Annotated in this window: 60 protein-coding genes and 1 pseudogene (1 of these 61 running past the window's edge); 40 read left to right on the forward strand and 21 right to left on the reverse strand. The window is 37.8% G+C overall.

From position 1 onward, the window contains the following. The first annotated feature begins 49 nt into the window (after positions 1–49). Both GQR44_RS16295 and GQR44_RS16300 read left to right on the forward strand, forming a co-directional pair. Positions 50–556, forward strand: coding sequence for a helix-turn-helix domain-containing protein (locus GQR44_RS16295; RefSeq protein ID WP_166370789.1), 507 nt, complete (start codon positions 50–52; stop codon positions 554–556). Beyond that, positions 556–1398 (forward strand): annotated as a pseudogene (locus GQR44_RS16300) (IS3 family transposase); the annotation flags it as partial. The gene GQR44_RS16295 and the pseudogene GQR44_RS16300, both read left to right, overlap by 1 nt. Positions 1399–1479: 81 nt before the next feature. Here the strand turns inward: GQR44_RS16300 and GQR44_RS16305 are convergent. Genes GQR44_RS16305 through GQR44_RS16335 form a run of 7 tightly spaced genes read right to left on the reverse strand, consistent with a single transcriptional unit; the run spans position 1480 to position 8812 of the window. Continuing rightward, positions 1480–2049, reverse strand: a complete 570-nt coding sequence (locus GQR44_RS16305; RefSeq protein WP_166372761.1) for a septation protein A — start codon at positions 2047–2049, stop codon at positions 1480–1482. 39 nt (positions 2050–2088) lie between these two features. Then, positions 2089–2898, reverse strand: a complete 810-nt coding sequence (gene trpA / locus GQR44_RS16310) for a tryptophan synthase subunit alpha (RefSeq protein ID WP_166372819.1) — start codon at positions 2896–2898, stop codon at positions 2089–2091. Between the two features lie 14 nt (positions 2899–2912). After that, a complete protein-coding gene (gene trpB, locus GQR44_RS16315) occupies positions 2913–4100 on the reverse strand; it encodes a tryptophan synthase subunit beta (protein WP_166372762.1) in 1188 nt (395 codons plus the stop codon). Positions 4101–4121: 21 nt separating this feature from the next. Beyond that, entirely contained in the window at positions 4122–5543 is a 1422-nt protein-coding gene (trpCF, locus tag GQR44_RS16320; protein ID WP_166372763.1) for a bifunctional indole-3-glycerol-phosphate synthase TrpC/phosphoribosylanthranilate isomerase TrpF, read from the reverse strand. After that, positions 5536–6558, reverse strand: a complete 1023-nt coding sequence (gene trpD / locus GQR44_RS16325; protein ID WP_166372764.1) for an anthranilate phosphoribosyltransferase — start codon at positions 6556–6558, stop codon at positions 5536–5538. The genes trpCF and trpD overlap by 8 nt, the downstream gene beginning before the upstream one ends. Continuing rightward, positions 6559–7182, reverse strand: a complete 624-nt coding sequence (locus tag GQR44_RS16330) for an aminodeoxychorismate/anthranilate synthase component II (protein WP_166372765.1) — start codon at positions 7180–7182, stop codon at positions 6559–6561. A 4-nt stretch (positions 7183–7186) separates the two neighbouring features. Then, a complete protein-coding gene (locus tag GQR44_RS16335; protein ID WP_166372766.1) occupies positions 7187–8812 on the reverse strand; it encodes an anthranilate synthase component 1 in 1626 nt (541 codons plus the stop codon). A 336-nt stretch (positions 8813–9148) separates the two neighbouring features. On the opposite strand from GQR44_RS16335, the gene GQR44_RS16340 reads away from it, so the two are divergent. The 4 genes from GQR44_RS16340 (at position 9149) to galU (ending at position 12712) form a co-directional block, all read left to right on the forward strand. Continuing rightward, a complete protein-coding gene (locus GQR44_RS16340; RefSeq protein WP_166372767.1) occupies positions 9149–9997 on the forward strand; it encodes a PHP domain-containing protein in 849 nt (282 codons plus the stop codon). 67 nt (positions 9998–10064) lie between these two features. Next, positions 10065–10685 carry an L-threonylcarbamoyladenylate synthase gene (locus GQR44_RS16345; protein WP_166372768.1) on the forward strand — a complete coding sequence of 207 codons (621 nt, stop codon included), beginning with the start codon at positions 10065–10067 and terminating at the stop codon, positions 10683–10685. Positions 10686–10913: 228 nt separating this feature from the next. Then, the gene (gene rluB / locus GQR44_RS16350) at positions 10914–11786 is read left to right on the forward strand and encodes a 23S rRNA pseudouridine(2605) synthase RluB (protein WP_166372769.1); all 873 of its coding nucleotides are present in this window, start codon (positions 10914–10916) and stop codon (positions 11784–11786) included. A gap of 98 nt (positions 11787–11884) precedes the next feature. Beyond that, entirely contained in the window at positions 11885–12712 is an 828-nt protein-coding gene (gene galU / locus GQR44_RS16355) for a UTP--glucose-1-phosphate uridylyltransferase GalU (protein ID WP_166372770.1), read from the forward strand. Between the two features lie 470 nt (positions 12713–13182). On the opposite strand, the gene murQ is transcribed toward galU, so the two are convergent. Next, positions 13183–14076 carry an N-acetylmuramic acid 6-phosphate etherase gene (gene murQ, locus GQR44_RS16360; protein ID WP_166372771.1) on the reverse strand — a complete coding sequence of 298 codons (894 nt, stop codon included), beginning with the start codon at positions 14074–14076 and terminating at the stop codon, positions 13183–13185. An 86-nt stretch (positions 14077–14162) separates the two neighbouring features. On the opposite strand from murQ, the gene GQR44_RS16365 reads away from it, so the two are divergent. From GQR44_RS16365 to oppF, 7 genes are all read left to right on the forward strand, one after another. Further along, positions 14163–14639 (forward strand): CidA/LrgA family protein, encoded by a 477-nt coding sequence (locus tag GQR44_RS16365; protein ID WP_166372772.1) that lies wholly within the window; start codon positions 14163–14165, stop codon positions 14637–14639. Beyond that, positions 14639–15319, forward strand: a complete 681-nt coding sequence (locus GQR44_RS16370) for an LrgB family protein (protein ID WP_166372773.1) — start codon at positions 14639–14641, stop codon at positions 15317–15319. The genes GQR44_RS16365 and GQR44_RS16370 overlap by 1 nt, the downstream gene beginning before the upstream one ends. Positions 15320–15845: 526 nt before the next feature. Beyond that, entirely contained in the window at positions 15846–17480 is a 1635-nt protein-coding gene (locus tag GQR44_RS16375; protein WP_166372774.1) for an ABC transporter substrate-binding protein, read from the forward strand. Between the two features lie 98 nt (positions 17481–17578). Next, complete coding sequence (oppB, locus tag GQR44_RS16380) at positions 17579–18499, forward strand: oligopeptide ABC transporter permease OppB (protein WP_028869979.1); 921 nt, start codon at positions 17579–17581, stop codon at positions 18497–18499. A 14-nt stretch (positions 18500–18513) separates the two neighbouring features. Beyond that, a complete protein-coding gene (oppC, locus tag GQR44_RS16385; protein WP_166372820.1) occupies positions 18514–19416 on the forward strand; it encodes an oligopeptide ABC transporter permease OppC in 903 nt (300 codons plus the stop codon). Positions 19417–19500: 84 nt separating this feature from the next. Then, positions 19501–20472 carry an ABC transporter ATP-binding protein gene (locus tag GQR44_RS16390; protein WP_166372775.1) on the forward strand — a complete coding sequence of 324 codons (972 nt, stop codon included), beginning with the start codon at positions 19501–19503 and terminating at the stop codon, positions 20470–20472. Continuing rightward, positions 20469–21467, forward strand: coding sequence for a murein tripeptide/oligopeptide ABC transporter ATP binding protein OppF (oppF, locus tag GQR44_RS16395; protein ID WP_166372776.1), 999 nt, complete (start codon positions 20469–20471; stop codon positions 21465–21467). Before GQR44_RS16390 ends, oppF begins: the two co-directional genes overlap by 4 nt. Before the next feature lie 123 nt (positions 21468–21590). Here the strand turns inward: oppF and purN are convergent, their stop codons facing one another. Further along, positions 21591–22244: a phosphoribosylglycinamide formyltransferase gene (gene purN / locus GQR44_RS16400; protein WP_166372777.1), complete on the reverse strand. Its 654-nt coding sequence runs from the start codon at positions 22242–22244 to the stop codon at positions 21591–21593. Between the two features lie 4 nt (positions 22245–22248). Continuing rightward, a complete protein-coding gene (gene purM / locus GQR44_RS16405) occupies positions 22249–23289 on the reverse strand; it encodes a phosphoribosylformylglycinamidine cyclo-ligase (RefSeq protein ID WP_166372778.1) in 1041 nt (346 codons plus the stop codon). A 275-nt stretch (positions 23290–23564) separates the two neighbouring features. Between purM and GQR44_RS16410 the strand changes: the two genes are divergently transcribed. The 3 genes from GQR44_RS16410 to GQR44_RS16420 all read left to right on the forward strand — a co-directional run bounded on the left by GQR44_RS16410 (position 23565) and on the right by GQR44_RS16420 (position 25991). Beyond that, a complete protein-coding gene (locus GQR44_RS16410) occupies positions 23565–24614 on the forward strand; it encodes a DUF2066 domain-containing protein (protein ID WP_166372779.1) in 1050 nt (349 codons plus the stop codon). A gap of 8 nt (positions 24615–24622) precedes the next feature. After that, entirely contained in the window at positions 24623–25351 is a 729-nt protein-coding gene (gene hda / locus GQR44_RS16415; protein ID WP_028869986.1) for a DnaA inactivator Hda, read from the forward strand. A 193-nt stretch (positions 25352–25544) separates the two neighbouring features. Continuing rightward, the gene (locus tag GQR44_RS16420; protein WP_166372780.1) at positions 25545–25991 is read left to right on the forward strand and encodes a hypothetical protein; all 447 of its coding nucleotides are present in this window, start codon (positions 25545–25547) and stop codon (positions 25989–25991) included. 153 nt (positions 25992–26144) lie between these two features. On the opposite strand, the gene GQR44_RS16425 is transcribed toward GQR44_RS16420, so the two are convergent. From GQR44_RS16425 to GQR44_RS16445, 5 genes are all read right to left on the reverse strand, one after another. Next, on the reverse strand, positions 26145–26528 hold the full coding sequence (locus GQR44_RS16425) for a DUF2069 domain-containing protein (protein WP_166372781.1): 384 nt from the start codon (positions 26526–26528) through the stop codon (positions 26145–26147). A gap of 35 nt (positions 26529–26563) precedes the next feature. Further along, positions 26564–26914, reverse strand: coding sequence for an arsenate reductase (glutaredoxin) (gene arsC, locus GQR44_RS16430; protein ID WP_166372782.1), 351 nt, complete (start codon positions 26912–26914; stop codon positions 26564–26566). A gap of 54 nt (positions 26915–26968) precedes the next feature. Next, positions 26969–27409, reverse strand: a complete 441-nt coding sequence (locus GQR44_RS16435; RefSeq protein WP_166372783.1) for a YcgN family cysteine cluster protein — start codon at positions 27407–27409, stop codon at positions 26969–26971. A 118-nt stretch (positions 27410–27527) separates the two neighbouring features. Further along, entirely contained in the window at positions 27528–28553 is a 1026-nt protein-coding gene (locus GQR44_RS16440) for a lytic murein transglycosylase (RefSeq protein ID WP_240923703.1), read from the reverse strand. Beyond that, entirely contained in the window at positions 28550–28840 is a 291-nt protein-coding gene (locus tag GQR44_RS16445; RefSeq protein WP_166372784.1) for a YcgL domain-containing protein, read from the reverse strand. Before GQR44_RS16445 ends, GQR44_RS16440 begins: the two co-directional genes overlap by 4 nt. 126 nt (positions 28841–28966) lie before the next feature. On the opposite strand from GQR44_RS16445, the gene minC reads away from it, so the two are divergent. From minC to minE, 3 genes are read left to right on the forward strand one after another with little or no spacing between them, the layout of a single operon-like run. Beyond that, positions 28967–29692 (forward strand): septum site-determining protein MinC, encoded by a 726-nt coding sequence (gene minC, locus GQR44_RS16450; RefSeq protein ID WP_166372785.1) that lies wholly within the window; start codon positions 28967–28969, stop codon positions 29690–29692. A gap of 19 nt (positions 29693–29711) precedes the next feature. After that, positions 29712–30524, forward strand: a complete 813-nt coding sequence (gene minD, locus GQR44_RS16455; protein ID WP_166372786.1) for a septum site-determining protein MinD — start codon at positions 29712–29714, stop codon at positions 30522–30524. Position 30525: 1 nt separating this feature from the next. Further along, entirely contained in the window at positions 30526–30792 is a 267-nt protein-coding gene (gene minE / locus GQR44_RS16460) for a cell division topological specificity factor MinE (RefSeq protein WP_166372787.1), read from the forward strand. 208 nt (positions 30793–31000) lie between these two features. Here minE and GQR44_RS16465 read toward each other — a convergent pair whose 3' ends face one another. After that, a complete protein-coding gene (locus tag GQR44_RS16465) occupies positions 31001–31555 on the reverse strand; it encodes a peptidylprolyl isomerase (RefSeq protein WP_166372788.1) in 555 nt (184 codons plus the stop codon). A gap of 77 nt (positions 31556–31632) precedes the next feature. Then, positions 31633–32217, reverse strand: a complete 585-nt coding sequence (locus GQR44_RS16470) for a YajG family lipoprotein (protein WP_166372789.1) — start codon at positions 32215–32217, stop codon at positions 31633–31635. An 879-nt stretch (positions 32218–33096) separates the two neighbouring features. On the opposite strand from GQR44_RS16470, the gene uvrB reads away from it, so the two are divergent. Further along, positions 33097–35121: an excinuclease ABC subunit UvrB gene (uvrB, locus tag GQR44_RS16475; RefSeq protein WP_166372790.1), complete on the forward strand. Its 2025-nt coding sequence runs from the start codon at positions 33097–33099 to the stop codon at positions 35119–35121. A 321-nt stretch (positions 35122–35442) separates the two neighbouring features. Further along, positions 35443–36429 (forward strand): GGDEF domain-containing protein, encoded by a 987-nt coding sequence (locus tag GQR44_RS16480; protein ID WP_166372791.1) that lies wholly within the window; start codon positions 35443–35445, stop codon positions 36427–36429. Between the two features lie 86 nt (positions 36430–36515). Here the strand turns inward: GQR44_RS16480 and GQR44_RS16485 are convergent, their stop codons facing one another. The 4 genes from GQR44_RS16485 to GQR44_RS16500 all read right to left on the reverse strand — a co-directional run bounded on the left by GQR44_RS16485 (position 36516) and on the right by GQR44_RS16500 (position 38995). Next, on the reverse strand, positions 36516–36779 hold the full coding sequence (locus GQR44_RS16485; protein WP_166372792.1) for a glutaredoxin domain-containing protein: 264 nt from the start codon (positions 36777–36779) through the stop codon (positions 36516–36518). 219 nt (positions 36780–36998) lie between these two features. Then, positions 36999–37697, reverse strand: a complete 699-nt coding sequence (locus GQR44_RS16490) for a hypothetical protein (RefSeq protein WP_166372793.1) — start codon at positions 37695–37697, stop codon at positions 36999–37001. Between the two features lie 163 nt (positions 37698–37860). After that, positions 37861–38100, reverse strand: a complete 240-nt coding sequence (locus tag GQR44_RS19900; protein WP_240923705.1) for a hypothetical protein — start codon at positions 38098–38100, stop codon at positions 37861–37863. 313 nt (positions 38101–38413) lie between these two features. After that, complete coding sequence (locus tag GQR44_RS16500) at positions 38414–38995, reverse strand: Maf family protein (protein WP_166372795.1); 582 nt, start codon at positions 38993–38995, stop codon at positions 38414–38416. A gap of 136 nt (positions 38996–39131) precedes the next feature. On the opposite strand from GQR44_RS16500, the gene yceD reads away from it, so the two are divergent. From yceD to GQR44_RS16595, 19 genes are all read left to right on the forward strand, one after another. After that, positions 39132–39653: a 23S rRNA accumulation protein YceD gene (yceD, locus tag GQR44_RS16505; protein ID WP_028870002.1), complete on the forward strand. Its 522-nt coding sequence runs from the start codon at positions 39132–39134 to the stop codon at positions 39651–39653. An 18-nt stretch (positions 39654–39671) separates the two neighbouring features. Beyond that, positions 39672–39842, forward strand: coding sequence for a 50S ribosomal protein L32 (rpmF, locus tag GQR44_RS16510; RefSeq protein WP_025562454.1), 171 nt, complete (start codon positions 39672–39674; stop codon positions 39840–39842). A 9-nt stretch (positions 39843–39851) separates the two neighbouring features. Further along, complete coding sequence (plsX, locus tag GQR44_RS16515; protein WP_166372796.1) at positions 39852–40892, forward strand: phosphate acyltransferase PlsX; 1041 nt, start codon at positions 39852–39854, stop codon at positions 40890–40892. Next, positions 40885–41844, forward strand: coding sequence for a beta-ketoacyl-ACP synthase III (locus GQR44_RS16520; protein ID WP_166372797.1), 960 nt, complete (start codon positions 40885–40887; stop codon positions 41842–41844). Before plsX ends, GQR44_RS16520 begins: the two co-directional genes overlap by 8 nt. A gap of 78 nt (positions 41845–41922) precedes the next feature. Continuing rightward, positions 41923–42864 (forward strand): ACP S-malonyltransferase, encoded by a 942-nt coding sequence (fabD, locus tag GQR44_RS16525; RefSeq protein WP_166372798.1) that lies wholly within the window; start codon positions 41923–41925, stop codon positions 42862–42864. A 2-nt stretch (positions 42865–42866) separates the two neighbouring features. Next, positions 42867–43601 carry a 3-oxoacyl-ACP reductase FabG gene (gene fabG / locus GQR44_RS16530; RefSeq protein WP_166372799.1) on the forward strand — a complete coding sequence of 245 codons (735 nt, stop codon included), beginning with the start codon at positions 42867–42869 and terminating at the stop codon, positions 43599–43601. Positions 43602–43774: 173 nt separating this feature from the next. Beyond that, positions 43775–44008, forward strand: coding sequence for an acyl carrier protein (gene acpP / locus GQR44_RS16535; RefSeq protein ID WP_025562459.1), 234 nt, complete (start codon positions 43775–43777; stop codon positions 44006–44008). A 156-nt stretch (positions 44009–44164) separates the two neighbouring features. Beyond that, a complete protein-coding gene (gene fabF, locus GQR44_RS16540; RefSeq protein WP_166372800.1) occupies positions 44165–45406 on the forward strand; it encodes a beta-ketoacyl-ACP synthase II in 1242 nt (413 codons plus the stop codon). A gap of 202 nt (positions 45407–45608) precedes the next feature. Then, positions 45609–46427, forward strand: a complete 819-nt coding sequence (pabC, locus tag GQR44_RS16545; protein WP_166372801.1) for an aminodeoxychorismate lyase — start codon at positions 45609–45611, stop codon at positions 46425–46427. Next, on the forward strand, positions 46427–47422 hold the full coding sequence (mltG, locus tag GQR44_RS16550) for an endolytic transglycosylase MltG (protein WP_166372802.1): 996 nt from the start codon (positions 46427–46429) through the stop codon (positions 47420–47422). Before pabC ends, mltG begins: the two co-directional genes overlap by 1 nt. A 1-nt stretch (position 47423) precedes the next feature. Next, positions 47424–48077, forward strand: coding sequence for a dTMP kinase (gene tmk / locus GQR44_RS16555; protein WP_166372803.1), 654 nt, complete (start codon positions 47424–47426; stop codon positions 48075–48077). 2 nt (positions 48078–48079) lie between these two features. After that, the gene (gene holB / locus GQR44_RS16560; protein WP_166372804.1) at positions 48080–49108 is read left to right on the forward strand and encodes a DNA polymerase III subunit delta'; all 1029 of its coding nucleotides are present in this window, start codon (positions 48080–48082) and stop codon (positions 49106–49108) included. Next, positions 49102–49878, forward strand: coding sequence for a TatD family hydrolase (locus GQR44_RS16565; protein ID WP_166372805.1), 777 nt, complete (start codon positions 49102–49104; stop codon positions 49876–49878). The genes holB and GQR44_RS16565 overlap by 7 nt, the downstream gene beginning before the upstream one ends. Before the next feature lie 169 nt (positions 49879–50047). Continuing rightward, a complete protein-coding gene (locus GQR44_RS16570) occupies positions 50048–50659 on the forward strand; it encodes a fumarylacetoacetate hydrolase family protein (RefSeq protein ID WP_166372806.1) in 612 nt (203 codons plus the stop codon). 167 nt (positions 50660–50826) lie between these two features. Continuing rightward, positions 50827–51807, forward strand: a complete 981-nt coding sequence (pheS, locus tag GQR44_RS16575) for a phenylalanine--tRNA ligase subunit alpha (RefSeq protein ID WP_166372807.1) — start codon at positions 50827–50829, stop codon at positions 51805–51807. A 12-nt stretch (positions 51808–51819) separates the two neighbouring features. Further along, positions 51820–54207, forward strand: a complete 2388-nt coding sequence (pheT, locus tag GQR44_RS16580; RefSeq protein ID WP_166372808.1) for a phenylalanine--tRNA ligase subunit beta — start codon at positions 51820–51822, stop codon at positions 54205–54207. Positions 54208–54210: 3 nt separating this feature from the next. Further along, a complete protein-coding gene (locus GQR44_RS16585; protein ID WP_028870016.1) occupies positions 54211–54516 on the forward strand; it encodes an integration host factor subunit alpha in 306 nt (101 codons plus the stop codon). Between the two features lie 254 nt (positions 54517–54770). Then, on the forward strand, positions 54771–55475 hold the full coding sequence (gene cobB / locus GQR44_RS16590; RefSeq protein WP_346774369.1) for a Sir2 family NAD+-dependent deacetylase: 705 nt from the start codon (positions 54771–54773) through the stop codon (positions 55473–55475). Between the two features lie 1749 nt (positions 55476–57224). Beyond that, a protein-coding gene (locus GQR44_RS16595) for a hypothetical protein (RefSeq protein WP_166372810.1) crosses the window boundary here: on the forward strand, positions 57225–57671 show its 5' portion. It continues 360 nt past the right edge of the window; the window shows 447 of its 807 coding nt (coding positions 1–447); its start codon is at positions 57225–57227; its stop codon lies off the right edge, out of view.

The raw sequence follows: 57671 nt of genomic DNA on the forward strand, positions 1-57671 counted from the left end.
TGAACTGACCCCAAATAGTTGGACAACCAATTACTGAGGGTCTTTTTTTATGTCCAAATATAGTCGTGAGTTAAAACTCATCATCGCAAAAGAATGCCTAGGTGGTAAGTCATCTAGGAAACTAGCAAATGAATTTACAATATCCTCTCGACAGATTCGATATTGGACTTCGGTTTTCGCAATTCATGGGACAAACGCATTCTTACCTACTTCTCATGGTTGTAATGCAAAAACAAAACTTCAAGCATTAAAATTAATGTGGACAAATGACTGGTCGCTCACTCACACTAGTGCTGTATTAAATTTGTCTTCACCCGGCTCTCTTTCTGTATGGCTAAAAACATATAATGAGGCTGGGCTTAGAGGACTTGAATGTTCCTCACTCGGGAGACCTCCTATGAAACCACAACCAAATACTCCTGCAAAGCCAAATAATGAAATGACACTTGAAGAACTAAAAGAAGAGCTTGCTTATCTACGAGCAGAGAATGCTGTTTTAAAAAAGTTGGAAGAGCTGGAACAGACAAAACGCCGTCAAATAAAGAAAAAGCGTTAGTTGTTTTAGCTCTCAAAGATAAGCATGCTTTGAAGCACCTCCTTCAAGCCACTCACTTGGCAAAGAGTGTGTTTTATTATCAAGTTAACGCAGGCAAAAAAATGGATGCTTATAGTCTTGAATTAGATCTTATTAAGACGATTTACCATGAGCATAAAGGCCGTTATGGCTATCGTCGTATTCACCTAGCGCTTAGAAGGCAAGGAGTTATGCTAAACCATAAGACGGTACAAAGACTGATGTCGCAATTAAACTTAAAATCGACAGTAAGACCCAAAAAATACAGCTCTTATAAGGGAGGTGTAGGGAAAACAGCACCTAATGTTCTTAAGCGAGACTTTAAAGCAACAAGACCAGATGAAAAATGGGTAACCGATGTAACTGAATTTAAGGTTAAAGATCAGAGAGTCTATTTGTCACCAGTTGTTGACCTATTTACCCAAGAAGTAATCGCTTATAAGATCGCTAAAAATGCTCGTTTACCATTAGTCACAGATATGTTGAAAGATGCTCTCGATAATTTGAGCAAGAACTCAAAACCCATCGTACATAGCGATCAAGGCTGGCAGTATCGGCACAAAGCATACCAAAAACAGCTTGCAGATTGTGGGCTTACACAAAGTATGTCCAGAAAAGGGAATTGCTTAGATAATGCAGTAGCTGAAAACTTTTTTGGATTATTAAAAACAGAAATGTATCATAGGCAAAACTTCAAAGATGCCGATGAACTGATAGAAAAGCTCGACGAATATATCGAGTATTACAATAAAAAAAGGATAAAGGTCAAATTAAAAGGCCTGACTCCGATAGAGTATCGAATCCAGGCCTTACAAGCCGCCTAACTAAAATGTCCAACTATTGGGGGTCAGTTCAGTGCACACAACGGGCTTTATTGTTAATACTATCGAGTCATTAAAGCGTTTTTATTCGGCTTCTTTTTTAGTGTCGACCTTTTTCTTTTTATCTTCATTAGGCAGGTATTTATAAATATATAAACCGCTTAATAATGTAAAGACTAAAGTCGCCCCTAACAATCCAAATACTTTAAAGTTAACCCAAACTTCTTGCTCTAGGCTAAATGCAACATAGATATTGAGTAACCCTAAGGCCAAGAAAAAGACTGCCCAAGCGATGTTTAACGTTGACCATACTTTTTCCGGTAAAGTAATTTCTTTACCTAGCATCTGTTTAAGAATTGGTTTTTTAAAGATAAATTGGCTAGCTAATAATGCAATGGTAAATAACACATACACCACGGTGACTTTCCATTTAATGAATACATCATCATGCAAAATTAGCGTTAATGTTCCAAACACCAACACCATTAAGAAAGTGATGATATGCATTTTTTCAGCTTTGCCGTGCTTAAAGTAATTGTAAGCTAACAATAAGCCCGTTGTTACAATTAATGATCCCGTTGCGGCATAAATATCGACCATTTTATACACGGCAAAAAAGATAATTAAAGGAATAAACTCAAAAAATTGTTTCATGACACTCTCTTCTTTAAAAAATTAAATAATGATAGTCCGTTATTTGAAGGTTGCTGCCTTCATTGCACTAATAAATTCAAACATTTCTGTTTTCATTGTAGCGGGATCATCAAGGTTACGTTGGATTATTTTCACCACCGCTGAGCCTGAAATTGCACCTGCCGCTCCTGATTTAATCGCGTTAGCGACCTGTTCAGGTTGTGAAATACCAAACCCTAACAATGATGGTGGTGCATTATACTGGCCTAATGTTTCAAGCATATGTTCAACGGGCATGCCTGCTTTTGCATCCGCACCTGTTACACCGGCACGACTTAATAGGTAAGTGTAACCTTGGCCATATTCTGCTACTTGTTGTAACGTTGCTTTATCACCATTAGGTGGGGCAATAAATATTTGCTGTAAACCAAATTTCTCTGCTGCCGCACGGTATGGGGCACTTTCATGTAATGGCACGTCTGCAATTAAGATCGAATCTACACCGGCTTCTTTGCAGCGCTGATAGAAATTCTCTATGCCATTACAATAAACTAAGTTCACATACAATAATAAACCAATAGGTATTTGTGGATGTTGAGTGCGGATCTCTTTAATTATTTCAAAACAAACCTGTGGTGTGGTGCCTGCCTCTAACGCTCGAATTGAAGCATCTTGAATGACGATACCATCAGCAACGGGATCTGAAAATGGAATGCCTAATTCTAGTGCATCTGCGCCAGCTTCAATTAGTGTATTAATAATACTTAATGATTGCTCACGGTTTGGATCACCGACAGTGACGAAGGGAACAAATGCACCTTGATTTGCATCTGCTAGGCGATCAAATAATTGTGCGTATCTTTGCGTCATTAAATCGTGCGTCATTAGATCATCCCTCTTTTTTCAAAAATATCGGCAACGGTAAAGATATCTTTATCACCACGGCCTGACAAGTTAACAATAATGATTTGCTCTTTATCATCGTGTTCAATAATTTTTAATGCATGTGCAAGTGCGTGAGCAGATTCTAATGCGGGGATGATACCTTCCTGTTCTGCCAATGCTTTGAACGCCATTAGTGCTTCATCATCGGTTGCATTCACATACTGTGCTCGACCTGTTTTGGCCAAATGTGCATGTTGTGGTCCTACAGATGGGAAATCTAATCCGGCTGATATAGAGTAAGACTCTTCAATTTGTCCGTTATCATCCTGCATCATTAACGACTTCATGCCAAAGAATATGCCCTTAGTACCACAGGCAATAGGACAACCATGTTCACCGGTTTCGATACCATGTCCGCCTGGCTCAACACCAATTAATTCGACGTTCTGATCTTCAATAAAGTCAGCAAAAATACCAATGGCATTAGAGCCTCCACCCACACAAGCGATGACTTTATTCGGTAGAATACCTTCTTTGCGTAAACATTGTTGTTTCGCTTCTTCGCCAATTATTTTTTGGTACTCACGTACAATTGTTGGGAATGGATGCGGTCCAGCAGCTGTACCCAGTAAATAATGTGAATTTTCATAGCTACCAGCCCAGTCTCTTAATGCTTCGTTACAGGCATCTTTTAAAGTAGCCGAGCCGGAAGTCACCGGAATCACTTCTGCCCCCATTAAACGCATTCTAAATACGTTAGGTTTTTGTCGCTCACAGTCCACTTGTCCCATGTAAACACGGCATTTAAGGCCTAATAATGCACAGGCTAGCGCTGTCGCAACTCCGTGTTGTCCCGCGCCGGTTTCGGCGATGATCTCAGTTTTACCCATGCGTTTTGCTAATAATGCTTGACCTAATACCTGATTCGTTTTGTGTGCACCACCGTGTAATAAATCTTCACGTTTTAGGTATAATTTAGTTTTTTTACCTTTGGTTAAATTACGGCATAAAGTTAACGGTGTCGGGCGTCCTGCATATTCAGTCAATAACTCTTCTAATTCTGCTTTAAATCCATCATCTTGTTGTGCTTTTAAAAATTCAGTTTCAAGCTGTTTTAATGCAGGAACCAATATTTGTGGTACATACATACCACCAAAATCACCAAAATAAGCGTCTAACGTTTTCATTTTTTTTACCTTCTAAAGCGTTTATCGTTGCATGTAACGACGAATTGCAGCAAAGCTACGATTTAATTTGTCAGCGTCTTTTTTACCGGGTTCAGATTCAACACCTGAATTAAAATCTAATCCTGCACAACCTATTAAAGCAGCTTGTTGTGCATTGTCTGGATTAAGCCCACCGGCTAATATCAGCTTGCTTTTATCTATCTTGTTTTGTTCGCTATCATCATTGGTTAATAGAGACCAATCAAAAGCTTGTCCTGTACCACCACTTTGTTCACCAACACGTGTATCGACTATGTGTTTGCTAACATTATATTTTTCAAATGCCGGCAAGCTATCACTAACACCATGTGCTTTCCATACTTCACAGCTTTTTGGCAACGCCGCTAATAATGCTTTAACATATTTAGGTGTTTCATCACCGTGTAATTGCACTGCGCTCAAACCTAAACTTTTTGCTGTGTAAGCAACTAGTTCGATCTCTTCATCTTGGAATACACCTACATACTTTAAAGGGGCACCTAACATCACTAAACGAGCTTGTTCAAGAGCGACGAAGCGTGGTGATTGCTCAACAAAAATTAAACCACCATAAACTGCACCAGCTTTATGTGCATCAGCTGCATCTCTGGCATGTGTTAAACCACAGACTTTATTCTCACCTAGGATCAGTTCTCTACACGCACGGTCAATATTGTTTTTTGACATGATTGAACTGCCAACTAAAAAACCATTCGCGAATTGGCTTAATTCTTTTACTTGCTGGTGGTTATAAATACCTGACTCAGAAATAACGATCCTGTCTTTTGGTATTTTAACGGCGAGTTCTTTAGTACGGTTTAAGTCAATAGTAAGATCACGTAAGTCTCTATTATTAATGCCAATTACTTTTGCATTTAAGGCAATTGCACGAATCAATTCCTGCTCATTACTCACTTCGGTTAATACGCCCATATTTAAGCTATGTGCGGTATCACGGTATGCTTGGTAAGCGTCATCATCCAACACAGAGAGCATTAATAAAATAGCATCGGCTTGGTAATAACGAGCCAGATAAATTTGATATGGGTCGACAATGAAGTCTTTACAGATAACTGGTTGTGTTACTTGCTCACGTACTTTGTTGATATATTCTAAATCACCTTGGAAGTACTTCTCTTCAGTGAGCACAGAAATAGCTGATGCATAGTTTTTGTAAACATTAGCAATTAAATCTAAATCAAAATCTTCACGGATCAAACCCTTTGATGGTGAAGCCTTTTTGCATTCTAGAATAAATACACTGTGCTCTTGATCTAATGCTTGATAAAAGTGACGGTCACTTTCCACCAAATCATCTTTAAAGGTAATTAAAGGCTGTTTCACTTTACGTGCGGCAACTGATATTAATTTGTCATCAACAATTTTACCTAAAATAGTATCTTGTAAACTTTGGTCGTTAAGCATTGCTTTGCTCCGCAAGTTGTTTGAGTAATGTAAGGGGTAAACCTGATTGCATGCTAGCTAATGCTATTTGCGTTCCTTGTTTAAAGTTATCTGCTTTGCCATTTAAGACTAACAGGGCTGAGACATTAATCGCCACAGCAACTTGTTGTGCCTCGGTGCCTTTACCCTGTAAGATCTTTTCAATAATGACTTTATTCTCTTCGGGTGTGCCACCAAAAATACTTTCGACAGGATAAGATTCAACACCAAAATCCTGCGGTGTTAATGTGTATTCTTTTATTTCACCGTTATGCAACTCGGCAACCTGTGTACTGCCATGCAAGGCAACTTCATCTAAGCCACTGCCATACACAACCATCACTCGCTTCATGCCCAATTGTTGATGCACTTTAGCAATCGGCAATAATAGCTCTGGCGCATAAACGCCCATTAATTCAAAATCAGGGCGAGCTGGGTTAACTAAGGGACCTAATACATTAAATATCGAACGTGTTTTTAAAGCGGCTCTCACTGGTCCCGCAAAACGCATACCTGCGTGGTAACTAGGTGCAAAAATAAAGCAAACGTTTAAATCATCCAAGCATTGGCGTGCTGTTTGTGGTGACATTTCTAGGTTAATACCAAACGCAGCTAATAGATCTGATGAACCTGATTTGCTAGAAACGCTACGACTACCATGCTTACATACTTTCACTCCGCAGGCGGCAGCAACAAAAGCACTGGCTGTCGATATATTGATGGTGCCTAAACCATCACCGCCGGTCCCGACGATATCGGTAAATGGATAATCAGGACGAGGAAATGCTTTAGCCTGCGCTAATAACGCTTTCGCAGCGCCGGTAATTTCAGTCGGTGTTTCACCTTTAATTTTTAACGCGGTGATCACTGACGATAATACGATAGGGTCAATCTGTCCTAATACAACTTGCTCAAAAAAAGCTTGGCTTTGTTGCTCAGTCAGTGACTGCCCTTGATAAAGTTGTTCTAAAATCGGGTGTACATCATATTGGCTCATTTAATTTTTCTCCGATTCAGTCAGTAAGTTAAGACTGTTTTCTAAAAGCTGTGCACCTTCACAGGTTAAAATAGATTCAGGGTGAAATTGAAAACCGATCACCTTATCTTGTTGGTGGTAAATAGACATACACATGCCATTATAATCTGCCACGGTTTGTAAAGTATCAGGCACGGTTGTACCTACTAGTGAATGGTAACGAGCAACAGATAGAGGTTGAGACAAACCTTGAAACATTTTATCTCCACAGTGTTGAATGAGAGACGACTTACCATGTTGTATTTCATCCGCTTGTCCAACGACACCGCCGTATTGCTCTATTAATGCTTGATGGCCTAAACATATGCCTAAAATAGGCACTTGACCTTTACATAATGTGATTAAATCTATCATACATCCCGCTGCACTTGGTGTCCCAGGACCTGGTGATAATACTAAGACTACTTCACCTGCGCAGGCATCAATATGCGCTTTAATGTTCTCGGCACTTTGATTATTGCGATAAATTTTAACCGGATAACCCGCTGCTTTGAACTGATCCACTAAGTTATAAGTAAATGAGTCAAAGTTATCAAGAAAAAATAAGGTTGCTTTAGTTGTGTTTTGATTGCTTTGAATAGTCATGGCCTTATTCTCCTTGCTTGTTGGCATTTTGGGAATTGTTTGTCGAGGAGGTTACTGCTGCGAGTGTTGTTCCGTGTGCAAGCGCTATCGCATTTAATACTGCTGCCGCTTTACTGCGTGTTTCATCGGCTTCTAATTGCGGCACTGAATCATAAACAACACCGGCTCCTGCTTGTGCTTGTGCAATACCATCTTTTACAAAGGCTGAACGGATCACAATACAACTATCCATATCACCATTACCATTAATATAACCGACTGCACCGCCATAACTTCCTCGGCGTTTTTTCTCTACTTTTCGAACGAGATTGGAAGCGCTAATTTTTGGTGCGCCTACTAGGGTGCCCATATTCATGCAAGCTTGGTAGGCATGTAAAGCATCTAAATCTTTTCGTAACTTTCCAACAACGCGTGACACTAAATGCATCACATGGCTGTAACGATCTACCTGTAAGAGTTCAGCCACATGGCGTGTACCTGGTTCACTAATACGTGCAACATCATTACGCGCTAAGTCGACCAACATTAAATGCTCAGAGGTTTCTTTTTTATCTAAGCGAAGCTCTAATTCTAAGCGGCTATCTAGGTCTTTATTGATACTACCATCTGGGTTGAATCCGCGACGGCGAGTACCTGCAATAGGATAAATTTCGACATCTTTAGAACTCTGAGTGAACTTAATAGCGCTCTCTGGTGAAGCGCCGAACAGAATAAAATCACTGTCTTTTAGATAAAACATATACGGGCTTGGATTAGTTTCTTTTAACTTTTGATACGCTGAAATAGGATCTGGGCAAGGCAGTGAGAAGCTACGAGAGGGCACTACCTGAAAAATATCCCCTTTGACGATATTGGTTTTTAATTGTTCAACAATTTTGCAATATTGGGCATCTGAAACATCGACACTAACTTTCGCATCAATGGTTATTTGTTGATTGATTGGCGCAATAAAGTTATCGCAAAAGCCTTGTAACTGAGCAATACGCTTGTTTATTCGTAACTTACTTTCGTCTGAATATAAGCCACCAAAAATACTGCCTAAAATCTCACCTTGTTTGCTTTGATGATCGTGGATCATTAATGTTTCGGCTACATAGAATACATAGTCTGGAGTCGTGTTTTCGCTGTCTTCAACTTCTAATAACTGTTCAAAGGTTGCAATAAAATCATAAGCAAAAACGCCACCTAAAAATAATGCCTCAGAATGCGAAGAGTGTTTTTTAATGCGGTCAACTAAACAGCGAATTGCATCCATTGGTGAGGCAGATTTTAAACGTTGATCTTCATCGCCACTGGTATCTGATTGAGGAAAAGTGAGTTGCAATCGGCTAGGGCTTTGTGCGCTGATCAATTGTGTTGAAAATTTAGGCGTGATGAAAGTAAGTAAATCTTTGCCGTTGTCAGTTAGTGTATCAAGTGTCACGACTAAACCTTGGCAGGTGATCTTCAAACAGGCATCAACAAGTATCAGACTTTTCAAGTGCGCTTTACTTTCTATTTCAGCAGAGTCGAACAATAAATGGTTATCGCTATTCGCGCTGATTTGTTGAAATAATCCTAATGAATCTTGAATGTAGCTGCAGGGTGCTTCAATGGTTTTTAATACGCCGATCGGGTGTTGAGTATTCATGTTTAAATCCTTAATAATTAGTGAGCAAATGTTGAAATAGTTATTATTTGATTTGCCATCGCCAATTAAGGACTGTGTTTAAGATTATCATTGAATTTACCTGTTTTACTTTTGTTGGTTCCAAATATGAAAAAAGCCCGCAATATGCGAGCTTTAGAATTGGTTTTGTTGGGAAAATTTAATATACAAAAACCTCATTGCTCGCTTATGAGAATGAGTGCCACCAAGAATCTTTAAGAGTAATTGTAGAAAAAATCATATATTATGCGTCCCGTAATAATTAGAAGCTATTTTTTTGCATTCTGCTTTTAATGTCAAGGTGTTTTTAGGATATTCATGTTAATTGATCTTCACTCTCATACGAAAGCCTCAGATGGACAGCTCACGCCTAGTGAATTAGTGCAACGTGCTGAAAACAGGCAAGTTCACTTTTTAGCCATTACTGATCACGATACAGTAGATGGATTGGTTGAAGCAAGCCAATACATTAAAGATAATAATTTAAAGTTGCAATTGATTAATGGTATTGAAGTGACAACTAATTGGTTGAATCATGAAATACACGTCGTAGGTGTCAATATTGACCCTGAACATCCTGAATTAATTAAGTTAATTGAAATACAAAAAGAAAAGCGTGAACAGCGTGCCATGGAAATGGGTCGTCGTTTAGCGAAAGCGAATATAGACAATGTATATGAAGGGGCAAAAGCCTTGGCCGGTGATGGTGCTATCACACGCGCACATTTTGCTCGTTATTTAGTCGAGATAGGCGTGGCGCCTACTTTCCCTAAAGTTTTCGATAAATATTTGAGCCGCGGAAATACCGGTTATGTACCCCATGATTGGGTGGATTTAGCGAATGCAATTGAAGTCATTCAATCAGCAGGGGGACAAGCAATACTTGCCCATCCTGATGCTTATAGCTTATCGAATAAATGGTTAAGAAAACTATTGATTACATTTAAAGCGGCTGGTGGTGATGCAATGGAAGTGGCTATCGGGCAGCAATCACCACAAATGCGCTTGCAATTAGGGTTGTGGAGCAAAGAATACGATTTATTAGCTTCTCAAGGCAGTGACTTTCACTTTGTTGGACGTTGGCGTGATTTAGGAAAAAGTTTATTTTTACCTGAAATTTGTCAGCCAGTTTGGCATAATTGGACTGTTTGTCAGAGTACCGAATAAAAGGCGTTTTTTGTGCCATTTTTAGCGTAATATTAGCAATATTGAGATACAAGAGTAGTAGAGACTTATGAGTCAGTTTTTTTATGTACATCCTGAAAATCCCCAAAAACGATTGATGAAACAGGCTGCTGAAATAATAGAGCAAGGTGGGGTGGTTATTTATCCTACCGACTCTGGTTATGCATTAGGTTGTGGCATTGATAATAAACGCGCTCTAGAGCGTATTTGTCATATTAGAAAAATAGATAAAAAGCATAATTTCACCCTGGTATGTAAAGATTTAGCTGAGATTGCTATTTATGCGCGTGTTGATAATGCGGCTTATCGTATGCTGAAAAGTAATACACCGGGTCCTTACACGTTTATTTTTAAATCCACCAAGGATTTACCAAAGCGTTTAATGAATCCTGCTAAGCGTACTATTGGTATTCGCATTCCAGATAATGCCATTGCGTTAGCGTTATTGGAGGAATTAAGTACTCCATTGATGACCACCAGTCTGATTTTACCCGGTAAAACCAGTACTGAGTTTGATCCCGAAGATATTCGCGATCATTTAGAGCAACAGGTCGATCTGATTATTAATGGCGGTTACTTAGGTGAATCACCCACTACTGTGATTGATTTGTCCGACGATGAAGTTACTATTGTCAGAGAAGGTGCTGGAGATTTAACACCGTTTATTTAAAGCTGTGTATCTCGGCCTGTTTGTTCAATAAAAAGCAAGTTGTGAGTGCGTTAATATGGATAATGAATATTAATGTTTTTACAATGAAAATGTAAAGAAAACCCGCTGGCAGTGTGTTGCTGTTGGCTTTTAATGAAGATATTAATGGTTAGTGATTGAAGCTCAATAGAAGTGCAAATAGCTAACATTATTTATTGGCATAATGTGAATTACCCAAAGGAAAAGAATATGAGTGAAAAATTACAGAAAGTATTAGCCCGTGCAGGATTAGGCTCTCGCCGTAAAATGGAAGCAGTTATCTCTGAAGGACGTGTAAGTCTTGATGGTAAAATTGTTGAATTAGGCGAACGTGTGACACAGGAACAAGTAATCCGTGTTGATGGGCATGTTGTTAAATACCAAGCTGCTGAAAGTGTTGTTTGTCGAATTCTAGTTTATAACAAACCCGAAGGTGAAGTTTGTACGCGTAGTGATGAAGAAGGCCGTAAAACTGTTTTTGACCGTCTACCACAGATGAAAGGCGCTCGTTGGATTTCGATCGGACGTTTGGATATTAACACGTCAGGTTTATTACTGTTTACCACTGATGGTGAATTTGCTAACAAAATGATGCATCCGAGCCAACAAATTGAACGTGAATATGCAGTACGCGTATTTGGTGATGTAACGGAAGCAATTTTAAACCGCTTACGTACCGGTGTTCAACTTGAAGATGGTGAAGCAAAATTCTTAGATATTAAAGAACATGGCGGTGAAGGCATTAACCGTTGGTTCCACGTTGTATTAACCGAAGGCCGTACGCGCGAAGTTCGTCGTTTATGGGAAAGCCAAGGTTTGCAAGTTAGCCGTTTGATGCGTGTTCGTTACGGTAATATTATGCTAAACAATCAATTACCGCAGGGTGGTTGGCAGGAGCTTTCACTGAAAGAAGTGAACTACTTACGTAAGTTAGTGAGTATGCCACGCGAAACAGAAACTAAAGTTCGCATTGATACCAATAAAGTCTCTAATCCACAAGCAAGAATTCGTCGTGCCGTGAAGAAACATAATCAGCATCGTAAAGCCGGTGAACGTCGTCGAGTGACACGTACAAGAAGCTAATTCATTAATATATAACGCTATTATGGTACGTGTTTTATCTATAAAATGATGATAAAGTAGACTTAGGTCAAGTAAATGTATTCATTAAGTGAGGGATTATGATTAAAAAATGTTTATTTCCAGCAGCTGGTTATGGCACACGCTTTTTACCTGCTACTAAATCAATGCCAAAAGAGATGATGCCACTGGTTAATAAACCTTTAATCGAATTTGGTGTCGATGAAGCAATTGAAGCGGGCATGACCGGCATGGGGATTGTGGTTGGCCGTGGTAAGCACTCTATCTCAGACCATTTTGATCATAATTATGAATTAGAGAAAGAAATTAGTGGTACACCAAAAGAAGAAAAGTTAAAAGATATTCGTAAAATTATGGATACAGCTACTTTTTCTTTTATTCGTCAGCGTCAAATGAAAGGCTTAGGTCATGCAATTTTAGTAGGGCAAGAGCTAATCGGTGATCAACCGTTTGCGGTCGTATTAGCTGATGACTTATGCATCAACCAAGGTGGTGATGGTGTATTAAAGCAAATGGCTGCTTTATATGAGCAGTTCCGTTGTTCTATTGTTGCCGTTGAAGAAGTACCTGAAGATCAAATTCATAAATATGGTGTGATCAAAGGTTCGGTGATCAGAGATGATATTTATCGTGTTGATGACATGGTTGAAAAACCAGCGCCAGGAACAGCCCCAAGTAACCTTGCGATTATCGGACGTTATATTTTAACGCCAGATATCTTTGAAATATTAAAAAATACTAAACCTGGTAAAGGCGGTGAAATTCAAATCACTGACGCTTTATTAGCACAAGCTAAATCTGGTTGTGTATTAGCTTATAAATTCAAAGGTAAACGTTTTGACTGTGGTAGTGTACCGGGCTATATAGAAGCAACAAACTTCGTTTATGAAAATTTATACAAAGAGTAAACGTTAACTTCTTAAGTTATTATTTATAATGCCGTTCATTAACCTGAACGGCATTTTTTTTGCTTTTTTTAAATAAAAATTAAAAGTAATTAACCACGAAGACACGAAGGGCGTAGAAGGTTAGGTAAAAAACTAATGGAAAAGATAAAAATTAATTTTAGCCAACAAGTTTATAAGTCCTCGTTTTTTAATTTTTCTTCGTTTTCTCTGTCCAGTGCAGCGGCTTCGTGGGTGCTTTATGTTTTTAAAACTTAAAACTTAAAACTTAAAACTTAAACCAAAAGCGAAAAGCAATTAACCACTAAGGCACGAAAGGTGGAGAAGGTTAAGTCAAAAAACTAATGGAAAAGATAAAAAATTAATTTTACCCAACAAGTTTATAATTCCTCGTTTTTTAATCTTTTCTTCGAGTTCTTGTAAGGTGCTTATTATACTCAACGTTTACTTTGTTAAGTATTATGAGTATTTTACTAAATACATTGACGTATAAAGCCTTTGTTTCGTTGCAGACTTGCTGTCGCTTGCTCTACATTAGTATTAGTTAATATCATGACGATCGCTGTTTTGCAGTGATGTCCAGACTCGGTGAGCGCCACTTCGGCTGTCTCTCTGCTGCAGTCTGTCGCTTCCATTATTATCTTTTTTTGACGCTCAATTAGTTTGGCATTGGTCGCTTGTACATCCACCATTAAATTGCCAAATACTTTACCACTTTTAATCATGGCACCTGTAGTGAGCATATTGAGTACCATTTTTTGTGCTGTGCCAGCCTTCATTCTTGAGGAGCCAGTGACTACCTCTGGTCCAACAATGACATCTAAAGCGATATCGGCAATTTCAGCCATTTTACTGCCTTCGTTACAACATAAACTGATCACCTTACAACCTTGTTGTTTAGCATGCTGCATAGCGCCTATCACATAGGGAGTCCGTCCGCTGGCAGCAATACCAACAACAACATCGTTTTCTTTTAAGTCGATGGCTTGTAAATCTTGTTGCCCAGCGTGAAGATTATCTTCTGCATTTTCAACCGCTTTTAAAATAGCTGGTTTGCCACCGGCGATTAAACCTATTACTTGTTCAGCGGGGCTACCAAAAGTTGGTGGGCATTCACTTGCATCTAAAATACCTAAACGGCCAGAAGTGCCTGCTCCGCAATAAAGTAAACGGCCTCCTGCAGCAAAGGCTGATTGAATTGTATCTACTGCTTGTGCAATAGCAGGTAAAATCTTGGCCACTGCAAGTGCAACTTTTTGATCTTCATTATTAATAATGGTGAGCATCTCTAAGCTTGATAAAGTATCAATATTGGCACTGGCTTGATTACGACTTTCGGTAGTAAAGTGTTTTAAAGATAAACTCATAATAAGGATTTCACTATAATTGCTTGTCACATTAGGGGCGTAAGTTGTTATAATAACAGCTCACTGAAATGAGTTGAATTGATATCATGACCAAGCCTTCGAAAACACCTTTAACGCATCATAAAACAAACGCAGGTCAAGCTGAGCAAAAAGATAGCTCTGTAAAGAATGTGTCTAATAAAAAAAACAAAAATGTTGAGTTATTATTTAACCTATTAGCTTTGCTGTTAGGTTGCTTTATTATTTTACTTTTTCTAAGTTTAGCAAAAGCTATTACTACTTACTTTCAAATTACTTTTCCGGCTTCTATTCTTGGTATGTTGCTGTTATTTTTAGCATTATCTTTAGGCTTAGTTAAATTAAGTTGGATAGAGTTTACTGGTAACCTAGTGCTTAAATATTTAGCTTTATTATTTATTCCGATCGGTGTCGGATTAGTCAACTATTTTGAATTAATTGCAACACATTGGTTAGTTATTGTTTTCTCATTGTTTTTCACAACGTTACTTACTTTATTTATGGTCGGGCATTGTTATCAATGGTTAGTCAAGGAGGGGGAATAATGTTTATTTATGTTGCAGCTCCACTGACACTATTATTTTTCTTCGCTTTTAAAAAGTTGTATCAAGTAAAGCCGACTGCGTTATTAAACCCTGTGCTTGTCACCATATTTTCTCTGATTGCTACGTTATTAATATTTGATATTCCTTTTTCTGAATATAAGCAGGGGACCTCTATTATCACAGCATTATTAGAGCCTGCTATTGTTGCGCTTGCAGTGCCATTATATTTGCAGCTTAAATTGATCAAAGCTCGCCTTAAGTTTATTTTGATCAGTTGTTTATTGGCTGTTTTTGTTGCGTTTTTCTGTGCATTTTACATTATGCCGCTATTGGGTGCTGATTTAGTTACCGCTGCTTCTTTTGCCGGACAATCGGTTACCACGCCTATTGCTATGGAAATTAGTGAGCATCTTAACGGTATTGTTTCTTTGACTGCTGCGATGGTGATCTTTGCAGGTATTATTGGAGCTAGTATAGGTCTGCCATTCTTAAAGCTGTGTAAAATTAAGCATCCACAGGCGGTTGGCGTTGCAATCGGTTGTGCATCGCACGCGATTGGTACTTCTAAAGCCTTAGAGGAGGGGGAAGAAGTAGGTGCATTTTCTTCCATTGCATTGATTGTTTGTGCGATCCTTTCAGCCTTGATAATGCCGGTTTTATATCATTGGTTGATTGAATAATTTTACTACACCAACGATGCCAATTTCAGCAACTTCGTTAAGTATGTACTCAAATATTGGGTAGAAAATATCAATCAACTTAAGCCTGAAATTGCCTCAAAAACTGTTATCTTTGTAAAATTTATAACGTAGAAGTGATGCACTCTAAGCCGCAAGATTGCTCTGCTATTTAGTGGGATTGGTATTAATGAATCTTGTATTCCTTTGCTAATTACGATTTTATCTTATACTGATGTTATATCGCTCCTTGATAAAAGGTGCGATTAGCAGCTAAATTCCAGCTATTTTGTATTACTCTTAATTATTTCTACTGCCTTTCTTTTCTACAAAACCCATTAAAAATTGACCTAATCGATAAAATGTTACGTTAATAAGTCTATTTTCTAGAAAATAAACTGCATTATGGTAGCTTATTTGTCTTACTTTTAGGTGTTCAATAAGAATTAGCCACGTATGAGTGGTTTAAATAAGCAATATTTAATACCTAATAAGTCCTTTATCTATAAATACTTAGGAGTTGAATGACATGGAAAGGCTCAAAAATAAAATTACCCAAGCAGTTTTATTAAGTGTTGGCTTAACGTTGGCAAGTACTTCTTTTTCTGCCTTTGCTGCGGATGTGCCTGCGGGTACCCAGTTGGCTAAAGTACAAGAACTAGTACGTGGCAATGGCACCGAAGTGGCTTCATTAGACCCACATAAAACTGAAGGTGTGCCTGAATCACATGTTATTCGTGATCTGTTAGAAGGTCTGGTTAATCAAGATTCACAGGGAAATACTATTCCTGGTGTCGCTTTATCATGGGAAACGACCGATAACAAATTATTTACGTTTCATTTGCGCAAAGATGCTAAATGGTCAAATGGTGACCCTGTGACTGCTGAAGATTTTGTATATAGCTTTAAACGTGTCGTTGATCCTGTTACCGCTTCACCTTATGCATGGTATTTAGAAATGACCAATATGGTCAATGCCAAAGAAATTATCGAAGGGACAGCTGATAAAGAAACACTTGGTGTAAAAGCGATTGACCCTTATACCTTGCAAGTGACGTTAACTACAGCGGTACCTTATTTCGTTAAAATGATGGGCCACACAACGGTTAAACCTGTGCATAAAGCTAGCATTGAAAAGTTTGGGGATAAATGGACTAAACCGGAAAATTTTGTTGGTAATGGGGCGTTCACTATTGCAAATTGGGTGGTTAATGAACGTATTGAACTCGTACCAAATAACAACTATTGGGATAATGCTCATACGGTGTTAACTAAAGTGACATTTTTACCGATCGAAAATCAAGTGTCTGAAATGAATCGCTTTCTATCTGGCGAGATTGATATCACCAATGAACTGCCTAATGAACATTATAAACGTCTAGCAAAAGATCATGCTGAATCAGTGTCGATTCCTGGTAATTTATGTTCTTACTATTATGGTTTTAATAATGCTAAGGCACCTTTTAACGATGTGCGTGTTCGTAAAGCACTTTCCTATGCGATTGATCGTAATGTGATCACCAAATTTTTACTTGGGCAGGGGCAAAAACCGGCTTATTTCTTAACGCCTGAAATTGTTGCTGGATTTCATCCGCAAATGCCTGCCTATGGAAAACTTACTCAAAAGCAACGTGTTCAAGAAGCAAAAGATCTGTTATCAGAAGCGGGATTTAACAAACAAAACCCACTTAAATTCACACTGCTATACAACACATCTGAAAACCATAAAAAAATTGCTGCTGCGATTCAATCAATGTGGAAAAAATCATTGGGTGTCGATGTGCAGTTAGAAAATCAAGAATGGAAAACGTACCTTGATACACGTCGCCAGGGTGATTTCGATGTGACGCGTGCTGGGTGGTGTGGTGATTACAATGAAGCATCATCATTTCTTTCTTTAATGCAGAGTAATAACAGCTCAAACGATCCTAAATACAAGAGTGCTGAGTACGATCAAATCATGAACAAAGCACTATTATCTACAGATGACCAAGAACGTAATGCTTTATATGCAGAAGCGGAAGTTCTTTTAGCCAAAGATATGCCGATTGCGCCTATTTATCAATATGTTAAAGCGCGTTTGGTTAATCCTCATGTTGGTGGTTTCCCTACTAATAATGCTGAAGATAAGATCTTTTCAAAAGACCTTTATATCAAACAGTAAATTCATTAATTGATAATACACATCAGCCGATATAGCACTACAGCATATCGTCTGATGTATTTATTAATTGTCATTTAATACACAGAAAGAGTGCGTTTATGTTTAAATTCATCGCTAAAAGAATATTAGAAGCGATCCCTACACTGCTGGTGTTGATCACTATCTCTTTTTTCTTAATGCGCTTTGCACCGGGTAATCCTTTTTCTACGGAGCGCCCGCTCCCACCTGAGGTGATGGAAAACATTAATGCTAAATATGGATTAGATAAATCTGTATTTGAGCAGTATACGACCTACTTAACTAATGTGTTACAAGGTGATTTTGGTCCTTCTTTTAAATATAAAGATTTTACCGTCAATGAATTAGTGGCTAGTGCACTGCCTGTTTCAGCAAAAGTCGGTGCAGCTGCTTTTGTATTTACATTAATAATGGGCGTCGGGGTCGGGACGATAGCTGCGTTGAAGCAAAATACTTGGATAGATTATACGATCATGTCCACGGCCATGATCGGGGTGGTGATGCCCTCATTTGTACTTGCACCTGCCCTCATTTATGTTTTTTCTATCTATCTCGGCTGGTTTCCCGCGGGCGGTTGGTTAGATGGCTCTTTTCAATATATGTTTTTACCGGTGATCGGTATGTCGTTACTTTACGTGGCCACTTTTGCTCGAATAACACGCGGCAGTATGATTGAAACTTTAAATAGTAACTTCATTCGTACCGCTAGAGCCAAAGGTTTAAGTTACACCTATATCGTACTTAAGCATGCATTAAAACCCGCTATGTTACCTGTGGTTTCTTATATGGGGCCTGCTTTTGTTGGGATTATCACCGGATCTGTGGTGATAGAAACCATCTTTGGTTTACCGGGTATTGGTAAATTATTTGTTAATGCCGCATTTAATCGTGATTACTCGCTAGTGATGGGCGTAACCATTTTAATTGGCTTTTTATTCATTATATTCAATACCGTTGTTGATATTTTACTCGCGGCGATTGATCCTAAAATTCGCTATTGATTGGGACAGAAATGATGTTAACAAAAAAAGAAAATCTAGACGCGATAGAAAAATTCTCAGAAAACTTAGAAATTGAAGGACGTAGTTTATGGAAAGATGCGCAAATTCGCTTTATGCGCAACAAAGCGGCCATGATCAGTTTAGTGATATTAACAATAATGGTGTTAGCCGTTATCTTTTTACCTATGTTTGCGGAGTTTACTTACGATGATACCGATTGGTATGCATTGCATGAAGCTCCTTCTGCTTTGCATCTTTTCGGTACAGATAGTTTAGGCAGAGACCTTTATGTTCGCACCTTAATCGGTGGTCGAATATCGCTAATGGTGGGAGTGTTAGGCGCCTTAGTTGCGGTATTGATTGGAACGCTTTATGGCGCAACATCGGGTTATATAGGTGGTAGAACAGACCGCATTATGATGCGCATATTAGAGATTTTATATGCCGTACCATTTATGTTCTTAGTGATTGTATTAGTGACTTTTTTTGGACGAAATATTGTATTAATATTTGTCGCTATCGGCGCGATTGCTTGGTTGGATATGGCACGTATTGTACGTGGCCAAACATTGAGTTTACGCAGTAAAGAGTTCATTGAAGCGGCGCACGTTAGTGGGGTTAGTAATTGGAAAATTATCACCCGTCATATTGTACCTAATGTATTAGGGATTGTAGCGGTGTACTCAACATTATTAATTCCTAGCATGATCTTAACTGAATCATTTTTATCTTTTCTAGGTCTTGGTGTACAAGAACCGATGACCAGTTGGGGCGCTTTGTTGCAAGAGGGGTCACAAACGATGGAAGTGGCGATTTGGCAGTTGATTTTTCCTGCTTGTTTTATGATCGTGACCTTATTTTGCTTTAATTATGTGGGTGATGGTTTACGTGATGCTTTAGACCCTAAAGACAGATAGTGTAAAGCAATAACAAATAGGTACGGACCGATAGTAATAAACGTTATCGGTTCACTCTACAAATAACTATTATTGGACATAAAAATGAGTTTATTAGATGTCAAAGACTTACGTGTTGAGTTTAGCACTCAAGATGGCACGGTCACCGCAGTAAACGATTTAAACTTCTCATTGGAACCCGGTGAAACCTTAGGTATTGTGGGCGAATCAGGCTCAGGCAAATCGCAAACAGTATTTGCTATTATGGGGCTGCTGGCGAAAAATGGTCTAATTAAAGGCAGTGCAAAGTTTGAGGGTAATGAGATTCTTAACTTACCAGAAGCTGCATTAAATAAAATCAGAGCAGAGCAAATTGCGATGATTTTCCAAGATCCAATGACGTCTCTTAATCCTTATATGAGGGTGAGTGAGCAACTGATGGAAGTATTGATTCTGCATAAAGGCATGAGTAAAAGTGAGGCCTTTGAAGAATCAGTGCGTATGTTAGAAGCGGTTAAAATCCCAGAAGCGAGAGCGCGTATTAAAATGTATCCACATGAGTTTTCAGGTGGAATGCGACAGCGCGTTATGATTGCAATGGCATTATTATGTCGTCCTAAATTATTAATTGCCGATGAGCCGACGACCGCACTGGATGTAACGGTACAGGCGCAAATAATGGATTTACTCAATGAGCTAAAAAAAGAGTTTAATACTGCAATCATTATGATCACTCATGACCTTGGAGTGGTGGCTGGTAGTTGCGATAAAGTGTTGGTGATGTATGCAGGACGTACCATGGAGTATGGTGCTGTTGATGATATTTTTTATCGACCAAGCCACCCTTATACTGAAGGATTGTTGAAAGCTATTCCGCGTTTAGATGCTGAGGATGACGTTTTACCTACTATTCCAGGTAATCCACCTAATTTATTACGATTACCCGTGGGTTGCCCGTATCAAGAGCGTTGCCACCGTGTCACTCAAGAGTGCATGCAAACAGCACCGCCATTAATAACATTTGCAGGCGATCGGCAACGTGCTTGTTTTTCTGATTGGGAGAGTTGGGCGAAATGAACGAGCAAATAAAAATGGAAAAAAAACTATTACTGGATGTTAATAACCTAAAAGTATATTTTGACATCGACTCTAAATCCCTATGGCCCTGGGCTAAACCCGAAAAATTAAAAGCCGTTGATGGTATTAATGTGCGTTTATTTGAAGGTGAAACCCTCGGCGTTGTAGGTGAGTCCGGCTGTGGAAAGTCAACGTTTGCTCGTGCGATTATTGGTTTAGTTGCGGCGACTGAAGGTGAGGTGATGTGGTTAGGTCAAGATTTAACTAAAATGCAAGCCGTTCAGCGTCGTGAGACTCGTAAAGATATTCAAATGATTTTCCAAGATCCATTAGCATCACTTAATCCACGTATGAATATTGGTGATATTATTGCTGAACCATTGCAAACTTTTTACCCAAAACTAAGTAAACAAGAGGTGAAATTAGAAGTTAAAGAGATGATGGATAAAGTAGGGCTTCTGCCGAATTTGGTTAACCGTTATCCACATGAGTTTTCTGGAGGTCAATGTCAACGAATTGGTATAGCGCGTGCACTTATACTGAAACCTAAAATGATTATTTGTGATGAACCCGTTTCAGCATTAGATGTTTCCATTCAAGCGCAAGTAGTAAATTTATTAAAAGAATTACAGCAAGAGTTAAGACTGAGTCTAGTTTTTATTGCACATGATCTTTCAGTGGTAAAACATATCTCTGACCGAGTATTGGTGATGTATCTTGGTAATGAAGTCGAGTTGGCAGAATCTGCCTCTTTATTTAAAAATCCTCAGCATCCTTATACTAAAGCGTTGATGTCTGCGGTACCTATTCCTGATCCTAAAATAGAACGCACTAAGGTGATTCAAATGTTGGAAGGGGATTTACCGTCGCCTATATCACCACCTTCTGGATGCGTATTTCGTACACGGTGTCCGATCGCAACAGTGGCATGCAGTCTCGAGAAACCTTTACTGAAAGGCACCTCAACTCATTCAGTGGCTTGTATCCATGTCTAATTAAGTGAAGAGTTAGTTGGTGAGCATTTCTAATAAGAAAAAACCGAAGCAAGCTTCGGTTTTTTGATAGATAGCAGAGGCATTAATGATTGCTACTACTAAAGTTATTAATTAACTATTTACTTAATCAGCAGCGTAACCAAATTGCTCTAGTTGTTTACCATCTAAATAAGCAAATTGATCTTGCATTTTTAAACGATCACCAACAAACCAAGAAGCAGCAAGGGCATATATTTGATGCTCTTGGGTCAATACGCGATCCGCTAAGTCCTGCGCAGTATCTTCAGCAAAAATAGGTACTTTTGCCTGTAATACTGTAGGGCCACTGTCTAACTCTGGCGTCACAAAGTGTACCGTTGCGCCGTGAGCCTCATCACCTGCATCAATAGCACGTTGATGTGTATTAACACCAGGATATTTTGGCAACAAAGAAGGATGAATATTGAGCATCTTGCCCTGATATTGATTAACAAAATCAGACGTTAAAATACGCATAAATCCAGCTAACAAAATAAGATCAGGTTGTAACTGTTCTAATTCAGCGGCCAGTAGTGCGTCGTATTGATCACGCGATGCAACACCTTTACTAGCGACTAAGATAGCCGGAATATTCGCTTCTCGAGCACGCTCTAAACCATAGGCATCTGCTTTATTGCTGATCACTGCAACAATTTCAACGTGCTGGTTATTTATTTGCTGTTTATGCAACTTATCCATGAGTGCTTGTAAATTACTACCGCTACCAGAGATAAGTACCACTATTTTTTTGCTGCTCATACTATTATTTAATCTCTACTTGAGATTCACCTTCAGCTGCATCTTCGATATGACCTAATACCCAAGCGTTTTCACCCTGCGCATTTAAAATCTCAACCGCTTTTTCTTTTTCAGCGTCAGGAACAACAATCATAAGGCCAACACCACAGTTGAACGTGCGGTACATCTCTTCCGTTTCAACGTTACCATTTTCTTGTAACCAGTTGAAGATAGCAGGCCATTCCCAGCTCTTACCGTCAACAACCGCTTTACTACCAGCAGGTAATACACGTGGGATATTTTCCCAAAAACCGCCACCAGTAATATGCGAAATAGCATGAACAGGGCAGTTTTTGATTAACTCTAAAGTTGATTTAACGTAAATTTTAGTGGGTGTTAATAACGTATCACCTAATGTTGAATCACCAAATGGTGCACTGGTGTCGGCTTTTGATACTTCTAAAATTTTACGTACTAATGAATAACCATTTGAGTGAGGACCACTTGATGCGACAGCAATAAGTGCATCTCCAGCAGCAACTTTAGTGCCGTCAATCACTTCTGATTTTTCAACTACACCCACACAGAAACCAGCGATATCGTAGTCATCGCCTTCATACATACCTGGCATTTCAGCAGTTTCACCACCGATTAATGAACAGTTAGATTGTAAACAACCTTCACCTATACCTGTTACTACGTCCGCTGCTACATCAACATCTAATTTACCTGTTGCGTAGTAGTCTAAGAAAAATAATGGCTCAGCACCTTGAACGATTAAGTCATTTACACACATTGCAACAAGGTCAATACCGACAGTGTCATGTTTTTTAAGATCAATTGCTAAGCGCAATTTAGTGCCCACACCATCAGTACCTGCAACTAATAATGGCTCTTTATAACCCGTTGGTAGTTGACATAAAGCGCCAAAACCACCTAGTCCGCCCATTACTTCAGGACGTTTAGTGCGTTTTGCTACACCTTTAATACGTTCAACTAATGCTGTGCCTGCGTCAATATCGACACCAGCGTCTTTATAGCTTAAAGAGTTTTTTTGGTTGCTCACTTGTATTCCCCACAAAATAGAAGTTAAAAGCGATAATCGCTTTAGAAAGTTAAGGTAAAAAATTGTCGGCATTTTAACATCTATATGACACGGGTCGAATTATTTCTGAAAAGAATTGTCTATTTTGATGAAAGTTAGGTGGAAGTGCCCCTAAATTAAGGAAATATTGTTTAATATTTCTTCCTTTTTACATATTTACTACCGGATACTTGCATTAGTAGAAGATCTGCTTATGATCCGTTGCATAGTAATAAATGAAATGGTTGTATAAGTAGATGAAAATGAATGTCTTGGTACGTTTCTGCGTAATAATAAGTATGCTTTTTTCAATGCATAGTATGGCGTTACCTGAAATAAGCCCATACCAAGGTGTCGTCCCAGCACAAGGTGCAACGGAAACACAATTAAGTGAACAAGCACTTAAGCAAGTATTAATAAAAGTATCAGGTAATGTAAACATTAATAAACTGGATGATAGTAAATTACTGACTAAGAACTTAGATGATTTATTAGCCCAATTTGGTTATCAAGAATTAAATAAAAAACGCTTCTACTATGCCCTGTTTGATAAGCGAAAAATTAATAGTGCACTGATTGCAATGCAACAGCCTATCTGGGGTGATACTCGCCCTAAGCCATTAATTTGGTTAGTAGATGAAAATAAACGTTTAACTTCTGAAGACATGATAAAGAGCCAGCAAGATGAAGCAGTAGCTAGCGGACTGCAACAGGCTCAATTAGAACGTGGAATCGATACACAATTTCCATTAATCGATTTAGATGATGCATTAGCTGTTTCAGCCTCAGATATCAGCGGTCGTTTTTATCAAACCGTGGCGGATGCTTCTCAACGTTATGACGCCGAGTATTTTGTAGTTGCTAATTTGAACAAAGCAAACAATCAACAATGGCAATTAAGTTGGGAGTTAGTACAGCATCTGGCTAAAAATAAGAATAATCAAGTTGTGATTAAGCAAACTAATACTGGTGATAAGACAGCTGTTATGCAGGCGATGCTCAATCAAATTGCAGATTATTACGCACAACGATTTGCTATTTTAGAAAATAAAGGCCAGAAAGCAACACAGGTTTTAAGTATTAATAATATTCATTCATTGGCGCATTTAATGCGTTTAAACGCATTGCTTGAAGAATTAAATGCAGTGGATACGTTTGAAGTTATTAATATTAGTGAACAGCAAGTACAAATATCAGTGACATTAAAAGGTGGCTTAAATAGTTTACAAAATGCCTTAAATGCACATTCGCAGTTAGAGAGTAATGGTTCGACTGTTTCTCCATTTCACTATAATTGGCAACCGTAGAGTACTTAATGCCTCAAGATGAATTAAGATTTCAATACCCTTTATTAGCGTTAAAGTTTCCTGACGATGAAACCTTTGCAAGCTTTTATCCAGGACAAAATGCTGAGCTGTTGACGCTCCTTAAGAATAATGTGGTAGGTATCGGTGAGCCGATACTCTATATGTGGGGAGAGTCCGGTAGTGGGCGCTCCCATTTGTTGCATGCATTATGTTCTGAAGTTGATGAACGTGGTGATAGTGTTGCTTATATTCCATTACATCACCATCGCAGTATGACCTTAGATATTTTTGAAAATATGGAAAATATCACTTTAGTGTGTATTGATAATGTGGATGCAATTGCAGGTAATAAGGAATGGGAAAAAGCGTTATTCGATTTTTATAATCGCTGGTTAGACAATAAAGATAACCGCACACCTGGCGCTAATTTAGTGATAGCTGCCAGTGATTTACCAAAACAAATTGGCATTGAATTGGTAGATTTAGTATCTCGCTTAGAGTGGGGGGCTTGTCATCATTTGCAATCACTTAATGATGAGGAAAAACTGGGTGCTTTACAATTACGAGCACAGTTAAAAGGCATGCGTTTACCCATCGATGTCGGGCGCTTTTTGTTAAACCGACTTTCTCGTGAAATGTGTATGTTGCTGAATACTTTAGATCAATTAGACAATGCTTCCCTAGAAGCAAAACGGAAACTGACTATTCCCTTTGTTAAAGAAGTGTTGCGCTTATAAGTGAATGCTTAAAAAATTATTGTCTTTTTGTAAATTTATTCACTTAGATGAGTAAATTTTGATATAAATTAATGAAACTTAGTATAAAAAGGATTATAACTGTCTGAATACAGTTCATAACTCGAAGTCACTTTTCACTGATTGATTTCTCTGGTATGAATTTCCTCATATTATATTGCAAGGAAACATAAACATGAAAAAATTCGTTGTGTTGGTCTGTGGTGTGTTGATGACAGCAGGTGCTTTTGCCACTGAGACTGAAACCAATATTTCAGTAATAGATAGTTCAGTAATAGATAATTCAATAATAGATAGCTCAGCAATAGTAATAGACAAAAAAGCCGATAAAGTAGTACACAAAAATGCTGAAAAGTTAAAAAACTTTAAAGGCAATTTTTCTACTGAAACGGACAAAGCGGCTAATAAAGTAGAGGACAGCTCAGAAAAATTGATAAAGTTTAAAGGTGACAAAGTTAAAGGTAACAAGGTTAAAGCAGCCTCTGCGGAACAAGTCGCAGCTAAAAATGAAGCCGTCTTTAATTACATGGACTCTGATGCTGATGGTATGGTTTCAAAGGCTGAATATATGCATTTTAAAGAACAGCAATTAATCATTCAAAACGCTAAAATGAGTCAATAGTTGAAGCCTTGAAATTAAACCTTGGAATTAAGAGTTACAAATAAGGTATGAGTCGATAAAGCCATTATTAATCTATAATAATGGCTTGTTTTTTTATCCGCTGCTCGAAGTATCAGGAGAGTTGTAGTGTGCGGGTGAGGAGTAAGAAGTAGGTTACTTTTTAGCTTTCTTTTTACGAATACTTAACCCTAACTCTTGTCCTTTATATTTAGCAAAATAGATATTCCCTGCCAAAAATAAACTCGCTAATACTAGCTCAACTACTGCTAGCCATCTTTCTTGTTCATCGATCATTATAATGACACATGCATGCATGACATAAATCAGGGCAATGAATCCACTCCAAGCATAAGTATAAGGATTACCTTGAACGATCCCTTTTAAAGGAAACAGCAATGGAATCAACCAAATCAGCATTACTAACCAGGGATTAATATCCAGAGTGGGAGGCGATAGATAAAGGTGCCAAATTGGAACCAAAATCAATAAACCAAAATATCCACATTGTGCAAGACGTTGAAAATGTACGGTGTTCATCTAAAGCCTTATATTTTTTGCGGTTGTTAATATCACTATAAAATGGCTAAAACAGATTCAGGTGGACGGCCTATCGCCGCTTTACCGTTAGCCACTACTATTGGTCGCTCAATTAATTTTGGATTAGCTTGCATAGCAGTAATTAATGCTGATTCATTATCTTCATTTGCAAGATCTAACTCTTTATATAACGTTTCTTTAGTGCGCATTAATTGGCGAGCTGAATCAAAACCTAATTGCGTGATCAAAGTCTGGATTGTCTCAACAGTAGGGGGCGTTTCTAAATACTTTATTATTTCAATATTGTTTTGTTCATTATCGACTAACGCTAATGTTTCTCGGCTTTTTGAGCAACGTGGATTATGATAAAAAATGATGTCTGTCATAGTAACCTCTGTTATATAATTTATTATTTTTAATGTAGGTGTTTAGTTGGGTATTTATTCTGCAGGCCAAATGGCGATATAGTCTTCTAAATTATCAGGATCAACTTGTGTTTCTGAAATAATTTTTCCACGAATAGAGTGACCACCTTTATGCATTGCTGATTGACTACCTGTTAACAAAGGATGCCATACTGGTAATGGTTTTTCTTCTATTAATAATTTATAGGCACAACTTGCAGGTAACCAGTGAAATTGTTCTATATCATCCAATGAAATTTTGACGCAGTCAGGGACCAGTTTTAAACGCTTTTCATATTTTTTACATTGGCAAGTTTTAGTATGTAATAAATGACAAGCAACATTAGTGAAATGCAGTTCTTCTGTTTCATCATCGATTATTTTATTAAGACAACATTTACCACAACCATCACAAAGTGATTCCCATTCGTTTTGTGACATTTGTGATAGTGTTTTTGTTTCCCAAAATTTTTCCATTTGTTTTCTACTTACCTTTTTAATCGACTATTATTTTTTGCGATGGGTAATGCTTATTACCCATTTTATTACTTATTACTTATTTATAGCCTCTACTTATAAGAGCGCTACTTAAATTCTATTCAACGACGATGCGTGGTGAAAGAATACGTTCTGATAAATAACTTACCGCTGTCGCAAAGTAATAAGAACGGTTCCAATGCATTAGCACTTTGTAGTTATTATAAGCTAAGTAAACACGTCCATTTTGATCGTCAGGAATAACAATTGATGCCTGTAAATCAACATTTGGCAAGTCAGTTCCCTCGTAACGGCGGACGCCTAAAGCTTGCCACTCTGCTAATGATTTTGTTTGTTTAATGCCTGCTAATTCAGTATCAAAATCAGCAGGTAACTTAACTTGTCGTCCCCATGTTTGCTGGTTATTCCAACCTTCTGTTTTTAAATAATTTGCTGCAGAAGCAAAAACATCGCCTGGTGTATTCCATATGTCCTTTTTACCATCACCATCGTAATCAACGGCATAATTCAAATAAGAGGTAGGCATAAATTGAACTTGTCCCATTGCCCCCGCCCATGAACCAATAAATTTATCTTGGCTAATATGTCCTTGCTCTAAAATCGTTAAGGCCGCAAATAATTGTTTTTTAAATAATGCTTCACGACGACCTTCATAAGCCATTGTCGTTAATGAAGAGATCACGTAATGACGCCCAGTCAAACGGCCAAAATTTGTTTCAATGCCCCATAACGCGACAATGAACCGTGGTTGAACGCCATATTCTTTACCAATCTTTTGTAAAAGATGATAGTTATCAGCATAGGCTTGTCGTGCTTGTTTTATTTTCCAATCCGGCACCGCACGAGGAATATAAGTATCCAAGGTCATCTTAAATTCAGGTTGTTGCTTGTCAGATGAAACACTACGTTGCAAAAATTCTACTTTTTCAAAAGCATTGTTAATGATCGTTTGATCGATCCCTAACTCGGCGGCTTCCACTTTAAGATTTTCAACATATTTAATAAAGGAAATGTCATCTTTTGCAACGGCAAAACTACTTGCTGAGAAACTACACAGGGTGAAAACAGATATCGTTTTGAGTAAGTACCCCATTTTATTTGAAAATTGCTTTATTACATTCATTCCGCTATTCCCCGTTTTTGTTGTTGACGTTTTTTATGATCCTTTAAATGATCAACTGGAGGTGGTGGAAGTTGTAAATAAAAACCTGATCTGGCCACTTCTTTGATCACCTTAGGTGCTTCAGCCATCGCCATTTTGGTGGTTTCAGTGATATTTAACACGGTCACTAATTTTGGTGGACCAAATTGTTCTAACAAAGCAGTCGGGACTTGTGAAAAGTCATCTCGTTTTGCTACAAAAATGTAGGTTTGTGGTTTACGGATACTTTTATATACAGCACATAACATAATACTTATCTAGCCCTTTACTTGCCTAATGTTGATGCAAACTATAACATGCATAAGCGTTTATTTTTTATAGAAATCCGCTGAATTTTATGTCAAATAATAAAGATTTAATAAGAAAGGACAATTATGACGTTAAAATCGTTAAATTTTACCTTGTTAGTAGTCAATCTTGATAATGAAACACTTTCAGACCTAGCCGATGAATTAAATAGAAAACGGTTAATGGCGCCTGAATTTTTTGCTCTGACCCCGATGGTGGTCAATATTGTTGAAACATCGTTAGCTATCGATTTTTTACAATTACGAAATATCGTGGAAGAGCATGGTTTTATCTTGACAGGTATAACTGGCAAAGTGTCAGAACAGCAAAAACAACAAGCGAGTGAACATTCAATTGCGGTTTTACATGGTTCTAAGAGACAGGTTGTAAATACTTCTCCTGTGCCAGAGCCCATGGAAGATAATAAAGAAGTTGCTGATGTTTTACCTACCGAGCAAGACTATACCGTCAGCGAAGTAAAAACAAAAATACATGTTGGCCGCGTTCGGTCAGGTCAGCAAATTTATGCAAAAGAATGTGATTTAGTTATTCGTGGTGATGTGGGAGCCGGTGCAGAAGTCATTGCCGATGGCAATATTCATATATATGGCACCTTAAGAGGTAAAGCATTAGCTGGTGCGATGGGAGATACCGATGCAGTTGTATTCTGTACGGTTTTGCAACCTGAGTTAGTGTCAATTGCAGGTGTTTACAAATTAAGTGATACCTTGCCTGAAGATATGTGGTCAACCTCTTGCTCAATCTCTTTAGAAGATCAAAACATGGTTTTTTCAAGTTTAAATAAAATTTAAAATTAGGAAGGAAAGTTATATGGCAAAGGTAATTGTTGTCACTTCAGGTAAAGGTGGCGTTGGCAAAACAACGAGTAGTGCTGCTATCGGCACCGGTTTAGCCAAAACAGGTGCTAAAACGGTGGTTATCGATTTTGATATTGGCCTAAGAAATTTAGACTTGATCATGGGATGTGAGCGACGAGTAGTTTACGATCTTATCAATGTGATTAATGGCGAAGCTAATCTACAGCAAGCTTTAGTAAAAGATAAACGTGTTGATACCTTATTCATTTTACCTGCATCGCAAACACGTAATAAAGATGCGTTATCTCAGGAAGGGGTTGCACAGGTTATTGAAGACTTAAAAGCAGATGGTTTTGAATATATTATTTGTGATTCTCCGGCTGGTATCGAGCAGGGCGCTATGATGGCTTTATACTTTGCAGATGAAGCAATCGTCACCACTAATCCTGAAGTATCATCGGTGCGCGATTCTGACCGAATTACGGGCATGTTATCTAGTAAATCATACCGTTCAGAAAAACAAATGGAGCCTGTTAAAGTTCATTTGTTAATTACGCGTTATTCTCCAGAGCGTGTTGAACGCGAAGAGATGCTCAGTATCGAAGATATTGATGACCTATTAGGTATTGATTTATTAGGTGTGATACCTGAGTCTAAGGATGTATTAAGTGCATCTAACTTAGGTGAACCAGTGATCTTAAACCAAGAAAGTGATGCAGGCAAAGCTTATCAAGATGCTGTTGATCGTCTTTTAGGTATACAGCGTGATTTACGTTTTGTAACAGTTGAGAAAAAAGGCTTTTTAAGCCGTATATTTGGGGGTTAAGATGGGATTATTACAATATTTTAGAAAAGATAAACCTAAAAAGGGTACTGCAAAATTAGCAAAAGATCGCTTACAGATAATTGTAGCCCATGAGCATTCAAGTTTTGATGTACCTTCATATATGCCTGAGTTGCAAAAAGAATTAGTTGCAGTTATCCGCAAGTATATGGATATTTCATCGCATGATGTTAAATGTGAATTTAATGATAAAGCCGATGATGATATGTCAGTATTAGAAGTTAATGTGACATTGCCAAAAAATAAATAGCCAAATCAAGTAAATAAAATGCGACTTATTAGCGACTTATTAATATTAGTCGCATTTTATTACTTGTAGCTAAACATCATTTTAAGTCAGGTCCTAATCCCGACATTTATCCTGACATTAATCATTAATATTGCTTTCAATCTAGCCTGACTTACTCACCCAAACCAAATTCAGTTCAAATTAAACTAAATGCTTTCACTGAGCTGCTTTACTCTTTAGTGGCTGGTTTAACTAATGTGATGCTATTGATAATAACCGCTTGTACAGGCTTATCTGCCGCAGCGGTTTGCACTGATGCGATGGCATCAACAACATCTAATCCTTTGCTAACTTTACCAAATACCGCATAACCCCATTGACTACCTCGCATATCCAAAAAAGTATTATCTTTGTGATTAATGAAGAATTGACGTGTTGCCGAATGAGGCGCGCCTGTTCTTGCCATTGCAATGGTTCCTCGTTCATTACTTAAACCATTGCCTGATTCATTTCTAATCGCTGGCAGAGTCTGTAAAGGATTACCATCTTTTAAAAATCCGCCGCCTTGGATCATAAAATCTTTGATAACGCGGTGAAAAGTAGTGCCTTTAAAGCCGTCTTGTTGTACATAACTTAAAAAGTTAGCAACACTAAGAGGAGCCTGCTCGGGATATAATTCGACGCTAATTTGACCTTTATTAGTATCAATAATAACGACTGGATTTTCGGCCGCTAAGGCGAAGTGGCTGCTCACTAATAAAATCAGTGCGGTGATGTACTTCATATCATTTCCTTTATTATATTTTGCTTACTATAAATAAAAATTAACTTACTGTATTTACAATGTTGCTATTGGGGTGACTAAAACTGTTGTAATTTACTATTTAGTTCTGGGTCTTGAATAATTTGATTTAATAATTGTGATATCTGTACATTAAGTTGTTCTGTGATACCTGCCGCACTGGTAGAAAAAGCCGCATCCCACTGTTTGTTGCTGCGGAATAATTTAACGAAATTTTTACCTTGATAATTAAGTTCTATTTTTATTACCATTTGTGAGTCTACATCATAGCTTAATGTTGATTCAGTCACAGTAGCCAGAGCTTTGATTAATTTAATATTGACTTGGTGTTCACTGCTTTTATTCACTTTTAATTTATTGTTTATCCAAGCTTGAGTTAAACTTTTTTCAACCAGTAAACGTAATGATTGTTGCTCATTGATAAGTTGTGCGACATTGTCCCCATCAATAATCTCAATTAAATGACGTGCAACTCGTAAGTCTTGGCTAGCTATTTGCCAAGTATCCGATTGCTTAAAAGTATAAGTATTTTTTTCAAGATCAAGCTCTGGGTTAATATTGATATCGGTCGGCAAAGAGGCACAACTGGCTAATGTAAATAAGAGGGTAAGCATGGCAACTAATTTGCTATAAGTGTTAAGCATTCAAAGATCCTTAGAAGAAAAATAATAATGCATCATATCAAACCTATTATTGAATCGTATTAATAAATATTCTATTTGGTTTAATTTTGAACAGGGTTGGTTTTATTGAATCAGTTAAGTTAACAAAGTGTTACATTTTTTACTATATACCATCATTTTAGGCACGGCTTGCTGCAACACCTTATTTTTTTATAAATGTACTTTTTTGTATAAAATATGATCGAACTACCTAAATTATTTACTAATGAGATCTCTGTCATATTATCTTAATCTTTCTGTAACACTGATAAACTCTAGGCTAGCGATGGTTATCCACTTTTTCTGTGGATAAGTCTGTGGGAAGTTAATGAAGATCGTGCTGAAAGCCTTGCTATACCTTGGGTTTGATTAAATCGAAGTATTTTTGAGCATGAAATTAACCCTATATTTTTCAATTGGTTATAATCGTCAAGTGGTTTTTTTAAGGTTTTGTCCCTTACCTGTAAACTCGCTTTTGATTTATGCCTTGTCAATCATTTTCTGTGCATTATTTGTTAAAAAAGACATTTATTTTAATTGACAAAAATACGGATTACAGAATTTATATTGCCTGTTTATTAAACAGGCGATCAGCGTTGTGTTTATTATAAAGAGTGCTTTTGTTTCGCATGAATATTGAACTTTTGAAAAATTAGCAATGACTTAAAATGCCAAATAAGGTCATTTATTGTTATTTTTAGCCTTGTAAATATTATGTTTGTCGAATAATTTAATCGTAACCCCTATTTTCAGGTGTTACTGATATTTATGTTTTTTATCGATAGCTAAAAATGTTCATTTTAGTGGTGATCGGTATAATGATAAGATTAACTTTTGAATTAAAATCAATAACGAGGATTTATGAGTAAAGCATTCGAGTTAGTCTGTCCATTCTCTCCCGCAGGAGATCAACCACAGGCGATTGCTAAGTTAGTTGATGGCATTGAGTCAGGATTGGCATATCAAACCTTATTAGGGGTGACTGGCTCAGGCAAAACCTTTACCTTGGCAAACACCATTGCTCAATTAAATAAACCAACTCTTATTTTAGCGCCTAATAAAACGCTTGCCGCACAATTGTACGGTGAGATGAAAGCTTTCTTTCCAAACAACGCTGTTGAATATTTTGTTTCATATTACGATTACTACCAGCCAGAAGCTTATGTCCCAAGTTCAGACTCCTTCATAGAAAAAGATGCCGCTGTTAATGCTCATATTGAACAGATGCGTTTATCGGCAACAAAAGCCTTATTAGAGCGTGATGATGTTGTCTTAGTAGCTTCCGTTTCTGCTATTTACGGTTTGGGTGACCCACAATTGTATCTTAAAATGATGTTGCATATTAGTGTCGGTGAAATGATTTCTAGCAGAGATATTTTACAACGTTTAGTCGATATTCAATATACACGCAATGAAACAGAGTTAAGCCGAGGCACCTTTCGTGTCCGTGGTGAAGTCGTTGATATTTTCCCTGCGGACTCTGAAAAAGAAGCTATTCGTGTGGAATTATTTGATGACGAAGTAGAAGCGATTAGCATTTTCGACCCATTGACGGGTCAGCAAATAGAAAAACTCTCACGTACCACTATCTTCCCTAAAACACACTATGTAACACCCAAAGAGCAAATCCTAAAGGCGATAGATGGTATTAAAGAAGAGTTACAGGATAGAAAGAAAACGTTTTTAGCTGAAAATAAACTCATTGAAGAGCAACGGATTTCGCAACGTACTTTATATGATTTAGAAATGATGAATGAACTCGGTTATTGTTCGGGTATTGAGAATTATTCTCGTTATTTATCCAGCCGTGGAGTAGGGGAAGCTCCACCTACTTTGTTTGATTACCTACCTAATGATGGGTTATTGATAATTGATGAAAGCCACGTTACGGTTCCACAAATTGGTGCTATGTATAAAGGTGATCGGTCACGTAAAGAAAATTTGGTCAATTATGGTTTTCGTTTACCTTCTGCGTTAGATAACCGTCCATTAATGTTTGAAGAGTTTGAAAAGTTAGCACCACAAACTATTTATGTGTCGGCGACTCCAAGTGATTATGAGATTAATAAATCACAGGGAGATATTATTAGACAGGTGATACGCCCCACGGGATTATTAGATCCAATCATCGAAGTCCGTCCGGTAACTACACAGGTAGATGACCTGTTATCTGAAATTAATATTCGCGTTGCAAAAAGTGAGCGTGTATTAGTCACCACCTTAACAAAACGTATGGCAGAGGACTTAACTGAATACCTGAATGAACATGGCATTAAAGTGCGTTATTTACATTCAGATGTTGATACGGTGGAGCGAGTTGAGATCATACGCGATTTACGTTTAGGCATATTCGACGTTTTAATTGGTATCAACTTATTGCGGGAAGGTTTGGATATTCCTGAAGTTTCTTTAGTGGCTATTTTAGATGCGGATAAAGAAGGGTTTTTACGTTCGGAGCGTTCGTTAATTCAAACTATGGGTAGGGCTGCACGTAATTTAGAGGGGCGAGCTATTTTATATGCGGATAGAATTACTGATTCTATGCGTAAAGCCATTAAAGTCACAGAAGATAGACGAATATTGCAGGATGATTTTAATAAAGCCAATGGTATTGAACCTAAAGGTTTGTCAAAAGAAGTAACTGATGTAATGCAATTAGGGCAAAAACCGCAACCTAGAAGTAATATTACACCGCTTAACGTAGCTGAGAATGGGGTTTTATATCAATCTAAGAAACCACTGCGTACAGAGCAAGATATCTTAAAAGAGATTGCCAAACTTGAGAAAGAAATGTTCGCTTTTGCTAAAGCATTAGAGTTTGAGAAGGCAGCACAGTTACGCGATCAAGTGTCCAAATTACATGAGCAACTTCTATCTGTGGGATAAACACTTATGGCTGTTTATATTTATAGCCAGAATCTGGTCGCTTCATGTCTTGCAGATTTTATTTCTTCAATGGTAACGAGCATCAATTATCTAGATCCACATAATTAATGCTCATTTCTTTTTTCTAATTGGCACTAATAAAATGTGATGCATCTCATTAATATAGATGAAGATGAACAAGTAGGCAGTGCATGACCTCTCATTAGCATAAAAGTAGACTGCAGCAGTAAAAATGACCGTTATACTTAAAATAATAAGTCATACTTATAAGTGATCAAAATGGACTGACACTTTTAAGTTGAATCCAAGAATGGAAAATTAATGATAGAAACTGAAGAATATGGATATCGTCGCACTACACTGCGGGTTTTACTCGTTGTAACCATTTTTGCAGCAAGTTTTTTTGCTGTGACTAATTGGCTCGCCGGGTTTCATCTTTTTTCCATTATGGAAGCGATTATTGCGAGCTTTTGGAGTTGGATATTAGTTATTAGTAAGACAACACAATATTTACAGAGATGGTCTTTTGTCTATTTATGTACTTTTTACTTCCTGGTCATATATGGAATTATGATCACTAATTTTAAGGCCGGGTTATTTTCATGGCTGTTTATTTTTCCCATCCTCTCTTATCTACTGTTAGGGCTAAAAGCAGGAACAGTGATCACCTTTGTTAGCATTTCTGGTGGCTTAGCAGCGCTAGGGCAATTAGTGTGGGCGAGTAATACCGAAGCTCACTGGATTGTTATGGGGAATGTTGGGTTTACGCTTGCTGCAATTTGGGCAATGGTTTACGTATACGAAGCTAAACGTGAAGAGGTTGTTAAAGACTTGAAAGAGCAAGCAAGGAAAGATCCTTTAACTGGTTTACTCAATGTTCGGGACTTGAATGGTATTCTCACTAGTACATTACAAATAGCGGAGCGACATTCACAACCAGTGACCTTGGTGTACATTGATATTAATGATTTTAAAAAGATTAATGATGCGCAAGGGCATCAAAAAGGTAATGAAATTTTACTTGCAGTGGCAAAAGCCATAAAAAAAATGACGCGTGTAGAGGATCAAGCATTTAGATACGGTGGAGATGAATTTTGCATTATTTTCCCTAATTGTGTTGAACAACAAGTAGAGCAAACCTTTGGGTTACGTCTAGCTAATGAAGTACACGAAAATTTGGATAAACTAACCATGAGCATTGGTTATGCTCAGACCGGACCCACTAATTTTTGTTCTCCTGACTCTCTGATCCATAAAGCAGATAAAAATATGTATTTAGTTAAGTCAACTTCCAAACTAAATGATTAACTTGGAAGATGGCTGAATAAATACGCTGATATATTGTTAAGCAATTATTTTATTGCGCATACTTGAACGAGCGATGACAACAGTCATTATTGCGATATAAAATTAATGATGTCATTGGATTCATATAACCATTGTGTTTCACCGCTAGCATGCTCGATGCGTAAACATGGTACTTGTTTTTTACCGCCACCTTGAATTAAATCATTACGATGTTGAGTTTGCTGTTGGATATTTCTGTGCTCTATATTCAACTCTAATTTTTGTATCGCTTTACGTGTCATTGCACAATATGGGCAAGCATCGTAATGATAAAGAGACAGAGATTTTACTGGTGTTTGTGATAATGTCATTTTGCTTCCTTAAAAGTCGAACTGGTTGGTCTAGAGTTTAATTTTTACTGACTCATTCTTACTGGTTCATTTTGCTAATTGATATTTGGAAATTCAAGTGAATTATAAACAATGAATTAGTGTTTGTAGCGACCATTCGTCTAAATATCCCTCCCATTTCTCCATTTCGTTGATTGACAGATAAATGTTAAAAAGCCTATTTTTACTTTGTATCAACTATCACTCTGCTTTTGTGGCTGTTTTTGACATTTTATTACCGCGCAAGGTGGTTAGCTTTTTTAATAACATATCACCAGCAATATAAATAACGATAGCCCCTACAGGTGGATTAATGGTTGTGAATAACCACCAGTTCGAATGCCAATACCAGGTGCCAAGCTGCGTACCGATAATTTCTAGATATAAGACCAATAGACTCATTATTAGATATAAAATAGCGTAGTTTTTGCGCTGCAGCAGATAAAAAAACAATAGCGCTAAACAGGCGCTTAGGGTGTCGGTGAGCACTATCGATACGGTCAAAAATAATAGAATGAAAAAGGGCACTAAGACCATTTTAATTTTGTGTTCATTTTTCTGGATTAATTTTACGTTACTGATTAATAAACCGGTGATATAAATTACAGCATGACCAAAGGGCACGTATAGGGGAATGCCATCATTCCTATAATTATACATATCAAGCCATAGACAACAGATCAGCTCGCCAAGCCATGATAAAGGCACCATGATGATCATTAGTTTTTTTAGTGATGTATTGACTTTAATAAAAAGAAAAGCCCATAAACTCATAATTATGATTGATGTAAACAGCTTATTATCAAAGTTAGTACCTTGTATCAATGTAGAATCTAACATCAATGCAGGGATCCATATCAAGATAAGTAATGAGTAGGTAACATATTTATTTAGTAGCATTATTTAATACTTTTAATGAGGAAGCTTTTTAGGTTGAGCAATTAAACAGCATTTTGACAAAGACATTATCATTTGCAACATTTCTCTATCTTATACTGCTATGTAAATCCTACGTAAAGTTTATAACATTTCTAAGCTGGGTAACTATCACACTGTTTCAATACTAAGCTAATGGTTTTAGTTGATGCTGTTTGGCAATGGCATTTGCAACCTGTATTAGTCGATTTTTTATTGCTTGTTCAATACCTTCATTTATTTTTACTAAGTCTGCAATGGCAATCAAGGCTTGCGTATTTAGGTTATTACCTTGGTGTTGATAAGCAATGCCAGTATCGATCACCCAATGTTCTGTTGTCAGCTGTTTTTCTTCTATTGTCTTTACTAGCATAAAATTAATGGACAAAATAATCCTTTCATCTTTATACCAATTTGCCTTTAAAGCTTGAAAGTTTATCCACATTTCTAATTTTTTTATCAAAGGGCTTAGTGCACTAGAAAATTTCTGGTCGGCGACTACTGTGATAGGAAGTGAATTATACATTATGTAGATCATCTATTATTAGGGGCAGGAGTTGGCCTATTAACCTGATCCTGCCCGACGTTATTAGAATATTGCTGAGGTACATTTTACTGTGCTGTTACTACGAACTCTGCTACGCAACTTTGCTAAGGTACTTTGCGACTAGCTAATGCAGTAGTAAGTGCCAACATCTTGCTTAAAGCACGGAAAACCCTTCTTTTTCTAATAACTCAATCAAAGAGATAAGTGGAAGTCCAATTAAACTATTTGGATCTTTCCCATCAAATCGACTAAATAAGCTAATACCAAAACCTTCACTTTTGAAACTTCCTGCACAATTATAAGGTTGCTCTTTGTTAAGGTAATTAGTGATCATTGCATCTGATAAATCACGAAAATAGACGTCGAAAGGTTCAACTAAAGAGTGTACTTGTCCCGTTTTGCTATTAACTACCGCTAATCCAGTATAAAAAGTAACGTGTTGACCACTGGCCGCTTTTAATTGTTTAAATGCATTTTCAAAGTTACCGGGTTTACCTAAGATTTTACCGTCGTTTAAACACACTTGATCTGAACCTATGATTAAAGCGTCCGGAAATTCGCTAGCAACTGCTTGAGCCTTTGCTATCGCCAATCTTTCTACTAATTGGATTGCCGTTTCTCCAGGTAATTCCTCTTCGTTTACGTGTGGGTTAGCTGTTGAAAAGTCTAGATGTAGCTTTGTTAATAGCTCTTTTCTAAACGGTGAAGTCGATGCTAATACTAGCTTCTGTGGCATAATAAACCTTACTTAAGTGGAAAAATGAGTTTATTTTAAGGACTGTGAAAGAATAAAGCGATAGCTGAATAAAAACTTAAGAAAAATAACGCTTTTTCTTTGACTATATTGAACTCTATCTATATTATTCGCGACCATGCAAAAGGTTAAACTACCGATTAGCGTTGATTCTGTTCGCGCTGCTAATAATAGACTGGAGCTAGTTGCTAGCCTCGATAAGTCTTTATTAAGCAGATTAGGAGAGTCAACAAACAGTATTCACTCTGATATCGATACTGCTTTTTCGTTTGATGTGGACCAGCAAAAGCTGAGAATATTCAAAGGTAAAGCAAGTGTCGCAGTAGAACTCACTTGTCAACGGTGCAATGAGCCTATGACTTATCAGTGTGAAGCTGAATTTACGTATTGTCCCGTTCTTAATAAAGAACAGGAAAATAATTTACCAGACGTTTATGAACCCATTTATTACGATGAAAATGGGGAGGTAAACCTTCATCAAATAGTTGAAGATGAGCTGTTATTAACACTTCCGCAAATTGCAAAACATGCAATAGCAGAATGTAAATATGGCAACTACGAAAGTAGCTTTGGCGAAATTGAGGAAGAGCAAGAACGTCCTAACCCATTTGATGCTCTAGCGAAGCTAAAGCTCAAGTAACTAGCAGGAATTTTTAAAATGGCAGTACAAAAAAGTCGTAAGACTCCTTCAAAACGCGGTATGCGTCGTTCACATGATGCACTAAGTGCACCTACTTTAACTGTTGATAGCACTTCTGGTGAAACTCACCGTCGTCATCACGTTACTGCTGACGGCTTCTACAAAGGCAAAAAAGTAATCGAAAAGTAAGTTATTACTTTGCGTAAATTTACCATTGCGCTTGATGCCATGGGGGGTGATTTTGGCCCCCATATTTCTTTATCGGCAAGTTCCAAATCCCTACAGTTACACCCAAATTTGTTCATTACTATCGTTGGTGATGCCCAACAAATAACTCCCCTATTAAAAAAATATCAGCTACTTAATCACAATAGAATAAAGTTTGTACACGCACCAGAAACCATATCAATGGAAGATGATCCTGTTTCTGTTTTACGTCATCGATCTCAATCTTCAATGCTCGTTGCGTTACAATTAGTGGCTAAAGGGGAAGCAGATGCTTGTGTCAGCGCAGGTAATACTGGCGCATTAATGTTACTAGCTAAGCATACCTTAAAAACATTAGAGGGTATTTCAAGACCCGCTTTAGTCTCTGCACTACCAAATAATCGTGGTGGTCACAGTTACTTAATGGATTTAGGTGCAAATTTGCAATGTGGGTGTGATACTCTGTTTAATTTTGCATTGATGGGCAGCGTGCTTTGTGAACAAGTTGAGCAATTAAGTGCTCCATCGGTTTCATTACTAAATGTTGGACGCGAAAGCAATAAAGGTAATGATACGATTAAACAATGTGCAGAGATGTTGTCTGCTACTGAGTTTATTAATTATATCGGTTATATCGAAGCCAATGAACTATTCGACGGACGTGCAGATGTCGTTGTGACGGATGGGTTCAGTGGCAATATCGCACTGAAAAGTTATGAAGGCATGGGACGTGTTTTTTTTGAACGATTACAGCAAGCGATAAATACAACTTGGTATAGCCGTTTATTGGGTAAGGTATTGAATCCAATAATAAAAAACCAATTAAAAAATTTGCATCCAGATCTGTATAATGGGGCAAGTTTAATCGGATTACGTGGTATTGTTGTGAAAAGTCATGGAAGTGCAAATGAAAGTGCATCTTTCTATGCAATAGAACAAGCCATTAAAGAAATTCAATGGCAGATACCTGCTTGTATTAGCGCAAGGTTGGAATCTGTCCTAGCAGAGCGAGATTGTTTATCACATGAATAGCAAAATTATAGGTACGGGTAGTTATTTACCAACAGCAGTGCGCACCAACCAGGATTTAGAAAAAATGGTTGATACCAGTGATGAATGGATCACAGTACGTACTGGCATTAAAGAACGTCGCATTGCTAATGAGCAAGAAACAATCGCTTTCATGGGCAAAAAAGCTAGTGATCTAGCTTTGGAAGCCGCTGGTATGAGTGCGTCGGATTTAGATTTAATTATTGTGGCAACTACAAGTAACCACAATGCTTTCCCTTCTGCAGCTTGTGAAGTGCAAAATTTATTAGGTATCTATGATATTCCTGCCTTTGATGTGGCAGCTGCCTGTGCTGGGTTTACTTATGCTTTAAGCGTTGCAGATAATTTCATTAAAGCGGGTGGAGCTAAAAATGTACTCGTGATTGGTGCAGATACACTGGCGAGTACCTGTGATCCAGAAGATCGTAGTACTATTATTCTATTTGGTGATGGTGCTGGCGCAGCCGTGCTAACAGCAACAGAAGAACCAGGTATTTTATCGACTCATATCAATGCCGATGGACGTTTTGGTGATTTACTCAAATTACCAAATGTTGGCCGTGACAAAGATGCATTATTAAGTAACTCATATTTAACGATGTCAGGTAATGAAGTCTTTAAAGTAGCAGTTAAAAAACTAAGCCAAGTGGTTGTTGATACTTTAGCCGCTAACAATATTGCAAAAGATAAATTAGATTGGTTAGTACCGCATCAAGCGAACCTACGTATTATCGCAGCAACGGCAAAAAAATTAGAGATGTCTATGGATCAAGTTATTTTAGCACTTGATAAACAAGGCAATACTTCTGCAGCATCTGTACCACTTGCTTTGGATGAAGGGGTAAGAAGTGGCAAAATTAAACCGGGCCAATTAGTGTTATTAGAAGCATTTGGTGGTGGTTTTACTTGGGGTAGTGCATTGGTTGTTATGTAATTAGCCTCACTAGTTACTAAAACCATTGACTTTCAAGTTTCATTTTAAAAATTGTTAATACAAAATTTAGGAATAAAGATGACAAACTTTACATTCGCCTTTCCTGGTCAAGGTTCACAAAGTGTGGGCATGTTGGCTGATTTAGCTGCAACCTATCCTGTTGTTGCTGATACGTTTAAAGAAGCAAGTGCAACGTTAGGTTACGACCTGTGGGCATTAACCCAAGAAGGTCCTGCTGAATTATTAAATCAAACAGATAAAACACAACCAGCATTACTGGCTGCATCTGTAGCAATTTGGCGTGTATGGGCTGAAGTTGGCGGTGCGTTGCCAACAATAATTGCTGGGCATAGCTTAGGTGAATATTCTGCATTAGTGTGTGCAGGTGTTATTGACTTTAATGATGCGCTTAAATTAGTTGAGCTACGTGGTCAATTAATGCAACAGGCTGTCCCTGCTGGTGTTGGCGCAATGTATGCGATCATCGGTTTAGGTGATGCAGAAATAAAAGCTGCATGTGAGCAAGCTGCGCAAGGTGAAGTTGTTTCTCCTGTTAACTTTAATTCACCTGGACAAGTTGTTATCGCTGGTAATAAAGATGCAGTAGAGCGTGCCGGTATATTGTGTAAAGAAGCAGGTGCAAAACGCGCATTACCATTACCTGTCTCTGTGCCATCTCACTGTGCATTAATGAAACCTGCGGCCGATGAATTAGCCGTTGCACTACGTGCTATTACATTTAATACACCGAAAATTTCAGTGATTAATAATGTTGATGTTGCGATTGAAACAGAAGCTGACAAAATCAAAGATGCGTTAGTTCGTCAACTATATTGTCCAGTACGTTGGACTGATATCGTGGTGAAAATGGCTGCTCAAGGTATTAATTTACAAGTTGAAGCAGGCCCAGGCAAAGTATTAAGTGGTTTAGTTCGTCGTATTGAAAAAGGTGTCGCTGCACAAGCTATCAATGATTCAGCAAGTTTAGACGCTGCATTAGCTGCAGTTAAAGGAGAATAATAATGAGTATGCAAGATCAAGTTGTTTTAGTCACTGGCGCAAGTCGCGGTATCGGTCGTGCTATTGCCGAAAGCTTTGTTGCACTAGGTGCAACCGTATTAGGGACGGCTACTAGTGAAAGTGGCGCAGCTGCAATTAGTGAATATTTAGGTGATGCGGGTAAAGGTTTTGTCTTAAACGTCACAGAAAATGAGTCTATTGAAGCATTATTTGCTGACATTAAGAAAGAGTTTGGTACTGTTGATGTGTTAGTGAATAATGCAGGTATCACTCGTGACAACCTATTGATGCGTATGAAAGATGCAGAGTGGGATGACATTATTGGTACTAACTTAACGCCTATCTTTAAATTGAGTAAAGCGGCACTTCGTCCTATGATGAAAAAGCGTGCTGGTCGCATTATTAATATAGGTTCAGTAGTAGGTACGATGGGTAATGCTGGTCAAGCAAACTATGCAGCAGCGAAAGCGGGCGTAATTGGCTTTACTAAATCATTAGCTCGTGAAGTTGCAAGCCGTGGTATTACTGTTAATACAGTAGCACCTGGTTTCATTGAAACAGATATGACTAAAGCATTAAACGAAGAGCAACGTGCAAATACTTTAGCAAACGTACCTGCTGGTCGTTTAGGTGATCCAAAAGAGATTGCAGCAACTGTTGTATTTTTAGCCTCTGAAGGTGCAGCTTACATTAATGGTGAAACAATTCACGTTAATGGCGGCATGTACATGGTCTAATTTTTGACTTGTTGAGTTATCAAATTAACCTGAAAAAGATAGATATTCTATAATTTATTGATTAAAGTCGTAAAATACTGGTCTAACCAGTGATAGAATACTTGAATATTAAACGCGATAGAATAAACTACCGCAACTTAACGCAAAAGCGTAATTACAAAGGAAGATAAAAAATGAGCAATATCGAAGAACGCGTAAAAAACATCATCGTTGAACAATTAGGTGTTCAACTTGACGAAGTTAAAAACGAAGCTTCTTTCGTTGACGATCTTGGTGCTGATTCACTAGACACAGTTGAGCTTGTAATGGCTCTTGAAGAAGAATTCGATACAGAGATCCCAGATGACGAAGCAGAGAAAATCACGACTGTTCAATCTGCTATTGATTACGTTGTTAACAACGGTTAATTCTTCACTTTAAAGTGTAGTTAATTTCTAAAGGCGGTCTTCTGACCGCCTTTTGTTTTTTATAGTCTTGAATCCAATTATTTTCTTTAGCAATACCTAAGCATTTTATTTAAAGTTTTTAGTTATTGTTTTTAAAGCCTCATTTAGGAGAGTCTAGTGTCAAAGCGTCGAGTTGTAGTAACCGGTTTAGGTATGATATCGCCAGTAGGTAATACAGTAGAGCAATCGTGGCAGGCTATTCAAGCAGGTCAAAGTGGGATCTCAAATATTGATCACTTTGATACAGAGAAGTTTTCTACTAAATTCGCTGGTTTAATTCGAGACTTTAATGTTGAAGAATACATGCCAAAGAAAGAAGCACGTAAGATGGACCTGTTTATCCAATACGGTGTAGCAGCTGCTGATCAAGCACTCAAAGATTCAGGTTTAATCGTTAACGATGATAACTCTGAACGCATTGGTGTTGCTATCGGTTCTGGTATTGGTGGCCTTGGCATCATTGAACAAAATAAAGATAATTTTGCAAAAAGTGGCCCTCGTAAAATTAGCCCATTTTTTGTTCCAGCGACCATTATTAACATGATTTCAGGTCATGTTTCTATTAATAATGGTCTGAAAGGTCCAAACATTGCAGTTACAACGGCTTGCACAACGGGTACGCATAGTATCGGTTTAGGTGCGCGCATGATCCAATACGGTGATGCTGATGTAATGATTGTAGGCGGCGCTGAAAAAGCATCGACTGAAATGGGCATGGGTGGTTTTGGTGCTGCACGTGCATTATCGACACGCAATGACTCGCCAGAAACTGCAAGTCGCCCGTGGGATGAGTCTCGTGACGGTTTTGTATTAGGTGATGGTGCTGGTGTATTAGTGATTGAAGAATACGAACACGCAAAAGCACGCGGTGCAAAAATTTATGCTGAGTTTGTTGGTTTTGGTATGAGTGGTGATGCTTACCACATGACGTCACCGCCAGAAAGTGGTGCGGGCGCTGCATTAGCAATGAAAAATGCGATTAAAGATGCGGGCATTACTGCTGCACATATTCAATATATCAATGCACATGGTACTTCGACACCTGCAGGTGATATTGCTGAAACACAAGCTGTTAAAGGTATATGGGGAGAAGATGCAAAATCAGTAATGATGAGCTCTACTAAATCCATGACTGGCCATTTATTAGGTGCTGCTGGTGCAATCGAAGCTATTTTCAGTGTACTTGCAATTAAAGATCAAGTGGCTCCACCTACTATCAATCTTAAAAATCCAAGCGAAGGTTGTGATTTAGATTATGTAACTGATGGTAAAGCGCGTCCTTCGAATATAGAGTATGCACTATCGAATTCATTTGGATTTGGTGGAACAAATGGTACGTTAATCTTTAAACGTATCTAGTTTTACGCATTACCTATAAAATGAAAACCCGATATTGACTCGGGTTTTTTTATGTCTAAATTTTACCAAGCTTTTTTATGAACAAATTTTGCATCGCTAAAGCCGCTTATTTCAAGTGACTTCTTTTGAGCACAAGTGCTTTATAATTAGCCTTGTTTAACTCTGTATTAGCAATTAACTTCAAATAGGTGGCAGTAAGCTGATGTTTATTAACGGTGAAGAACATAACTCAATCGATGCAAGTGATCGTGGTTTAGGTTATGGGGATGGTTTGTTTTCCACCATAAAGGTCGAATATGGCAAGGTGGTTGATTGGCAACTGCATTTGCAACGTTTACAGCTAGGTGCTTCGCGTTTATTTTTTCCTACTATCGATTGGCTACAACTTCAAAGCGAGGTTTTTAACTATGCAACGACGGTTAAAGCTGAAGCAAATTATGTGTTAAAAGTCATCTTAACTCGCGGTAGTGGTGGCCGGGGGTATAGTGCCGAAGGTTGTGAGCAACCGATGCGCATCATTAGCTTATCACCATTCCCAGTACATTATTTTGAATGGCAAACACAGGGAATTGATATTGTGCAATGCCAAAGTCAATTGGGGCGAAATAAACAATTAGCTGGGTTAAAATCATTAGCGAGATTAGAGCAAGTCTTGATTAAACAAGAACTAACCTCATTAAATGCAGTGGAAGGTTTAGTGTGTGATGAATTTGGGCATGTTATTGAAGCTTGCAGTGCGAATCTTTTTATTCATCTAAATGGGCAGTGGTTGACGCCTAAATTAGATTATTGTGGTGTGGCTGGAGTGATGCGTCAGCGTATTATGCAACATACTGATATTGAAGTTATTGAAGCTGAATTGACCGTCGAACAAGTTAAACAAGCGTCTTGTATGCTATTAACTAATGCGTTAATGGGGATTGTGCCAGTGAAGCAATATCAAGATATAACATATTCTCAACAACAGTTGCAGCAGGTAACTGATTTACAAATTAAGCTTAAGCAAGGAAGTGGTTACTAATGGTCAAAAAAATTATCTTAGCTTTAATATTTATCGGTATTTGTCTGAGCATTGCTGTTTTATGGGCGCAGCAACAGATAGATAAATATTTACATGTACCAAGAGTACAACAAACACAGTTATTTACCTTATCCGAAGGGCGTTATTTTACGCATCTTGCGCCGCAGCTAATTGAACAAAATTTATTAGATTCTGATCGATGGTGGAAAGTTGTTTCTAAATTGAAGCCAGAGTTAACTAAAATAAAATCAGGCACCTATGAGTTACCTAAAGGTGCATCATTAGCAGAAATCTTAACCATTTTAACCACCGGACGTGAGTTTCAATTTAAATTAACATTTGTTGAAGGCAGTACCTATAAAGACTGGTTAGTGATATTGCAAAATGCGCAACATATTCAACCATTACAAGAATCTGAGCAAACGTTGTTAACTAAATTAGATAGTAAAGCAACAAAGCTAGAGGGGTTATTATTCCCAGAGACCTATCATTACACCGCTGATATGAGCGCTTTTAGCATTGTTAAAAAAGCCTATTTGCATCAACAAATGGTATTAGAAAAATTATGGCCAGAAAGAGACAAAAATTTACCCTATAAAACACCGTATGAAGCGCTGATCATGGCCTCTATTATTGAAAAAGAGAGTGGGCTTGCAAACGATAGAGATAAAATAGCATCAGTGTTTGTTAACCGTTTACGCATTGGTATGCGTTTACAAACCGATCCGACGGTTATCTATGGCATGGGAGAACGCTACGACGGGCGTATCCGTAAGAAAGATTTGCAGGAAAAAACAGCTTACAATACTTATACCATTAACGGTTTGCCACCGACGCCAATTGCAATGCCGAGTGAAGAAGCAATGTATGCAGCTTTACATCCTGCGAAAACGCGTTACTTATATTTTGTCAGCAAAGGCGACGGGACCTCTTATTTTTCTAAAAATTTGAGAGAGCATAATAATGCCGTTAATAAATATATCCGAGGAAAGTAGCATGTCTGTATTAGAAAAATTAGCGGGTAAATTTATTGTTATTGAAGGCTTAGAAGGAGCAGGTAAAACGACGGCCATTCAATACATTAAAAAGTGGTTATTATCAAAGGGGCTTGCTGAACAACAACTCGCTTTTACGCGAGAACCTGGTGGAACTGTATTAGCTGAAAAAATGCGTGATATAGTCAAAATGGATGTAGCAGACGAACAATTAGCTGATAAAGCGGAATTACTGATCATGTACGCGGCACGAGTACAACTGGTTGAGCATAAAATAAAACCCGCTTTAACGGCTGGTCATGTGGTGATTGGTGATCGCCATAATTGGTCTTCACTTGCCTATCAAGGCGGTGGACGTGGTATCAATACAAACCTGATCAATGATATTAAGCAGGTTGCGTTAGGTGATTTTAAAGCGGACTTCACTCTATTTTTAGATATTGAACCTGAGTTGGGACTCGCAAGAGCCCGTGGCCGAGGTGAATTAGATCGTATTGAGCGTTTAGCCATTGATTTCTTTAATCGTTCTCGTGCTGTTTTTCAGCAACTGGTTAACGAAGAAAGAAATGCGGTATGTATCGATGCAAGTCAAACATTTGCGCAGGTTGAAATTGATATTAATCGACAGCTTGACGCATGGTTAGCGAGTTTATAATAATGCCGGAAAGTAATATTTTTGAAAATGTGAATACGCCTTGGTTAACCCCTTTCTATGCGCATTTACAGGATGCCTATCGTCAAGGGCGTTTTGCGCACGGTCTGTTATTTACTGGCAGTAGTGGTATTGGTAAATATAAATTAGCGCGACAATTAGCCCAGTATTTATTGTGCAGTAATAAACAACATGATGACGCCTGCTTTGAATGTCACTCCTGCCAGCTCTTTAGTGCTAATAATCATCTTGATTTTAATCTATTGGAAGCTGAAAAAAATAAATCAATCGGTATTGATCAAATTCGCTTATTAACAGATAAATTGAATGAGCGTCCACAACTTGGTAATAACAAAGTGGTGTTAATTAAAGGTGCCGACCAATTAACCGAAGCGGCTGCTAATGCATTGTTGAAAACTCTTGAAGAGCCGCAAGGTGATAGTTATTTAATTTTATTAACACGAACACATCATCAATTGATGCCGACCTTATTAAGCCGTCTGCAACAAACACATTTACACAGTCCCGATGATCAAACCTTAATTGATTGGTTATATCAATTTGGTTTTCAAGTTAGTGATGTTGGCGTATTGCGCTGGTTTCAAAATAGTCCATTAGCCTTGCTCAACCATTTGAAAGCGTTGCAGGAAGATGCATCTCTTGATACTCGTCGGCAATGTATTGAAGGGCTATTTTCTCTTTTATATGAGCCTATTAATTTATTTTCCTTTGCACAATTATTAGCGAAGGACGTTGAGCAAAATCTATTATTATTATTTCATTTGTTACACGATCTGCATAAATTAAAATTGAACGGTAATCAGCTTGACCCTGATGCTATTTATTACTTTGCTTTACCGCAATTGCAAATTTGGCAAACTCAATTGTCGTTAAAAAGTTTACGCTTATTAAGCGACGAAATATTAAAAACACGCAGCCTATTAACGGGGCATTCGGCGCTTAAAAAAGAATTATTGATTAATGCGTTATTAATAAAAATTAAAAATGAATTTAAGGAAATTACTGTATGTTAGTAGACTCTCATTGTCATCTTGATCGATTAAAATATGGAGAAAAACATACCGATATTGCTGAGGTTATTGAAAAAGCACAGGTAAAAGGCATTACTCATTTATTGAGTGTTTGCGTGACGTTACAGGATTACCCCGCAATGGCTGCAATGATTGCACCTTTTAAACAAGTTTCAAGCACCTGTGGTGTGCATCCGTTATACGAAGAAGCAGTGATGGATGAAGCCTTATTGCTAGAATATGCAAGTGCAGAGAATGTGGTTGCAGTAGGGGAAACTGGTTTAGATTTTTTCTATTCTCCTGAAACAAAAGAATGGCAAATCGATGCATTTCGTAAACAAATTAGAGTGGCTAAACAACTCAATAAACCTTTAATTATTCATACTCGTGGTGCCCGACAAGAAACCTTAGATATTCTTCGCGAAGAAGGCGCTGAGCAAGTAGGTGGCGTTCTACATTGTTTTACTGAATCAATCGAAATGGCAGAGGCCGCGATGGAAATGGGTTTTTATATTTCTGTTTCGGGCATTGTGACCTTTAAGAATGCAAAAGAATTGCAGGCAGTAATCAAAGCGGTACCCTTGGAACGTTTATTGGTAGAAACGGATTCTCCTTATCTAGCACCAGTTCCACATCGAGGGGAAGAAAATGAACCAGCTTACACCTACGACGTTGCGCAATTTGTTGCTGAATTAAAAGGGGTGACATTTGAAGAGCTTGCTAAAGTCACTACTGAAAACTACTTCACACTATTTAAAGGTGCGAAAAGATAACCTATTTGTAGTTAAACCTAATTCAATTGGTCATGCTCAGTTTGGTAACGCTTGGTTTGAGAATGCCTAGTTTGAGAATACTTAGTTTAGCAATAATTAACTTATCAATATTTAGATTAGCAACGCTTAGTTGAACGAAGAAATTAGTTTTTATATATAAGGATCACCCATGCAATCAGTATTATTAAATGGAAAACCAATTACTCCTTCGAAAGTGGTTTGTATTGGCCGTAATTATGTTGAGCATATTGCGGAATTGAATAATGAAGTGCCTACTGAGCCGGTTATTTTTGTTAAACCTAACTCTGCTATCGCTGCTGATATAAAAACACATGCCGTTGACGCAATTCATTATGAGGCTGAAATTTCTTTTATTGTTGAGAATAATCAGTTTATAGGCGTTGGTATTGGGTTAGATCTCACCAAGCGAGAAGTACAAAGCGTGCTTAAAAGCAAATCTTTACCCTGGGAAAGATCTAAAGCTTTTGATGCGTCAGCCGTGTTTTCAGAGTTTGTCAGTTTTGAACATCAAGTCGATTCACTGAGTCTGGTCTTGTCGATTAATGATCAGGTGATACAACAAGCGAATTACGAATTAATGATTTATAAGCCGTTACAGATTGTACAAGCAGTTAATGAATTTATGTCTTTTGAAACAAACGATATTTTGATGACGGGAACACCAAAAGGTGTCGGAAAAGTGAATCAAGGTGATAAATTTACCGGACAAATATTTGATCAAGGTAAATTATTATTAACACAAACTTGGACTGTGTTGTAACGCTTAGTTCATCCTGCTTTTATGTTGCACTGGTTTTGAGTGAAATAAATACTCATTTCCAGTGTTTTATCCTCTGCAAATCCTCCTCAGCACTAGCCATATCTATTTGATCTGCGTAAAATTACATCCATATTTTTTATCACTTGTATTAAAGTAGAGTAAATTAAATGCAGCATCTAGATGAAATCGTTGCTAATGCGCAACAACAGATCGAAAGCGCCGCAGATACTAATGAATTAGAAGAGATTCGTTTACAGTATCTGGGCAAAAAAGGCCTAATGACTGAGCAAATGAAAGGCTTAGGCAAATTACCTCCTGCGGAAAAGCCAGCGGCAGGTCAATTAATTAATAAAGCAAAACAAGCGATTCAAGCAGTATTAGTTGAACGTAAAAAAGGGATGGAAGAAGCAATTTTAAATGAAAAATTAGCTTCTGAAACCATTGATGTGACTTTACCTGGCCGTGGTGCTAAACAAGGTAATGTGCACCCTGTTACGCGTACAACTGAACGTATCGTTGAGTTCTTTAGTGAATTAGGTTTTGAAGTGAAAGACGGTCCTGAAATTGAAGACGGTTACCACAATTTCGATGCCCTAAATATTCCACCACATCATCCTGCACGTGCTGACCACGATACTTTTTACTTTAATCCAGACTTAGTATTGCGTACACAAACATCGGGTGTACAAATCCGTACCATGGAGAACCAAGAGCCACCGGTACGTATTATTTCACCGGGACGTGTTTACCGTAATGATTACGACCAAACACATACGCCAATGTTCCATCAGGTTGAAGGGTTGATGATTGCTGAAAATGTCAGCTTTACGCAACTTAAAGGTATTTTACACGACTTCCTACATAACTTCTTCGAGCAAGATTTAGAAGTGCGTTTCCGTCCATCTTACTTCCCATTTACAGAACCTTCTGCTGAAGTAGATGTGAAAGGTAAAAATGGTTGGTTAGAAGTATTAGGCTGCGGCATGGTGCACCCAACAGTATTAAAATCAATGGGTGTTGACCCTGAGAAATATTCTGGTTTTGCCTTTGGTATGGGTATTGAGCGTTTAACAATGCTGCGTTACGACGTAAATGATTTACGTTCATTCTTTGAAAACGATCTTCGTTTCCTCAAGCAATTCAAATAAGGGTTAATAATAATGAAATTTAGTGAAGCTTGGTTACGCGAGTGGGTTAACCCAGAAATTACACGTGATGAATTAACGCATCAAATTACTATGGCCGGTCTTGAGGTTGATGATGTAGAGCCAGTTGCAGGTGAATTTAGTAAAGTAGTCGTGGGTGAAGTGGTTGAATGTGGCCAACACCCTGATGCAGACAAATTACAAGTTACCAAAATTAATATCGGCTCAGATGAGTTAATTGATATTGTTTGTGGAGCTAAAAACTGTCGCCTAGGATTAAAAGTAGCGGTTGCTGTTGTAGGTGCCGTTTTACCGGGTGACTTTAAAATTAAAAAAGCAAAACTACGCGGTCAACCTTCATTTGGCATGTTGTGTAGCGAGTCTGAATTAGGCATGGCAGAAAGCGCTGAGGGCATTATTGAATTGCCATTAGACGCGCCTATCGGTCAGTGTGTTCGTGAATACTTACAACTTGATGATGTGATTATTGACGTTGATTTAACCGCTAACCGTGCTGATTGTTTAGGTATTGCAGGTCTTGCCCGTGAAGTTGCAGTATTAAACAGTATACATGCAACTCAACCAACGTGGGAAAATGTAGCTGTTTCTATCGATGACCAAGTCGCTATTAACCTGCAAGCACCTGAAGCATGTCCTCGTTACCTTGGTCGAGTGATCAAAGGTATTAACCAAAATGCCACAACTCCTTTATGGATGGTTGAAAAACTACGCCGTTGTGGTGTGCGAAGTGTTGATGCTGTAGTTGATATTACACAATATGTGTTACTTGAGTTTGGTCATCCAATGCATGCCTTTGACCTATCTAAATTAGATGGAGGCATTGAAGTTCGCCTTGCTAATCAAGATGAAAAGTTAACTTTATTAGATGGTAAAGAAGTTAAGTTAAATGCAGATACATTAGTGATTGCAGATCAATCTAAAGCACTAGCAATGGCCGGTATTTTTGGCGGTCAAGATTCTGGCGTTCAGGAAGGTTCAACAGATATCTTCTTAGAAAGTGCTTTCTTTGCACCATTAGCGATTGCGGGTCGTGCGCGTAGCTACGGTTTACATACAGACGCTTCTCATCGTTATGAACGTGGTGTTGATCCATTACTTCAGGCAACTGCAATGGAGCGAGCAACACAATTATTAGTTGATATTTGTGGTGGTCAAGTTGGCCCAATTACCGAAGCAGTAAACGAAGCGACTCTACCAAAACAAGCTACTATCGAGTTACGCCGTAGTAAGTTAGATCGTTTAATTGGTATTTCAATTGATTCTGAACGTGTTCTACAAATCTTAACGCAATTAGGTTGTGTAGTATCTGAAACGGCTGAAGGTTGGTCTGCACTTGCACCGAGCTACCGTTTTGATATGGAAATTGAAGAAGATTTAATTGAAGAAGTAGCACGTGTATACGGCTACAATAATATTCCTAATATTGCACCACAAGCAGCATTAACTATGCCTGCTCATAATGAATCACGTTTAAAATTATCTAAAATCCGTGATGTATTAGTGAACCGTGAATACCAAGAAGCGATCACTTACAGTTTTGTTGACCCTGATAAGCAACTTAAATTACATCCTGAAGCGGATGCATTGATTTTGCCACATCCTATCTCTAAAGATATGTCGGCAATGCGCGTTAGTTTATGGACCGGTTTGTTAGATAGCGTGTCTAAAAACCAAAAGCGTCAACAAAATCGTGTGCGTTTATTTGAAACTGGTTTACGTTTTATCAAAGATGAGCAAGCTGAAAATGGTATTCGCCAACAAGCAATGCTTTCAGGTGTGATCATTGGTAACGTTAATGACGAGCACTGGGCGATTGAAACGCGTGTTGCTGATTTCTTTGATCTTAAAGCAGATTTGGAAGCCGTACTGGATTTAGCTGTTGATGATGCAAGTTTTGAATTTAAAGCAGAGAAACACAGTGCTTTACATCCTGGTCAATCTGCAACTATTTACCGTAATGGTATTAAAGTCGGATACATAGGTACTTTGCACCCAAGTTTGAAAAAAACTTTTGCTTTAAACGGCCAAGCAATTGTATTTGAAATAGAAATTGATGCTATTTTAACCCGTCAATTACCTCAAGCTGGAGACATTTCTAAGTTCCCTGCAAACAACCGAGATCTCGCTTTTGTGGTCGATGATCAAGTAAATGCAGGTAAGGTCCTCAAATTTATAGAAAAAATTGGCGGATCTCAGCTAGTTAGCATAAACTTGTTTGACGTATACAAAGGATTGGGTGTTGAAGACGGTAAGAAAAGCTTAGCAATAGGCTTAATATTACAAGACGCGACACGTACTTTGGAAGAACAGGAGATTGCTGATAGTGTTAATTCAATAGTTGAAGCGGTTTCTACGGAATTTCATGCATCGTTGAGAGATTAATTTATGGCACTGACAAAAGCTGAGATAGCGGCACATTTATCGGAAGAAATCGGATTAAGCAAACGAGAAGCTAAAGAGTTTGTAGAATCTTTTTTCGAAGAAATTAAATCAACTCTTGAAGCTGGTTCACCAGTTAAAATATCAGGCTTTGGTGGATTTGAGCTAAAAGATAAAGGAGAACGGCCAGGTCGTAATCCTAAAACTGGTGAGGACATACCTATAGAGGCCCGACGAGTTGTTACTTTTAAAGCGGGTCAGAAATTGAAAGAGTTAGTAGAAACGAGTCTTTCAGATAAGCCTAAAAAATAATTTATTCCCTTTTAAAGAAAGTCGCTTAGCGGCTTTTTTTTTGCCTCAAATTCGGTTGGAATATGAACTGAACCACAAACTTTTTCTGATATAACATTACAATTAACAATGACTTTTTTGATACTTTAATTTCGTTTATCAAAAGTCATATTGTCAATATTAAGATTGCATTGGGGTTTTCGTGAATAAGGCATTAATAAATAGAGCTCAGCTTTATGCTGTTGGGGTTATGTTTTTGATTGGGGTTTAAAGTAGTGAGTCAATATAAAAAAATAGTAGTGTTAACAGGAGCAGGCATTTCTGCTGAGTCAGGTATTGAAACGTTTCGTGCAAAGGATGGTTTGTGGGAAAAATATAAACTTGAAGATGTCGCGACTTTGGATGGTTATCAACGCGATCCTGAATTGGTATTAGATTTTTATAATAAACGACGCCATAGTTTTTGTTTAGGAGAAAATAAACCTAATGCTGCACATTATGCGTTAGCGGAATTGGAACAAAAATTTGAAGGAGAGTTTCTACTTGTCACTCAAAATATAGATGATTTGCATGAACAAGCAGGCTCAAAGAGCGTTATTCATATGCATGGTGAATTATTAAAAGTACGTTGTGCTAAAACCAATCAAGTCATTCCTTGGAAAACGGATTTAACCAGTGATGATTTTTGTACCTGTTGTCAATACCCGTTACCTTTAAGGCCTCATATTGTTTGGTTCGGCGAAATGCCCATAGGCCTAGATATTATTTATCATCATCTTGCGCAAGCTGATTTATTTATAGCGATTGGTACTTCCGGCACTGTTTATCCAGCAGCGGGATTTGTTGAAGAAGCTAAAAGTGCAGGAGCTGATTCTATTGAGGTTAACCTAGAGCGTAATGAGCATAGCCATTTCGATACCATACTAGAAGGTAAGGCGACTCAATTAGTGCCTGAATTGGTTAAAAACCTATTAGCATAAAATTAATCACTGGTTTTATAGTGACCAAAAGCTAAATAACCTGAAGCTTTGAAGGGTGGATAAGGGCGAGTCAACATTCTTAACTCGTTAATAAGCAATCAAAGGTTAATGTTTGTATTGTTCCATCTGGTTTTTTAAGTGCAAATTCAAAAGCAATTAACCACGAAGACACGAAGGGTGGAGAAGGATGAATCAAACGATGATTCCCTTACCCTGTAATAAGTGATTAAAATTTACTTTTTAGCTTGGTCCTCATTTTTAATCTTTTCTTTGTGTTATCTGTGCAGCGGAACGGCTTCGTGGTTAATTGCTTTAAAATCAAAAGCTGATTAACCACGAAGGCACGAAGAGTTAAGAAGGATAAATCAAACCATGAAACCTATAACTTGTTAATAAGTAAAAATTTACTTTTTAGCTTGATCTTCATTTTTAATCTTTTCTTCGTGCTCTCTGTGCAGCGCAGCGGCTTCGTGGTTAATTGCTTTAAAATCAAAAGCTGATTAATCATGAAGGCACGAAGAGTTAAGAAGGATAAATCAAACCATGAAACCTATAACTTGTTAATAAGTAAAAATTTAACTTTTACGTAGATCCGCACTTTTAAATCCCTTTTTGAAGCCTTTCTTCGTGTTCTCTGTGCAGCGCAGCGGCTTCGTGGTTAATTGCTTTAAAAACAAAAGCGAGTTAACCACGAAGGCACGAAGGTTGGAGAAGATGGAATCAAACCATAAACCCTTTATCCCTTTAATAAGTGATTAAAATTTATTTTTTAGCTTGATCCTCATTTTTAATCTTTTCTTCGAGTTCTCTGTGCAGCGGAACGGTTTCGAGGTTAATTGCTTTAAAATCAAAGGCTGATTAACCACGAAGAGTGCAGAAGGATGAATCAAACCATAATCCTTTAACCCGTTAATAAGTGATTAAAATTTACTTTTTAGCTTGATCCTCATTTTTAATCTTTTCTTCGTGCTCTCTGTGCAGCGCAGCGGCTTCGTGGTTAATTGCTTTAAAATCAAAAGCGAGTTAACCACTAAGGCACGAAGAGTGCAGAAGGATGAATCAAACCATGAAACCTATAACTTGTTAATAAGTAAAAATTTAACTTTTACGTAGATCCGCACTTTTAAATCCCTTTTTGAAGCCTTTCTTCGTGTTCTCTGTGCAGCGCAGCGGCTTCGTGGTTAATTGCTTTAAAATCAAAAGCTGATTAACCACGAAGGCACGAAGAGTTAAGAAGGATAAATCAAACCATGAAACCTATAACTTGTTAATAAGTAAAAATTTAACTTTTACGTAGATCCGCACTTTTAAATCCCTTTTTGAAGCCTNTTTACGTAGATCCGCACTTTTAAATCCCTTTTTGAAGCCTTTCTTCGTGTTCTCTGTGCAGCGAAGCGGCTTCGTGGTTAATTGTTTTAAAATCAAAAGCGAGTTAGCTACGAAGGTAACCACGAAGGTAACCACGAAGGCTCGAACTGAAACAAAAAAACCTTAAAAAATGATAATAAAATAGCTCAGTTTTTTCCTTCGTAAGCTCTGTGTCGTATCTTGATTTTGTCGTTAAGTACTTTTTAAAATCAAAACTCATTAAGCACCAAGCATAGTAAAGAAGGCGTGTTTAAAAACTTGTTAAGCAATGAGTTTTAATTAATCTTGTTTAGCTTTGAATGTACTTGAAAAGCTAACAGAACTCCCTACAATGATCAGCTGTTAAGCAGCTGTTATTCAATTTAGGGAAGTTAGTCTGTTATGAATTCAAAATATTTTGTATTAGGTGGTGATATTAAAAAATCACTGACCGAAGGGTATCGATTTGATCTGAAAAAGTTGTTGCTGGATGCCCTTAAAATTACGCGTAAACATTTCTTCCCTCTACTGACCGCTTGTCTATTTATCATGTTGGTTTCATTTGCTTTACTTAGCGTATTTCTTGATCAAGCAACGTCACTTGATGATCCTAAAACCATGATACTTTTCTTTATTTTTGCATTAATTGTCGTGCCTCCTTTGATGACCGGTATGCTGATGATGGGAGTTCACCATTCAGTGGGATTAAAAACCAAATCTTTTCACTTGTTTAATTATTTTAATATCATCTTTAAATTATCGTTAGCCGCGATGATCATCAATTTGATGACCAATGGCGCTAGCATGTTCTTAGGGCAAGTCTTTGGCAGTGTTGGTTTTGTGTTATCT

The organism is Psychromonas sp. SA13A (assembly GCF_011378715.1).
GTDB lineage: Bacteria > Pseudomonadota > Gammaproteobacteria > Enterobacterales > Psychromonadaceae > Psychromonas.

Coding starts and splice junctions, on each gene's coding strand:
- pheS (WP_166372807.1), top strand. CDS start 50,827: ATGCAGCATCTAGATGAAATCGTTGCTAATGCGCAACAACAGATCGAA.
- GQR44_RS16445 (WP_166372784.1), bottom strand. CDS start 28,840: ATGTTATGTGCTGTATATAAAAGTATCCGTAAACCACAAACCTACATT.
- minE (WP_166372787.1), top strand. CDS start 30,526: ATGGGATTATTACAATATTTTAGAAAAGATAAACCTAAAAAGGGTACT.
- GQR44_RS16435 (WP_166372783.1), bottom strand. CDS start 27,409: ATGGAAAAATTTTGGGAAACAAAAACACTATCACAAATGTCACAAAAC.
- GQR44_RS16465 (WP_166372788.1), bottom strand. CDS start 31,555: ATGAAGTACATCACCGCACTGATTTTATTAGTGAGCAGCCACTTCGCC.
- pabC (WP_166372801.1), top strand. CDS start 45,609: ATGTTTATTAACGGTGAAGAACATAACTCAATCGATGCAAGTGATCGT.
- GQR44_RS16565 (WP_166372805.1), top strand. CDS start 49,102: ATGTTAGTAGACTCTCATTGTCATCTTGATCGATTAAAATATGGAGAA.
- fabD (WP_166372798.1), top strand. CDS start 41,923: ATGACAAACTTTACATTCGCCTTTCCTGGTCAAGGTTCACAAAGTGTG.
- acpP (WP_025562459.1), top strand. CDS start 43,775: ATGAGCAATATCGAAGAACGCGTAAAAAACATCATCGTTGAACAATTA.
- GQR44_RS16470 (WP_166372789.1), bottom strand. CDS start 32,217: ATGCTTAACACTTATAGCAAATTAGTTGCCATGCTTACCCTCTTATTT.
- pheT (WP_166372808.1), top strand. CDS start 51,820: ATGAAATTTAGTGAAGCTTGGTTACGCGAGTGGGTTAACCCAGAAATT.
- minD (WP_166372786.1), top strand. CDS start 29,712: ATGGCAAAGGTAATTGTTGTCACTTCAGGTAAAGGTGGCGTTGGCAAA.
- GQR44_RS16340 (WP_166372767.1), top strand. CDS start 9,149: ATGTTAATTGATCTTCACTCTCATACGAAAGCCTCAGATGGACAGCTC.
- trpCF (WP_166372763.1), bottom strand. CDS start 5,543: ATGCTTAACGACCAAAGTTTACAAGATACTATTTTAGGTAAAATTGTT.
- GQR44_RS16370 (WP_166372773.1), top strand. CDS start 14,639: ATGTTTATTTATGTTGCAGCTCCACTGACACTATTATTTTTCTTCGCT.
- GQR44_RS16305 (WP_166372761.1), bottom strand. CDS start 2,049: ATGAAACAATTTTTTGAGTTTATTCCTTTAATTATCTTTTTTGCCGTG.
- fabG (WP_166372799.1), top strand. CDS start 42,867: ATGAGTATGCAAGATCAAGTTGTTTTAGTCACTGGCGCAAGTCGCGGT.
- GQR44_RS16585 (WP_028870016.1), top strand. CDS start 54,211: ATGGCACTGACAAAAGCTGAGATAGCGGCACATTTATCGGAAGAAATC.
- tmk (WP_166372803.1), top strand. CDS start 47,424: ATGTCTGTATTAGAAAAATTAGCGGGTAAATTTATTGTTATTGAAGGC.
- trpD (WP_166372764.1), bottom strand. CDS start 6,558: ATGAGCCAATATGATGTACACCCGATTTTAGAACAACTTTATCAAGGG.
- GQR44_RS16345 (WP_166372768.1), top strand. CDS start 10,065: ATGAGTCAGTTTTTTTATGTACATCCTGAAAATCCCCAAAAACGATTG.
- GQR44_RS16480 (WP_166372791.1), top strand. CDS start 35,443: ATGATAGAAACTGAAGAATATGGATATCGTCGCACTACACTGCGGGTT.
- oppB (WP_028869979.1), top strand. CDS start 17,579: ATGTTTAAATTCATCGCTAAAAGAATATTAGAAGCGATCCCTACACTG.
- GQR44_RS16420 (WP_166372780.1), top strand. CDS start 25,545: ATGAAAAAATTCGTTGTGTTGGTCTGTGGTGTGTTGATGACAGCAGGT.
- rpmF (WP_025562454.1), top strand. CDS start 39,672: ATGGCAGTACAAAAAAGTCGTAAGACTCCTTCAAAACGCGGTATGCGT.
- GQR44_RS16375 (WP_166372774.1), top strand. CDS start 15,846: ATGGAAAGGCTCAAAAATAAAATTACCCAAGCAGTTTTATTAAGTGTT.
- trpA (WP_166372819.1), bottom strand. CDS start 2,898: ATGACGCAAAGATACGCACAATTATTTGATCGCCTAGCAGATGCAAAT.
- yceD (WP_028870002.1), top strand. CDS start 39,132: ATGCAAAAGGTTAAACTACCGATTAGCGTTGATTCTGTTCGCGCTGCT.
- GQR44_RS16490 (WP_166372793.1), bottom strand. CDS start 37,697: ATGCTACTAAATAAATATGTTACCTACTCATTACTTATCTTGATATGG.
- holB (WP_166372804.1), top strand. CDS start 48,080: ATGCCGGAAAGTAATATTTTTGAAAATGTGAATACGCCTTGGTTAACC.
- minC (WP_166372785.1), top strand. CDS start 28,967: ATGACGTTAAAATCGTTAAATTTTACCTTGTTAGTAGTCAATCTTGAT.
- galU (WP_166372770.1), top strand. CDS start 11,885: ATGATTAAAAAATGTTTATTTCCAGCAGCTGGTTATGGCACACGCTTT.
- oppF (WP_166372776.1), top strand. CDS start 20,469: ATGAACGAGCAAATAAAAATGGAAAAAAAACTATTACTGGATGTTAAT.
- GQR44_RS16520 (WP_166372797.1), top strand. CDS start 40,885: ATGAATAGCAAAATTATAGGTACGGGTAGTTATTTACCAACAGCAGTG.
- GQR44_RS16295 (WP_166370789.1), top strand. CDS start 50: ATGTCCAAATATAGTCGTGAGTTAAAACTCATCATCGCAAAAGAATGC.
- GQR44_RS16440 (WP_240923703.1), bottom strand. CDS start 28,553: ATGAATGTAATAAAGCAATTTTCAAATAAAATGGGGTACTTACTCAAA.
- GQR44_RS16365 (WP_166372772.1), top strand. CDS start 14,163: ATGACCAAGCCTTCGAAAACACCTTTAACGCATCATAAAACAAACGCA.
- oppC (WP_166372820.1), top strand. CDS start 18,514: ATGTTAACAAAAAAAGAAAATCTAGACGCGATAGAAAAATTCTCAGAA.
- GQR44_RS16335 (WP_166372766.1), bottom strand. CDS start 8,812: ATGAATACTCAACACCCGATCGGCGTATTAAAAACCATTGAAGCACCC.
- murQ (WP_166372771.1), bottom strand. CDS start 14,076: ATGAGTTTATCTTTAAAACACTTTACTACCGAAAGTCGTAATCAAGCC.
- trpB (WP_166372762.1), bottom strand. CDS start 4,100: ATGAAAACGTTAGACGCTTATTTTGGTGATTTTGGTGGTATGTATGTA.
- GQR44_RS16410 (WP_166372779.1), top strand. CDS start 23,565: ATGAAAATGAATGTCTTGGTACGTTTCTGCGTAATAATAAGTATGCTT.
- rluB (WP_166372769.1), top strand. CDS start 10,914: ATGAGTGAAAAATTACAGAAAGTATTAGCCCGTGCAGGATTAGGCTCT.
- GQR44_RS16500 (WP_166372795.1), bottom strand. CDS start 38,995: ATGCCACAGAAGCTAGTATTAGCATCGACTTCACCGTTTAGAAAAGAG.
- GQR44_RS16485 (WP_166372792.1), bottom strand. CDS start 36,779: ATGACATTATCACAAACACCAGTAAAATCTCTGTCTCTTTATCATTAC.
- GQR44_RS16330 (WP_166372765.1), bottom strand. CDS start 7,182: ATGACTATTCAAAGCAATCAAAACACAACTAAAGCAACCTTATTTTTT.
- mltG (WP_166372802.1), top strand. CDS start 46,427: ATGGTCAAAAAAATTATCTTAGCTTTAATATTTATCGGTATTTGTCTG.
- arsC (WP_166372782.1), bottom strand. CDS start 26,914: ATGACAGACATCATTTTTTATCATAATCCACGTTGCTCAAAAAGCCGA.
- hda (WP_028869986.1), top strand. CDS start 24,623: ATGCCTCAAGATGAATTAAGATTTCAATACCCTTTATTAGCGTTAAAG.
- GQR44_RS16425 (WP_166372781.1), bottom strand. CDS start 26,528: ATGAACACCGTACATTTTCAACGTCTTGCACAATGTGGATATTTTGGT.
- GQR44_RS16570 (WP_166372806.1), top strand. CDS start 50,048: ATGCAATCAGTATTATTAAATGGAAAACCAATTACTCCTTCGAAAGTG.
- GQR44_RS16390 (WP_166372775.1), top strand. CDS start 19,501: ATGAGTTTATTAGATGTCAAAGACTTACGTGTTGAGTTTAGCACTCAA.
- purN (WP_166372777.1), bottom strand. CDS start 22,244: ATGAGCAGCAAAAAAATAGTGGTACTTATCTCTGGTAGCGGTAGTAAT.
- uvrB (WP_166372790.1), top strand. CDS start 33,097: ATGAGTAAAGCATTCGAGTTAGTCTGTCCATTCTCTCCCGCAGGAGAT.